General features: G+C 36.8%; 51 protein-coding genes and 2 tRNA genes (1 of these 53 running past the window's edge). 30 read left to right on the top strand and 23 right to left on the bottom strand.

What is annotated here, in order from left to right:
* From CDOM16188_RS05930 to CDOM16188_RS05920, 3 genes are all read right to left on the bottom strand, one after another.
* A protein-coding gene (locus CDOM16188_RS05930; protein WP_172200228.1) for a sulfite oxidase crosses the window boundary here: on the bottom strand, window positions 1-623 show its beginning. The gene continues 694 nt to the left of window position 1, outside the view; only the first 623 of its 1,317 coding nucleotides appear in the window; it begins with the start codon at window positions 621-623; the stop codon falls past the left edge of the window.
* A 276-nt stretch (window positions 624-899) separates the two neighbouring features.
* A tRNA-Leu gene (locus CDOM16188_RS05925) sits at window positions 900-984 on the bottom strand.
* 50 nt (window positions 985-1,034) lie between these two features.
* Window positions 1,035-1,334, bottom strand: coding sequence for a F0F1 ATP synthase subunit C (locus CDOM16188_RS05920; protein ID WP_169940457.1), 300 nt, complete (start codon window positions 1,332-1,334; stop codon window positions 1,035-1,037).
* A gap of 292 nt (window positions 1,335-1,626) precedes the next feature.
* On the opposite strand from CDOM16188_RS05920, the gene CDOM16188_RS05915 reads away from it, so the two are divergent.
* From CDOM16188_RS05915 to CDOM16188_RS05880, 8 genes are all read left to right on the top strand, one after another.
* The gene (locus tag CDOM16188_RS05915; protein WP_172200225.1) at window positions 1,627-2,961 is read left to right on the top strand and encodes a sodium-dependent transporter; all 1,335 of its coding nucleotides are present in this window, start codon (window positions 1,627-1,629) and stop codon (window positions 2,959-2,961) included.
* Window positions 2,962-2,964: 3 nt separating this feature from the next.
* A complete protein-coding gene (locus CDOM16188_RS05910) occupies window positions 2,965-4,305 on the top strand; it encodes a sodium-dependent transporter (RefSeq protein ID WP_172200222.1) in 1,341 nt (446 codons plus the stop codon).
* Window positions 4,306-4,833 carry a TRAP transporter small permease subunit gene (locus tag CDOM16188_RS05905; protein ID WP_172200219.1) on the top strand — a complete coding sequence of 176 codons (528 nt, stop codon included), beginning with the start codon at window positions 4,306-4,308 and terminating at the stop codon, window positions 4,831-4,833.
* Window positions 4,830-6,152 (top strand): TRAP transporter large permease subunit, encoded by a 1,323-nt coding sequence (locus CDOM16188_RS05900; protein WP_172200216.1) that lies wholly within the window; start codon window positions 4,830-4,832, stop codon window positions 6,150-6,152. Before CDOM16188_RS05905 ends, CDOM16188_RS05900 begins: the two co-directional genes overlap by 4 nt.
* A 94-nt stretch (window positions 6,153-6,246) precedes the next feature.
* Window positions 6,247-7,677, top strand: a complete 1,431-nt coding sequence (locus CDOM16188_RS05895; protein ID WP_172200213.1) for a DUF4139 domain-containing protein — start codon at window positions 6,247-6,249, stop codon at window positions 7,675-7,677.
* Between the two features lie 92 nt (window positions 7,678-7,769).
* The gene (locus tag CDOM16188_RS05890) at window positions 7,770-9,611 is read left to right on the top strand and encodes a biotin/lipoyl-containing protein (protein ID WP_172200210.1); all 1,842 of its coding nucleotides are present in this window, start codon (window positions 7,770-7,772) and stop codon (window positions 9,609-9,611) included.
* Window positions 9,612-9,674: 63 nt separating this feature from the next.
* Window positions 9,675-11,252 carry a phosphoenolpyruvate carboxykinase (ATP) gene (gene pckA / locus CDOM16188_RS05885; protein ID WP_172200207.1) on the top strand — a complete coding sequence of 526 codons (1,578 nt, stop codon included), beginning with the start codon at window positions 9,675-9,677 and terminating at the stop codon, window positions 11,250-11,252.
* Window positions 11,221-12,594 (top strand): CAP domain-containing protein, encoded by a 1,374-nt coding sequence (locus CDOM16188_RS05880; protein WP_172200204.1) that lies wholly within the window; start codon window positions 11,221-11,223, stop codon window positions 12,592-12,594. Before pckA ends, CDOM16188_RS05880 begins: the two co-directional genes overlap by 32 nt.
* Window positions 12,595-12,603: 9 nt before the next feature.
* Here CDOM16188_RS05880 and CDOM16188_RS05875 read toward each other — a convergent pair whose 3' ends face one another.
* Complete coding sequence (locus tag CDOM16188_RS05875) at window positions 12,604-12,873, bottom strand: cyclophilin-like fold protein (protein ID WP_172200201.1); 270 nt, start codon at window positions 12,871-12,873, stop codon at window positions 12,604-12,606.
* Between the two features lie 139 nt (window positions 12,874-13,012).
* Between CDOM16188_RS05875 and argH the strand changes: the two genes are divergently transcribed.
* Complete coding sequence (gene argH, locus CDOM16188_RS05870; protein ID WP_172200198.1) at window positions 13,013-14,401, top strand: argininosuccinate lyase; 1,389 nt, start codon at window positions 13,013-13,015, stop codon at window positions 14,399-14,401.
* Between the two features lie 97 nt (window positions 14,402-14,498).
* Here the strand turns inward: argH and CDOM16188_RS05865 are convergent, their stop codons facing one another.
* A complete protein-coding gene (locus CDOM16188_RS05865; protein ID WP_172200195.1) occupies window positions 14,499-14,852 on the bottom strand; it encodes a histidine triad nucleotide-binding protein in 354 nt (117 codons plus the stop codon).
* Between the two features lie 133 nt (window positions 14,853-14,985).
* Between CDOM16188_RS05865 and CDOM16188_RS05860 the strand changes: the two genes are divergently transcribed.
* The 9 genes from CDOM16188_RS05860 (at window position 14,986) to efp (ending at window position 25,307) form a co-directional block, all read left to right on the top strand.
* The gene (locus tag CDOM16188_RS05860) at window positions 14,986-15,978 is read left to right on the top strand and encodes a phenylalanine--tRNA ligase subunit alpha (RefSeq protein ID WP_169940429.1); all 993 of its coding nucleotides are present in this window, start codon (window positions 14,986-14,988) and stop codon (window positions 15,976-15,978) included.
* Window positions 15,975-18,308 carry a phenylalanine--tRNA ligase subunit beta gene (gene pheT, locus CDOM16188_RS05855; protein ID WP_172200192.1) on the top strand — a complete coding sequence of 778 codons (2,334 nt, stop codon included), beginning with the start codon at window positions 15,975-15,977 and terminating at the stop codon, window positions 18,306-18,308. The genes CDOM16188_RS05860 and pheT overlap by 4 nt, the downstream gene beginning before the upstream one ends.
* Complete coding sequence (gene aroA / locus CDOM16188_RS05850) at window positions 18,305-19,579, top strand: 3-phosphoshikimate 1-carboxyvinyltransferase (RefSeq protein WP_172200189.1); 1,275 nt, start codon at window positions 18,305-18,307, stop codon at window positions 19,577-19,579. Before pheT ends, aroA begins: the two co-directional genes overlap by 4 nt.
* Window positions 19,569-20,402: a 4-hydroxy-3-methylbut-2-enyl diphosphate reductase gene (locus tag CDOM16188_RS05845; protein ID WP_172200186.1), complete on the top strand. Its 834-nt coding sequence runs from the start codon at window positions 19,569-19,571 to the stop codon at window positions 20,400-20,402. The genes aroA and CDOM16188_RS05845 overlap by 11 nt, the downstream gene beginning before the upstream one ends.
* Before the next feature lie 185 nt (window positions 20,403-20,587).
* Window positions 20,588-22,261 carry a 30S ribosomal protein S1 gene (locus CDOM16188_RS05840; protein WP_172200183.1) on the top strand — a complete coding sequence of 558 codons (1,674 nt, stop codon included), beginning with the start codon at window positions 20,588-20,590 and terminating at the stop codon, window positions 22,259-22,261.
* Window positions 22,262-22,267: 6 nt separating this feature from the next.
* Window positions 22,268-22,750: a hypothetical protein gene (locus CDOM16188_RS05835; protein WP_172200181.1), complete on the top strand. Its 483-nt coding sequence runs from the start codon at window positions 22,268-22,270 to the stop codon at window positions 22,748-22,750.
* Entirely contained in the window at window positions 22,747-24,324 is a 1,578-nt protein-coding gene (serA, locus tag CDOM16188_RS05830) for a phosphoglycerate dehydrogenase (RefSeq protein WP_172200178.1), read from the top strand. The genes CDOM16188_RS05835 and serA overlap by 4 nt, the downstream gene beginning before the upstream one ends.
* Before the next feature lie 51 nt (window positions 24,325-24,375).
* Entirely contained in the window at window positions 24,376-24,612 is a 237-nt protein-coding gene (locus CDOM16188_RS05825; protein WP_253908141.1) for a hypothetical protein, read from the top strand.
* Between the two features lie 128 nt (window positions 24,613-24,740).
* Complete coding sequence (efp, locus tag CDOM16188_RS05820) at window positions 24,741-25,307, top strand: elongation factor P (RefSeq protein ID WP_169940415.1); 567 nt, start codon at window positions 24,741-24,743, stop codon at window positions 25,305-25,307.
* Window positions 25,308-25,636: 329 nt separating this feature from the next.
* Here the strand turns inward: efp and CDOM16188_RS11430 are convergent, their stop codons facing one another.
* Window positions 25,637-25,885 (bottom strand): SelT/SelW/SelH family protein, encoded by a 249-nt coding sequence (locus CDOM16188_RS11430; RefSeq protein WP_301538606.1) that lies wholly within the window; start codon window positions 25,883-25,885, stop codon window positions 25,637-25,639.
* Window positions 25,886-25,975: 90 nt separating this feature from the next.
* Here CDOM16188_RS11430 and CDOM16188_RS05810 point away from each other — a divergent pair, with 90 nt between their 5' ends.
* The 6 genes from CDOM16188_RS05810 (at window position 25,976) to CDOM16188_RS11190 (ending at window position 32,045) form a co-directional block, all read left to right on the top strand.
* Complete coding sequence (locus tag CDOM16188_RS05810) at window positions 25,976-26,524, top strand: DJ-1 family glyoxalase III (protein WP_172200175.1); 549 nt, start codon at window positions 25,976-25,978, stop codon at window positions 26,522-26,524.
* Window positions 26,525-26,634: 110 nt separating this feature from the next.
* Window positions 26,635-26,877: an RNA-binding protein gene (locus CDOM16188_RS05805; RefSeq protein ID WP_172200173.1), complete on the top strand. Its 243-nt coding sequence runs from the start codon at window positions 26,635-26,637 to the stop codon at window positions 26,875-26,877.
* A gap of 89 nt (window positions 26,878-26,966) precedes the next feature.
* The gene (locus CDOM16188_RS05800; RefSeq protein WP_172200171.1) at window positions 26,967-27,878 is read left to right on the top strand and encodes a glutamate--tRNA ligase family protein; all 912 of its coding nucleotides are present in this window, start codon (window positions 26,967-26,969) and stop codon (window positions 27,876-27,878) included.
* Between the two features lie 42 nt (window positions 27,879-27,920).
* Entirely contained in the window at window positions 27,921-31,538 is a 3,618-nt protein-coding gene (dnaE, locus tag CDOM16188_RS05795; protein WP_172200169.1) for a DNA polymerase III subunit alpha, read from the top strand.
* 98 nt (window positions 31,539-31,636) lie between these two features.
* A complete protein-coding gene (locus tag CDOM16188_RS11195) occupies window positions 31,637-31,813 on the top strand; it encodes a hypothetical protein (protein WP_216656241.1) in 177 nt (58 codons plus the stop codon).
* Entirely contained in the window at window positions 31,776-32,045 is a 270-nt protein-coding gene (locus tag CDOM16188_RS11190) for a GNAT family N-acetyltransferase (protein ID WP_216656240.1), read from the top strand. Before CDOM16188_RS11195 ends, CDOM16188_RS11190 begins: the two co-directional genes overlap by 38 nt.
* 49 nt (window positions 32,046-32,094) lie before the next feature.
* Here CDOM16188_RS11190 and CDOM16188_RS05785 read toward each other — a convergent pair whose 3' ends face one another.
* The 3 genes from CDOM16188_RS05785 to CDOM16188_RS05775 are packed head-to-tail and all read right to left on the bottom strand — an operon-like array spanning window position 32,095 to window position 34,438.
* Window positions 32,095-32,766 carry a cysteine hydrolase family protein gene (locus CDOM16188_RS05785; RefSeq protein ID WP_172200167.1) on the bottom strand — a complete coding sequence of 224 codons (672 nt, stop codon included), beginning with the start codon at window positions 32,764-32,766 and terminating at the stop codon, window positions 32,095-32,097.
* A gap of 24 nt (window positions 32,767-32,790) precedes the next feature.
* Complete coding sequence (locus CDOM16188_RS05780; protein ID WP_172200165.1) at window positions 32,791-33,789, bottom strand: PAS domain-containing sensor histidine kinase; 999 nt, start codon at window positions 33,787-33,789, stop codon at window positions 32,791-32,793.
* The gene (locus CDOM16188_RS05775; RefSeq protein WP_253908140.1) at window positions 33,782-34,438 is read right to left on the bottom strand and encodes a DUF234 domain-containing protein; all 657 of its coding nucleotides are present in this window, start codon (window positions 34,436-34,438) and stop codon (window positions 33,782-33,784) included. Before CDOM16188_RS05775 ends, CDOM16188_RS05780 begins: the two co-directional genes overlap by 8 nt.
* A 60-nt stretch (window positions 34,439-34,498) precedes the next feature.
* On the opposite strand from CDOM16188_RS05775, the gene CDOM16188_RS11290 reads away from it, so the two are divergent.
* The 3 genes from CDOM16188_RS11290 to CDOM16188_RS05765 all read left to right on the top strand — a co-directional run bounded on the left by CDOM16188_RS11290 (window position 34,499) and on the right by CDOM16188_RS05765 (window position 37,322).
* A complete protein-coding gene (locus CDOM16188_RS11290) occupies window positions 34,499-34,642 on the top strand; it encodes a hypothetical protein (RefSeq protein ID WP_253908139.1) in 144 nt (47 codons plus the stop codon).
* A 78-nt stretch (window positions 34,643-34,720) separates the two neighbouring features.
* Window positions 34,721-36,040, top strand: coding sequence for an aminotransferase class V-fold PLP-dependent enzyme (locus CDOM16188_RS05770; RefSeq protein WP_172200163.1), 1,320 nt, complete (start codon window positions 34,721-34,723; stop codon window positions 36,038-36,040).
* Between the two features lie 169 nt (window positions 36,041-36,209).
* Window positions 36,210-37,322, top strand: coding sequence for a tetratricopeptide repeat protein (locus CDOM16188_RS05765; RefSeq protein WP_172200161.1), 1,113 nt, complete (start codon window positions 36,210-36,212; stop codon window positions 37,320-37,322).
* Window positions 37,323-37,586: 264 nt separating this feature from the next.
* Here the strand turns inward: CDOM16188_RS05765 and thiE are convergent, their stop codons facing one another.
* The 6 genes from thiE to CDOM16188_RS05735 are packed head-to-tail and all read right to left on the bottom strand — an operon-like array spanning window position 37,587 to window position 41,668.
* Window positions 37,587-38,189: a thiamine phosphate synthase gene (gene thiE / locus CDOM16188_RS05760; RefSeq protein WP_172200159.1), complete on the bottom strand. Its 603-nt coding sequence runs from the start codon at window positions 38,187-38,189 to the stop codon at window positions 37,587-37,589.
* Window positions 38,182-38,919: a hydroxymethylpyrimidine/phosphomethylpyrimidine kinase gene (locus CDOM16188_RS05755; RefSeq protein ID WP_172200156.1), complete on the bottom strand. Its 738-nt coding sequence runs from the start codon at window positions 38,917-38,919 to the stop codon at window positions 38,182-38,184. Before CDOM16188_RS05755 ends, thiE begins: the two co-directional genes overlap by 8 nt.
* On the bottom strand, window positions 38,916-39,524 hold the full coding sequence (locus tag CDOM16188_RS05750) for a hypothetical protein (protein WP_172200153.1): 609 nt from the start codon (window positions 39,522-39,524) through the stop codon (window positions 38,916-38,918). The genes CDOM16188_RS05755 and CDOM16188_RS05750 overlap by 4 nt, the downstream gene beginning before the upstream one ends.
* Window positions 39,521-40,237 carry a basic amino acid ABC transporter substrate-binding protein gene (locus CDOM16188_RS05745; protein ID WP_172200150.1) on the bottom strand — a complete coding sequence of 239 codons (717 nt, stop codon included), beginning with the start codon at window positions 40,235-40,237 and terminating at the stop codon, window positions 39,521-39,523. Before CDOM16188_RS05745 ends, CDOM16188_RS05750 begins: the two co-directional genes overlap by 4 nt.
* Before the next feature lie 44 nt (window positions 40,238-40,281).
* Window positions 40,282-41,010 carry an amino acid ABC transporter ATP-binding protein gene (locus tag CDOM16188_RS05740; RefSeq protein WP_169940388.1) on the bottom strand — a complete coding sequence of 243 codons (729 nt, stop codon included), beginning with the start codon at window positions 41,008-41,010 and terminating at the stop codon, window positions 40,282-40,284.
* Window positions 41,003-41,668 (bottom strand): amino acid ABC transporter permease, encoded by a 666-nt coding sequence (locus CDOM16188_RS05735; RefSeq protein WP_254064982.1) that lies wholly within the window; start codon window positions 41,666-41,668, stop codon window positions 41,003-41,005. The genes CDOM16188_RS05740 and CDOM16188_RS05735 overlap by 8 nt, the downstream gene beginning before the upstream one ends.
* Before the next feature lie 223 nt (window positions 41,669-41,891).
* Between CDOM16188_RS05735 and putP the strand changes: the two genes are divergently transcribed.
* On the top strand, window positions 41,892-43,382 hold the full coding sequence (putP, locus tag CDOM16188_RS05730) for a sodium/proline symporter PutP (RefSeq protein ID WP_172200144.1): 1,491 nt from the start codon (window positions 41,892-41,894) through the stop codon (window positions 43,380-43,382).
* Window positions 43,383-44,663, top strand: coding sequence for a DUF2130 domain-containing protein (locus tag CDOM16188_RS05725; protein WP_172200141.1), 1,281 nt, complete (start codon window positions 43,383-43,385; stop codon window positions 44,661-44,663).
* A gap of 9 nt (window positions 44,664-44,672) precedes the next feature.
* Here CDOM16188_RS05725 and CDOM16188_RS05720 read toward each other — a convergent pair whose 3' ends face one another.
* Entirely contained in the window at window positions 44,673-45,089 is a 417-nt protein-coding gene (locus CDOM16188_RS05720) for an SseB family protein (protein ID WP_172200138.1), read from the bottom strand.
* 115 nt (window positions 45,090-45,204) lie between these two features.
* On the opposite strand from CDOM16188_RS05720, the gene CDOM16188_RS05715 reads away from it, so the two are divergent.
* Window positions 45,205-45,281 (top strand) — tRNA-Ile (locus CDOM16188_RS05715).
* 315 nt (window positions 45,282-45,596) lie between these two features.
* On the opposite strand, the gene CDOM16188_RS05710 is transcribed toward CDOM16188_RS05715, so the two are convergent.
* The 7 genes from CDOM16188_RS05710 to CDOM16188_RS05680 all read right to left on the bottom strand — a co-directional run bounded on the left by CDOM16188_RS05710 (window position 45,597) and on the right by CDOM16188_RS05680 (window position 57,490).
* Window positions 45,597-46,550: a hypothetical protein gene (locus tag CDOM16188_RS05710; protein WP_172200135.1), complete on the bottom strand. Its 954-nt coding sequence runs from the start codon at window positions 46,548-46,550 to the stop codon at window positions 45,597-45,599.
* The gene (locus CDOM16188_RS05705) at window positions 46,543-48,201 is read right to left on the bottom strand and encodes an AAA family ATPase (protein ID WP_172200132.1); all 1,659 of its coding nucleotides are present in this window, start codon (window positions 48,199-48,201) and stop codon (window positions 46,543-46,545) included. Before CDOM16188_RS05705 ends, CDOM16188_RS05710 begins: the two co-directional genes overlap by 8 nt.
* A 313-nt stretch (window positions 48,202-48,514) precedes the next feature.
* Window positions 48,515-49,075 carry a 4Fe-4S single cluster domain-containing protein gene (locus CDOM16188_RS05700; RefSeq protein WP_172200129.1) on the bottom strand — a complete coding sequence of 187 codons (561 nt, stop codon included), beginning with the start codon at window positions 49,073-49,075 and terminating at the stop codon, window positions 48,515-48,517.
* Complete coding sequence (locus CDOM16188_RS05695) at window positions 49,075-50,880, bottom strand: AAA family ATPase (RefSeq protein ID WP_172200126.1); 1,806 nt, start codon at window positions 50,878-50,880, stop codon at window positions 49,075-49,077. The genes CDOM16188_RS05700 and CDOM16188_RS05695 overlap by 1 nt, the downstream gene beginning before the upstream one ends.
* A 1-nt stretch (window position 50,881) precedes the next feature.
* Window positions 50,882-51,994 carry a hypothetical protein gene (locus CDOM16188_RS05690; RefSeq protein WP_172200123.1) on the bottom strand — a complete coding sequence of 371 codons (1,113 nt, stop codon included), beginning with the start codon at window positions 51,992-51,994 and terminating at the stop codon, window positions 50,882-50,884.
* Entirely contained in the window at window positions 51,991-53,784 is a 1,794-nt protein-coding gene (locus CDOM16188_RS05685; RefSeq protein WP_172200121.1) for a hypothetical protein, read from the bottom strand. The genes CDOM16188_RS05690 and CDOM16188_RS05685 overlap by 4 nt, the downstream gene beginning before the upstream one ends.
* Window positions 53,765-57,490, bottom strand: coding sequence for an ATP-binding protein (locus CDOM16188_RS05680; protein WP_172200119.1), 3,726 nt, complete (start codon window positions 57,488-57,490; stop codon window positions 53,765-53,767). Before CDOM16188_RS05680 ends, CDOM16188_RS05685 begins: the two co-directional genes overlap by 20 nt.
* Window positions 57,491-57,671 lie beyond the last annotated feature (181 nt).

Raw genomic sequence — 57,671 nt, 5'->3', positions numbered from 1 at the left:
TCGTTTTTAATACCGCAACTTTCTAACACGTCTTTTACTCTCACGCCTGTCCATCTTCCGCAAGCTATCGCGCCAACTCCCCACTGAGTACCGCTTGTGGCAGGTATGATCTCGCCTCTGCCGTTTCCGCCGCACTCAACGGTTAGAGCGTAAGTGTAGTGTTTAAATTTCTTTTTTAGCTCTTCAAGCGTAAAGGTAGTAGGCTTAAGACAGCTCTCTCCGTCAATTACGAGCTTCCAATTTTTAGGATCGAGATCTTTTATCTCCGGTGCTAAACCGTTGTTTCTAACAAAAAAATGCTCAGGTTTTACAAATTCCGAATCAAAAAATTGAGGCAAAGTTTCTGCCGTTATAGGCTTGTCATTGTGGTAAAGAAGTCCGTTTTTACCCTCTATTTTGAAATTTTCATCTACTGCGGCAAGTGCTGCAGGTATAAGTCCGCTTGGATAATTAGCCGCAAAAGGGATGTTTGCTCCAATCAGTGCCGCAAACGCTAGAAGCGAGCTTTTCTTTAAAAATCCTCTTCTGCTCTCATCGGTCTTTCTTCCGAATATATCAAGATCGGCTTTGATAGGATCTTGTTTGTAAGCCTCAAAGAAACCTAACTCTTTTTTGTTTTTCATCTCATCTCCTTGTTTTGATGTTTGATTGAAGAAATTTTAAGATAATAATATTTTAGAAACAATATAAAAACGAATTAATATTTAAAGTTTAAGCAATTTCACTACTAAAGTAATATTTATAGTTATAAATAAATTATCTTATATTTAAAGTATAATTTTACAGTCTTAATTAAAAATCCTATAATATAGATAGTATTTATTGTAATTGTGTATAAATTTAAGCTTATATTGAATTTAAATAAAATTTAATACATTTTAAGATTTAAGTTTGAAGTATGGTGCGATCAGCGAGATTTGAACTCGCACACCTACCGGCACTACCCCCTCAAGATAGCGTGTCTACCAATTCCACCATGATCGCAACAGAAGTAAAATTTACAAAGAAATTCAGCCCGAAGTTGGGCTGAAATATTAAAACATTGGGTTTGCGTAAAGAATAATTAGTGTAACAACAAGTGCGTAGATAACTTGCGCTTCGATCATCGCTAGAGCGATAAACATTGTTGTCATAAGTTTGCTACCAACGCCAGGGTTTCTAGCAGTTCCTGAGATTGTAGCAGAAGCCGTGCTTCCCATACCGATAGCTCCACCAAGTGCTGCAAGACCTAGACCAAGAGCAGCCGCAAGAACTGAGTATGATTTTAGCATTTCGCCGTCACCTGCAAATGCAAATGAAGCAAGTGCAGCCATAAGAAAAAGAATCTTTTTCATGAAATTTCCTTTGATGAATTTAAGCCAGTTCGGATCAGACCCCTACTTTGAAACTTTGTGGCGCATTTTATATAAAATTTGCTTTGATTTAGTTAAATTTTGAAAAATTTATCAACTAAATTTGCTTGTATCTAAAAATGCTACAAATTTACAAAATATTTTTAAGCTGTTTCGATTTTATACGAATTTATTAACAAAATTAATGAAATATTTTTAAGCTTAGAAATTTAAAAGCTTTTTTATGCTAATTTAAGATTTTTTAATGATTTTAAATAAAATTAAGGTTTGCTAAGTGCAGGATAAGTTCTCTAAAATCGGCTTTATATTAGCCGTTGCAGGAAGTGCGGTAGGTCTTGGAAATGCTTGGAAATTTCCATATTTGGTCGGACAAAACGGTGGCTCTGCTTTTGTTCTTTTGTATTTGTTTTTGACGTTTTTTATCGGGCTTACCATATTTTTTGGTGAAGTAGCGATAGGAAAACTTTCAGAATCAGATCCTGTAAATGCTTTTAAAAAGCTTGCGATCACCAACAAAAATGGCTGGAAATTTGCCGGTTTTACGATGCTTGGAGCGATCATTCTCGTATCGTTTTATACCGTCGTTATAGGCTGGATATTTAAATACGCTTTTATGGTTTTAACGAATTTGCCAGCTGATATAGAGACTTCGGCCGCTATATTTACCGATTTTGTCTCAAAAGACGTATCGTCTCAAATTCTATTTTTTACTATCACAAATATAATTTGTTTTTACATTGTTTCAAAAGGTATCAAGAGTGGGATAGAGCGTGTAAATGTGTGGCTTATGCCGTCTTTGTTGGTGCTTGTGATAGCTATGCTTGCATATTCCGTTACTATGGACGGCTTTATTCAGTCGGCTAAATTTTTGCTGGTGCCCGATTTTACCAAGATAACCTTTGATAGCGTTCTTACCGCGCTTGGACTAGCGTTTTTTACACTTTCTTTGGGTGTGGGCGTCATTATAGTTTATTCTGCAAATTTGCCAAATAACACAAATTTAGTAAGCTCGTCTATAATCATCGTCATCATTAACGTAATAATGGGAATTTTAATAGGCCTTGTCATATTTACTTTTGTGTTTGAGTTTGGCGCCGAACCTAGTCAGGGAGTAGGGCTTGTATTTATCTCCTTGCCTACATTGTTTGCTAAGCTGGGCGCATTTGGGCATATATTTGCTTTTGCGTTATTTACGGCTCTTATATTTGCAGGCATTACTTCGGCTATCTCGATGCTTGAGCCGTTTACATACTATCTTATAAGAGAATTTGGCTTTACACGCAAAAAAGCTCTTGTCAGCATAGCCGCTTTCGTATATATCGCCGGAATTTTATGTATATTTTCAAATATCGAAGGCGTTAAAGAGAATTTGGTCTTTTTTGGCAAAAGTTTGTTTGATTGCCTTGATTATCTAGTTTCAAATATCATCATGCCTATAGGCGGTATTACAGTGTCGGTTTTTGTCGGATTTGTAATCAAAAAAGAGGCATTACGTGAGCTTTACGGTCCTTATATGAGCAAATTTATGTTTGATCTTTGGTATTTTATGATTAGATATATTGCTCCGATTGCCATAGCCGTTATATCCGTAAATGCCATTTTGAGCTAGTTTATGCCAAGCGATAAATTTTCTAAAATAGGTTTTATACTCTCAATCGTAGGTGCTGCTATCGGACTTGGAAACGCTTGGAAATTTCCATATATGGTCGGTAGCAACGGCGGCTCGGCTTTTGTTCTTTTGTATCTTGTGTTTGCCGTAGTTGTGGGGCTTAGTATATTTTTTGCCGAGATGGCGATGGGTAAAATTTCAAACGCAGATCCGGTAAATGCCTTTAGGATACTTGCTCCAAGACACTCAAATTTATGGAGCTTTGCGGGTATCATGATGATCACGGGCGTCTTTGTGGCGTCTTTTTACACGCTTATCATCGGCTGGGTTATTAAGTATGCGGTTGCGTCTTTAGGAACTTTGCCTGTTAAGATAAGCCAATCGGGCGAGAATTTTAACAACTTTATCTCAACTGATATCCTAGGGCAGGTTATTTATTTTTCTATCGCTTTTTTTGCCTACTTTTTTATACTTTCACGTGGAGTAAAAAGAGGAATTGAACGCATAAATTTATGGCTACTGCCTATGTTTTCGCTTCTGCTTGTTGCGATGCTTGTTTATTCTATGCAGATGAAGGGCTTTGGCGAGGCGGTTAAATTTTTGCTTGTATTTGATTTTTCAAAACTAACTAGCGAAGCCGTGTTTATGGCGCTTGGACTTGCGTTTTTTACGATGTGCGTTGGCATAGGCGCTATCATCACTTATTCAACCAGCCTTGATAGCAAGACAAATTTATTTACATCTTCGCTTTATGTCGTTATTTTAAACATAGTTTTTAGCATAGTCATAGGGCTTATCGTATTTACATTTGTATTTGAGTTTGGAGAAAAGCCTAGCCAAGGCGTTGGACTTGCTTTTATCTCGCTTCCGACTCTTTTTGCCAAGCTTGGAGCCATAGGAAATTTACTCAGTTTTGCGTTTTTTACCGCTCTTGTTTTTGCAGGGCTTACTTCGGCTATTTCTATGGTAGAACCGCTTATATTTCACATAGTAAAAGAGTATAAAATTTCGCGCTTTAAAGCGATTTTGATCGTAGGAATTTGCGTGTATGTGCTTGGCGTGCTTTGTGCGCTTTCAAATACGAATATGTTTAAAGAGAGCCTAATGTTTTTTGGCAAAGGATTTTTTGACATACTTGATTATATCAGCTCAAATATCCTGCTTCCTCTTGGCGGTATAGTTATAGCCGTCTTTGTCGGATTTTTTATGAAAAAAGAGATGTTAGAAGAGCTATTTTTGCCATATATGGGTAAAATTGTGTTTAAAATTTGGTATTTCTTGCTTAGATACGTAGCGCCGACTTGCGTCGTGCTTGTTATGATTAGGCAGATTGTGGGGCAATAGATGGAGCAAAAACTACTAAAGATAGAGAAAATTTTTAATAAATTAGCAGATATTATCGGATACATCTGTATATTTGTGATGTTTTTGATGATAGCCGATGTGTTTTTTAACGTAACTGCTAGATATTTTTTCAAATACGGCAATGTAGGGCTTCAAGAGCTTGAGTGGCACTTTTTCAGCATTATTATAATGCTTGGTATGAGTTACGCGCTTAAAGAGGACGTTCATGTGCGAGTTGATGTCTTTTATGAGGGATTAAAGCCCAAAACAAAGGCGATTATAAATATGCTTGGAGTTGTGTTTTTTATCCTTCCTTTAGCGCTTCTTGTGGCTTGGCTTAGCTTTGATTATGTGGTTGAAGCTTATGAATCAAACGAAGGAAGTGCAGATCCGGGCGGACTTCCTTACCGCTGGATTATAAAGGCTTTTATACCGTTTTCTTTCTACCTTTTGATATTTTTTAGCATAGGCTACTTTATCAAATACCTAAATTTATATATAGCGTGCAAAAAAGAGGGGCGAAAATGACCGGTGTTGTGATGTTTTTAGCTGCTCTTTTTATGCTTGCTATAGGATTTTCGGTTGCATTTACCTTTGGAGCGATTTCTGTTATCTTTGGGCTTATAGGTGCGATGGTGGAGAGCTTTGGTGACGGAGACGGCTTTGTGGGCGGGCTTGAAATTTTTAAAGAGATGTTTGCTTTTATGCCTTATAGAATTTATTCCATCATGGAAAATAAAATCCTAATAGCCGTTCCGCTTTTTGTCTTTATGGGCATAATCTTACAAAAGACCAAGCTTGCCGAGCGTTTGCTTGAAAGCATGGCGTTTTTATTTGGAGAAATTCGCGGAGGTGTGGCTATCAGCACCGTCTTAGTCGGCGCACTTCTTGCGGCTTCAACCGGAGTTGTCGGAGCAAGTGTTGTGGCTATGGGTGTGATGAGTTTGCCTGTCATGCTAAAGTACAGATACAATAAAGCCTTAGGATGCGGCACCATATGCGCCTCGGGAACACTTGGGCAGATCATTCCGCCTTCTATTGTGCTTATCATCTTGGGCGATGTATTTACCGTGCCTGTTGGAGATCTGTTTCGCGAAGCTATAGCTCCGGGGCTTGCTCTTGTAGGAGCTTATATAGCTTATATTTTATTTGTTTCTTATATGAATAAAGACTACGCTCCGCCGGTGATTGATGAGAGCGGGATACCAAAAAGCAAGCAAATTTTTAATGCGATTAAGGCTATTTTACCCCCTCTTGTGCTTGTATTGCTTGTTCTTGGCTCTATCTTTAACGGTATTGCCACACCGACTGAGAGTTCCGCTTTTGGTTGTGTGGGTGCGATAATACTTTCTATCTGCTATAGAACTTTTTCATTTCAAACTCTAAAAGAAGCGCTTGAAGAAAGCGTTAAAACCACCGCTATAATCTTTACTATACTAATAGGCGCAACAGCCTTTTCTATGGTATTTAGCTACACCGGAGGCGATGAGGTCGTAGAAGCCTTTATGTCAAATTTGCCCGGCGAAAAATGGGGCTTTATAATCTTAGCCATGATTACTATCTTTGTGCTTGGATTTTTTATAGACTTTGTTGAAATTTCTTACATCGTGCTTCCTATTTTGGTGCCTATTGCTATGAATTTAGGTATAAATCCTCTATATTTTGCCATTATAATAGCCATGAATTTACAGACTTCGTTCTTAACTCCGCCTTTTGGCTTTAGCCTCTTTTATCTTAAGGGAGTTACACCGCCTGAAGTTAGCACGATGGATATTTATAAAGGCGTAGTGCCGTTTATCCTGCTTCAAATTTCCATACTTATAATATTTACCATAATACTACTTTAAAACCGCTCCTTGCAAATTTGCAAGGAGAGTTTGATTAAAATAGAGCATTAACATTTAGGCGTTATAATTTTATAAATTTAAAACAGGAGAATTTATGAAAGCCTTAAGTCTTATTTCTATCCCTGCGGTTTTTGTTTTGGCTGATTCAAGCTTGCTTGAAATTTATAAAAACAGGGCATTCTTTCATCAGAATTTAAGCGATACTAAAAGCTCTTTTTCTATCGAAGTTCCAAATACCATAAATATAAGAGATATCGACATTTCGGCAAGCTGTGAAGTACAAAATTTAACCTTAAATGATGCCGAGTTCGTAAAAGACGATGAATATAGCTTACATGAGGAGCTTTCAAAACGCATTAAAAACCTTAATAACAAACTATCCGCGCTCAACTCAAAGTCAAATTTTTTATCGCACTTTACTCCAAGCGATAAGATGACGGCTGATAGTTTAAAAGATGAGAGCGATAAGCTTTATGAAGTTGTGCTAAAAAATTTAGATGAAATTTCAGACACTCAAAAAGAGCTTGAAAAGCTAAATTTAGAACTGAATAAATTTAAAGTAAAGCAAGTTAAAAAGCTTGATTTAAGCTTTGAGTGCGAGCCTAAATTCGTAAAAATTTCATATCCCGTAAATGTAAAACTTGATCTGCAAAATGAAATTTCAGCCGACACCTCAAAATCGCAAGTAGATATCATTCAGGGTTTAAGCTTAACTAGCCCGTTTGCAAAAGATATAAAGAACCTTGATATCGCGCTTTATCCTTTTAGCTACTCGTCAAATTTGATTCCGCCGCATTTTTATCCGTGGTATGAGGGCAAGCCCGAGCCTATCCCTGTAAATACCATGGCTGCGCCGATGATGGAGATGGCTGATGCCGCAAGCCTTAAGATGAGAAGCGCTAAGATGACAGCAAGCGAAGTAAGCGGACAAAACGTCCAAAATACCCTATCAAATTCATGGAGAATTTCAAACGTAAATTTAAAAGCGGGCGAAGATAATAAATTTGTCTATGATAGACAAAACGTAAAGGCTAAATTTGAGATAGTTATAGACGGATACAGCGGCTCAAACGGTTATATCAAGGCTATCTTTACTCCTATAAAAAGCATGGAGTATGCAAGTACGGCCATGAAGATAGACGGCATAAGCGTAGGCAAGAGCTCAAGCTTTAGCCTAAAGCCAAACGAAGAGAATTTCGTATATTTTGGTAAAAACGATCTCATAAGCGTTAAAAAAGAGAGTCTTGTGAATTTTACTAAAGAGAGCTTTTTCGGTAACAAAAAGAAAATTTCAACAGGCTTTAGCTACGAGATAAAAAACGGCTCAGATAAGCCTTGGGATATAACTCTTATAGAAAAAATTCCCGTTTCAACGCATGAGAGCATAAGCGTAGCCGTTAAAAATACGCCAAAAGAGAGCGAGATAAGCAAACAGGGCGAAGTAAGCTGGAAATTTGGGCTTAAACCAAACGAGAACAAAAAAGTAGAATTTACTTACGAGCTTACAAAGCCAACAAATAATTAATAAAATTTGCATTTTTATAATTATTAATTAAAGCAAATAAAGATAAAATTAGCTTCGTTGAGCAAATTTAAACTACGACGGAAAGGCGACTTATGGCGAAAAAATTCATAGATGTAATGGATACCACCTTTAGGGACGGATTTCAGTCTGTTTTTGGTGCGAGAGTTTTGATGGATGACTTTTTGCCTGCCGTGAGCGCAGCAAAAGAAGCGGGTATCACACACTTTGAATTCGGCGGTGGCGCGCGCTTTCAAAGTCTTTATTTTTATCTGAATGAAGACGCCTTTGTTATGATGGATAAATTTAGAGAGATAGCGGGTAAAGACGCAAATTTGCAAACCCTAAGCAGAGGCGTTAATACCGTAACTCTTGATACTGGTAGCAGGGAGCTTGTGGATCTGCATGCTAAGATGTTTAAAAAGCACGGCACGACTACCATTAGAAATTTTGATGCGCTTAACGATGTTGAGAATTTAAAATACTCCGGCGAGCGGATAGTTCATCACGGACTTAAGCATGAAGTTGTGGTTACTATGATGGATCTGCCTCCCGGATGTGTAGGCGCTCATGATGTGGCGTTTTACGAGAGAATTTTACGAGAAATTTTAGATGCGGGAATTCCTTACGATAGCGTTTGCTTTAAGGATGCAAGCGGCACAAGCAGTCCGCAAAAGGTATATGAAACTATAAAAATGGCTCGCAAGCTACTTCCTGCAAAAACTCACATCAGACTTCATACTCACGAAACAGCAGGCGTTAGCGTGGCGTGCTATCTTGCTGCACTTGAAGCGGGCGCAGACGGTATCGATCTAGCCGCAAGTCCCGTAAGTGGGGGCACTAGCCAGCCTGATATACTTACTATGCTTCACGCCGTTAAAGGCAAGGACTACGATCTAGGCGGGCTTGACACTCAAAAAGTCTTAAAATATGAAAGAGTTTTAAAAGAGTGTCTTAAAGACTACTTCATACCGCCTGAAGCTACCGAAGTTAGCCCTCTTATACCGTTTTCTCCGATGCCGGGCGGTGCGCTTACGGCAAATACTCAAATGATGAGAGATAATAATATCTTAGATAAATTCCCCGATGTGATTGATGCTATGCAAGAAGTGGTTGAAAAGGGAGGATACGGCACTAGCGTAACTCCGGTGAGTCAGTTTTATTTCCAACAAGCCTTTAATAACGTGATGTTTGGTAAATGGAAGAAGATCGCCGAAGGCTACGGTAAGATGGTGCTTGGCTACTTCGGCAAGACCCCGTCAAAGCCTGATAAAGAGGTCATCAAGCTTGCAAGTGAGCAGCTTGGACTTAAACCTACCAAAGAAAACGCCATAGATATCGCAGATCGTGACGAAACAAAATCAATCAAATTTACAAAAGAGCTACTTAAAAAAGAGGGCATTGAAGCAACAGAAGAAAATATCTTTATAGCGGCCGCATGCAAGGAAAAAGGCATAGCCTTCTTAAAAGGAGAGGGCAAGGTAAATGTGCGCAAAATTTCTCAAATGCCTAAGGCAAAAGAGCAAATTTGCACTGCCAAAGAGAGCAAGGACGGCGTAAATGAAAAATATAGCGTTGTCGTAAACGGTAAAAAATTCGAAGTTGAAATTTACGATAGCCAAAATGCAGAAGTAGAGGTTAAAAGCATAAAGCCCGTAGGCGATGCTATGCTGATGCCTCCTGAAATTTCACCTGCGGGAAGAAAGGCTACCAATGAAAACGGTAACGGCGAAGCCGTGGTAAGCAGCTTGCCGGGAAATGTATTTAAAATTTTAGCAAAAGTGGGAGATAAGGTTAAAAAGGGACAAATTCTTATTATTTTAGAAGCTATGAAAATGGAGATAGAAGTAGTTGCGCCAAAAGACGGCGTAGTGAGTTCAATCGAAGTAGAACAGGGGCAAACGGTCAAAAACGGTCAAATTCTAGCTAGAATTTAGTATTTTTTTTGATCTATGCTTTATAAAAATAAAATCAGATGATATAAATAAAAAGGAATAACAATGGTAAATGAATTCGATAAGTTGGGGTTGCAGGGTATCAAAAATATTTATCATAACTTAAGCTATGATGAGCTTTTTGAACATGAGAAAAATAACGGCGAAGGAAGGGTAAGCAGCAACGGAACCTTTATGGTCGATACGGGTATTTTTACCGGCAGAAGCCCTAAGGATAAGTATTTCGTGAAGCAAGATCCAAGCGCTAAATACATCGCTTGGGGAAAGGTAAATCAGCCTATCTCAAAAGAGCTTTTTGACAAACTTCTTAAAAAGGCCAAGGATAGATTAAGCGGTAAAGATATCTACGTGCAAGACGCATTTTGCGGCTCAAGCGATAAGAGTAAAAAATCGGTTAGATTTATAACAGAGGTTGCTTGGCAGGCGCATTTTGTAAAAAATATGTTTATTCGCCCGAGCAAAGAGGATTTGGCGAAATTTAGCCCGGATTTTGTAGTTTATAACGCTTGCAAATGCTCAAACGAAAACTACAAAGAAGACGGCCTAAACTCTGAAGTTTTCGTTATCTTTAACGTAGAAGAAAACGTCGCAGTAATCGGCGGAACGTGGTATGGCGGAGAGATGAAAAAGGGTATTTTTTCGATGATGAACTACTGGCTTCCGCTTGAAGGCAAGCTAAGTATGCACTGCTCGGCAAACGTGGGCAAAGAAGGTGACACGGCGCTTTTCTTCGGTCTTAGCGGAACGGGCAAAACCACTCTTTCAACAGATCCTAAAAGAAAGCTAATAGGCGATGATGAGCACGGCTGGGACGATGACGGCGTGTTTAACTTTGAAGGCGGATGCTACGCAAAATGTATAAACCTTGATCCTGAGAGCGAGCCTGAAATTTATGCAGCTATTAAGCGCAACGCACTACTTGAAAACGTCGTGGCGGATGCAAACGGAGTGGTTGATTATAAAGACGGAAGCAAGACTGAAAATACGCGCGTAAGCTATCCGATCGAGCATATTGAAAATCACGAGCCAAGTCTAAGTGCCGGACATCCGCAAAATATTATATTTTTAACGGCGGATGCGTTTGGTGTGCTTCCTCCGGTTGCAAAGCTTACAAAAGAGCAGGCGATGTATTATTTCTTAAGCGGATATACGGCTAAAGTTGCAGGAACAGAGCGCGGTATAACCGAGCCTGTAGCGACATTTTCCGCTTGCTTTGGAGAGCCATTTATGCCGCTTCATCCAACCGTATATGCTAAGCTTTTGGGCGAAAAAATAGATAAGCACAACGTAAATGTATATCTTGTAAATACCGGCTGGAGCGGCGGTGCTTACGGGGTCGGCAAAAGAATGAGCATAAAAGCTACTCGCGCTTGCATAAACGCCATACTTGACGGAAGCATAAGAGAGTGCGAATTTGAGAATTTTGAGAAATTTAACTTATCTATCCCAAAAGAGCTTGCGGGCGTGGAAACAAAGCTTTTAAATCCGATAAATACTTGGGAAAATAAAGATGAATATATAGCCATGAGAGATAAGCTGGCTAAGATGTTTGAAGCAAATTTCAAACGATATGAAGATGTGAAAGAGGGCGTTGAATACGCAAAAGCAGGCCCAAAAGCTTAAATTTGGGCTGATTGCTTTCGGGTTTATTTTTCTTGCGGGGTGTGACTATAAAAATAGCTACGATCCCGCAAGACTCAAAGAGGCAAGCCAGCCTCAAATTTCTTACATAATAGATAGCGACGCGCTTAGCTATTTAAACGACTACCGCAGAGGTTCTGGGCTGTTTGCGCTTAAATTCAACGAAAATTTAAGCCTAGCTTCTAAAAATCATGCCGAATACAGCGTAGCCAACTCACATATGGGGCATGACGAGAGTGCCGGATTTTCTAAATTTACAGGCGTAACTCCGGGCGATAGAGCAAAATTTACAGGCTATAACTCTATGCACGTGCTTGAAAATATAGCTTACAAGAGTGACTTTATAACCTCTATAGACGGGCTTTTTTCGGCGATTTATCATCGGTTTGCCTTTTTAAATTTAAGCGTAAATGAAGTAGGTTTCAGCGCGGCAACTTCTGATAAATTTAGTGCTTATGTTTTTTTGATGGGCAACTCAAACCTTAATGGCTTTTGCAAAAGAGGTGCTAGTGATAACGGCCCCGGTAAATTCTATACAAATGTCTGCGCGAATAAAGATATCAAAGTAAAAGACACTAGGCTTGAAGGGTTTTTAAAATCAACCAAACAGCATGTAAAATTCCCTGATAAAGCTCCTGTTGTGCCTTATTTTAGCGGCGAAGTTCCAGATCCGTTTCCTGAGTGCAAGATCACCGCAAACCCTGTAAGTATAGAGTTTAACGAGAATTTAAAAGATATAAAATTTCTGAATTTTGAAATTTATAAAGGCAATGAGAAGCTTAGAAATTTAAAAATTCTAGATCAAAAAAGCGACATAAACCGCAAATTTTCATCTCATCAGTTTGCTGCGTTTTCAAGAAATGTTTTTGAATTTGGCGCAGATTATACGGCTATTTTTAGTTACACGCAAGAAAATGAACCTAAACAGATAAAGTGGAATTTCAAGACTAAAACGCTTAAATTTCCTTATTTTGATGCAAAAGACGGCGATGTGCTGAGCGTAAAACCGGATACCGTATATGAAATTTTCTTTCGTCCAAAGGACTGCAACGACCTGCTTACAAGTTACTCTTATAACTCATCCGCTCTTTTAAATTCAGAGGTTAAACAAAGCGGAACAAACACTTTAAGCGTGAATTTAAGCGGCTTGGAGGGCGATATACTTACGATAAATACGAGCGGTGGAGACGAGGTCAAAGTTCGCCTTAGCGAAAGTTCGCCAAAAGCTAAAAGCGAACGCAAAATTTATATAATCAAAGCCACGCTTATGGTTATCGGCGTGATAATAGTATTTGTTCTTATAGGAAGAGGTTTAAGAAAGTAACCTTAAAGACTATTTTTGAAGCTTAAATTTTACTTTCACATCACCATTTCCAAGCGCTTTTAAAAGCTCGTCAGTATTTTTTATAGTGCCGATTTTTGTGTATTTATAAAAGTTCTCATTGAAATCTTTATAAAACAGCACTAGAGTATCTGATCTATACAGCATCAAATCGCCGACTTTTATATCCCCTTGAACGGAATCGTTTGAGGATAAAATTTGCCCAAGTTTTGCAAATTTCTCTTTTGAAGCATACTCTTTCATATCAAGCTGTAAAGACATAAGTTTTAAAATTCCCTAGAGTTTTTACTATTATAGCTTCAAATTTTAAAATCATAGAATTTCCATAATCTGTAGGCGATTTGGATTTTCTTTAGGCTAAATTTTATAAAATAGCATTTAAATTTAAAAAGGAAAAATCATGAAAAAGATGTGGTCGGGCAGATTTAAAAACGAAAGCAGTAAATTACTTGAAGAGTTTAACGCCTCTATAGGATTTGATAAAAACCTTTATCGCGAAGATATCGCAGGTAGCAAGGCTCATGCAAAAATGCTTGGCGAGTGCGGGATACTAAAGCAAGAAGAGGCACAAACCATCATAAAAGGACTTGATATAGTTTTGGGCGAGATAGAGCATAATAAATTCGAGTTTAAAATCGAGGATGAGGACATCCACATGGCGGTTGAAAAGCGCCTAAGCGAGATCATTGGAAGCGAGCTTGGAGGAAGACTGCATACGGCACGTAGCAGAAACGATCAGGTCGCTCTTGATTTTAGACTTTATGTGCAGCGTAGCTCGCTTGAAATCATGAATGAAATTTACTCTCTCATCTCTACTCTAAACTCTCTTTCGAGCAAGCATCTTGATACGCTAATGCCCGGTTTTACGCACCTTCAGCACGCTCAGCCGGTAAGCCTTGCTTATCACTTGCTTGCTTACGCTTTTATGTTTAAGCGCGATTATGAGCGATTTGCAAGCTCGCATGAGCGAAATAACCTCTGTCCGCTGGGTTCAGCTGCGCTTGCGGGAACACCACATCCTATAGATAGAAAGATTGTGGCGCAAGAGCTTAAATTTAACGGTGTTACGCAAAATGCGATGGATAGCGTTTCTGATCGTGATTTTGCTATGGAAATTTTATTTAACATAAGCGTTTTGATGACTCATGCTTCTCGTCTTTGCGAGGAGTTGATACTCTGGAGTTCGCAAGAATTTGGCTTTGTAACCATTAGCGATACTTACTCTACGGGAAGCTCTATCATGCCTCAGAAGAAAAACCCCGACGTGGCAGAACTTATCCGCGGAAAAACGGGTCGCGTAAATGGAAATTTGATAGCGCTTTTAACTACTATGAAAGGCTTGCCGTTAGCTTATAACAAGGACATGCAAGAGGATAAAGAAGGGGTTTTTGATAGCGTACATACTGCGCTTACATCGGTTCATATCTTAAATGAGATGATGAAAGAGGCTAAATTTAACGAAAAAAATATGCTTGAGGCGACTAAAAAAGGGCATTTAAGCGCAACCGATCTAGCTGATTTCTTAGTGCGAGAAAAAAACGTGCCGTTTAGAACCGCTCACTTTATCACGGGTAAGGCTGTGGCAAAGGCCGAGAGTTTGGGCGTTGATCTAAGCGAGCTAAGCTCTGAGCAGTTAAAAGAGGTCGATGATAATTTAGATGAAAATGCGGTTAAATTTTTAGATCTGCACGCCTCAAAAGAGGCTAGAACTTCACTTGGCGGCACAGCAAATTCTAGCGTGCAAAAGCAGATAAATTTGATTAACGAGTGGCTGAAAAATTTAAGATAATCTAAAATTTGGATTTGAAAAAGGCTTGTATTAAAGATAAAATTTAAAAAAATAGAAATTTACACCAAAAGAAGGGTGTTTAGCCCTTCCGGTCGGTTTAAAATGTTGATTGCGGATCGGTAGCTGCATCAACCCAGCCGAGTTTAGCGCCGCCAAGCATATGAAAATGCAAGTGCATAACCTCTTGACCGCCGTTTTCGCCGTTGTTTGTTACTAGGCGATAACCGCTTTTATCAAGCCCCATAAGAGTTGCGACCTCTTGGATAAATTTAGTCATCTCGCTCATTAAGCCCGCATCCATCTCTTGGAAATTTTTAAAGTGTTTTTTAGGGATTATAAGGATATGAATCGGCGCTTTTGGATTTATGTCGTTAAAAGCCAGAAATTTATCGTTTTCCAACACTTTGTTGCAAGGAATTTCGCCCGCTACTATCTTTTCAAAAATTGTCATTTCTTTCTCCTGTTTAAAATTTTCAAATTATAACAATTCAAAACTAAATTTTATAAAGCAAAAAGACCTTTTATGCAGATTTTATTAAAAATTGACTACAATCAGAACAAAAAATTTAACACGAGGTAAGAATTTGCAAGAGTATAAAGATAGTATAAGTAGGTGTAGTAATTTAGCCGAACTTGACAGAATTCGAGTTGATCTACTTGGCAAAAAAGGTCTTATCACATCCGAATTTGCGAAATTAAAAGACATGAGCGATGATGAAAAAAAATCATTTGCGGCGAATTTAAATAAGCTAAGAGATGAGTTTGAAACCCTGCTTGCAAGCAAAAAATCAGAGCTTGAAAATAGCGAAATAAAGGCTAAGATGAAAGCAAGCGCTATAGACGTGACGCTCTTTAACGAGCCAAATTCAACGGGTGCTCTTCATCCTGTGATGGCTACTATGGATAAGATCATAGAGTATTTTATGATGCAGAATTTCTCTCTTGAGACAGGACCTCTCATCGAGGATGATTTTCATAACTTTGAGGCGCTAAATTTGCCTAAATATCACCCTGCGCGAGATATGCAAGATACGTTTTACTTTAAGGACTTTAAGCTGCTTCGTACGCATACCAGCCCGGTTCAAGTTAGAACTATGATGAGCACTAAGCCGCCTATTCGCATGATAGCTCCGGGAAGCGTTTTTAGACGCGATATGGACCTAACGCACACTCCGATGTTTCATCAGGTTGAAGGTCTTGTCGTCGAAGATGAAGGCGTTGTTAGCTTTGCAAATTTAAAAAGTATGCTTGAAAATTTTTTAAGATATATGTTTGGTGATGTGCAGGTTCGTTTCCGCCCAAGCTTCTTTCCTTTCACGGAGCCATCGGCCGAAGTTGATATAAGCTGTATCTTTTGTAAGGGCGAAGGATGTAGAGTATGCAAGCAGACAGGCTGGCTTGAAGTGCTTGGATGCGGAGTGGTTGACTCAAACGTATTTAAGGCGGTCGGCTATAAAAACGTAAGCGGATATGCCTTTGGGCTTGGAGTAGAGAGATTTGCAATGCTACTTCATCAAATTCCTGATTTGCGCTCGCTTTTTGAGGGAGATTTAAGATTATTGGAGCAGTTTAAATGATAATTTCAAGAAATTGGCTAAATGAGTGGGTAGATATATCAAATGCTGGCAACGAAACTCTTTTAAAGACGTTAAATTCGATAGGTCTTGAGGTTGATAGCTTTAATGAGATAAAAATTCCTGAAAAAATCGTAGTAGGGTATGTAAAAAGCAAAGCAAAGCATGAAAATGCCGAGAAGCTAAGTGTATGTCAAGTAGATGTGGGGAGCGAAACTCTTCAGATAGTTTGCGGTGCTAAAAACGTCGAAGCGGGACAGTTTGTGCCTGTAGCACTTGTGGGGGCGGTTATGCCAAGCGGCCTTGAGATAAAGCGCGCTAAACTTAGAGGCGTAGAGTCAAACGGCATGATTTGCTCTTCCAGCGAGCTTGGATTGGTAAAAACAAACGACGGCATTATGCCTCTTGATGAGAGTATCGGAGAGCTTAAACTCGGCAAAGAGCTTAACGAGTATCCGATACTAAACGATACTTTTATAGAGATAGAGCTAACGCCAAACAGGGGTGATTGCTTAAGCGTTTACGGTATCGCTAGGGATGTTTCGGCAGCTCTTGATCTGCCTTTAAAAAATGCAAGCAAATACGACGAAGCTGAAAATTTGCTTGGAATCGGGCGAATTTTGGCGATTCATGCAGAGGAAAATTTAAAAAGCAGCTTTCAATATAGGGTGTTTGAGCTAAAAGATGCTATTAATGAGAATTTGCTTATGAAGATTAGATTAGCACTCATTGAATGCAGCAAAGAACACTGCGTGGAAAGACTTTTGGAATATGCTACGCATTCAACCGGAGTGCTATTTAACGCGTATGATTATGATAAGCTTAAAAAGGATGAAGACAGGGTTGTTTTTGATCTTGAAAAAGATAAATTTCTTGCCAGCAAAATTCTTGTAGGCGGTCAAATTTTAGGAGTTGCGGGCATATATCAAAGCGACTCGGCGGCTCTTGAAAAAGATAGCAAAAAGATCATCATCGAGGCTAATTATACCGACCCTGAAGTTATAGCTACGACTATATTTGAAGATAAGCAAATTCCTCGCTCTACGCAAGTTTATCGTTCGCTTAGGGGCTCTGAGCCTAATATCGATTTTGGAGCTGATTATCTCTTTAAACTGCTTGCAAATTTCAAAAATGCCGTTCTTTATGCGGGCTCACAGCAGACTTTGCTTACAAAAGAGCCTAAATTCGTAAGCTTTACGATGAGCGAAATGAATAGGATGATAGGGCAAGAGATCGCTAGAAATGATGTGGTTAGGATACTTAAAAAGCTTGGATTTGAAGTAAATTTAAACGCCGAAAAGGAGAGCGTAAATGTAAAGGTTCCTGAATTTCGTCATGATACGCTAAATTTGCAAGATGTTTGCGAAGAGATAGTGCGAATGATAGGTATTGATAACATAGCTTCAAAACCTCTGAAATTCAGTGAGCAAAGCAGGATAAACGATACTTACAAAGACTACAAACAAGCTCTTAACTTAAGGCGAAAAGCTGCCGATGTAGGGTTTTTTGAATCGATTCACTATGTCTTTGATGATGCAAAAGAATTAAGCGAGCTTGGGTTTAAGCCTTGCAAGGCCGAGCTTGCAAACCCTATCACAAGCGAGTTAAATACGCTTAGACCGACTCTTATAAATCATCTTTTAAAATCTGCCGAGAGAAATATCAAAAATTATAAAAAATCGGTTAAAATTTTTGAATTAGGTAGCGTATTTAACGAAAACGGCGATCAAGAACAGAGATTTGGCTTTATCGCAAGCGGACTTGTTAAAGAGCCTACTTTGCTAAATTCCGCAAAGCCTGCCGAGGTTGATTTCTTAAGCTTTGCGTTAGCCATTAAAAATATAATCGGTGATTTTGAGCTTAAGCCAAGCGGCGATGTGGGCTATCTAAGCGAATTTGAGCAAGCTAAAATTTATCAAAACGATATTTGCGTAGGCTACATCGGCAGAGTTGATATAAGAGTTGAAAACAGTCGCGACTTGCCAAAGACATATCTATGCGAAGTGGAATTTGATAAGCTAAAATGCAAAAAAACGGTAGCGAAAGCTTATTCTAAATTTCCTGCGATAAGTAGGGACTTAAGCCTTATCGTGCCTGAAGATATGAGATTTGAAAAGATAAAAGAGTGTATAAAAGCTCTTAAGATCGAGTGCCTAAAGGAGTTTTTACCTGTTGATATTTATAGGGATAGAAATTTAGGATCAAATTCCAGTTTAACGGTCAAATTTACGTTCCAAGATGATCAAAAGACGCTTGAGGATGATGATATCGCGCTTATAATGGATAAAATTTTAAGCGCATTAAATACAAATTTAGGTATTACGATAAGATGAAAATTTTTGCTTTAAGAGACAAGATAGATGCAAATTTAGAAGTCATAGCCCCTGATAAATCGATATCTCATAGGTGCGCGATATTTTCGTTGCTTTCTGATAAGCCTTCTCGTATAAAAAACTATCTAAAAGCGGAAGATACTCTAAATACTTTAAATATCGTCAAGTTTTTGGGAGCTGAAATTTCCCAAACCGATGATGAGCTAACGATAACTCCGCCTAAAAATTTAAAAGAGCCCGAAGTCGTGCTTGAGTGCGGAAACTCCGGCACAGCGATGAGACTGCTTATGGGATTTTTAGCTGCAAGTGAAGGATTTTTCGTGCTAAGCGGAGATGAATATCTAAACCGCCGCCCGATGGCAAGGGTCGCAAAGCCTCTTGTTGGCGTGGGAGCCAAGATAGACGGCGCAAATAACGGCGATAGAGCCCCGCTTGCGATACGAGGAAGCAAGCTTGAGTATTTTAAATTTGATAGCCAAATAGCTTCGGCTCAGGTTAAGTCCGCTTTGCTTTTAGCGGGTCTTAAATCAAACGGATGCGTGATAAATGAGCCTGAGCTAAGTCGTGATCATACCGAGAGAATGCTAAAAGGAATGGGCGCACAAATAGAGCGAAACGGCACGGAAGTATCGATAAAACCGATGCAAAATCCTCTTAAGCCTCTTGAAATTTTTGTACCAAACGATCCAAGCTCTGCATTTTTCTTTGCGGTTGCGGCAGCGATTATCCCAAATTCACATTTAGTGCTTAAAAATATGCTTTTAAATAAAACTCGCATAGAGGCCTACAGGGTGCTTGAAAAAATGGGTGCCGATATAAAATTTAAAGAGACTAGTAGCGAATATGAGAGCATAGGCGAAATTGAGATAAGATACGCTCCTCTTAAAGCCGTTGAAGTAAGCGAAAATATCTCTTGGCTTATTGATGAAGTGCCGGCTCTTGCGGTGGCTTTTGCTAACGCAAGCGGAGTAAGCGTAATAAGAAACGCAAAAGAGCTCAGGGTAAAAGAGAGCGACAGGATCGCCGTTATGGTTGAAGGGCTTAGGAAGTGCGGCCTTGAAGTAAGTGAATTTGAAGACGGTTTTAGCGTCAAAGGTGCAGAGACAAACAGTGCGATCATAGATAGCCACGGCGATCATCGTATAGCTATGAGCTTTGCTATTTTAGGTCTTAAATGCGGAATGGTGATCGAAAAGAGCGAATTTATATCGACCTCTTTTCCGAAATTTGGCTCTATATTAAGAGAGCTTGGAGCTAGCGTTGAAGATTGAGCTTGCTAGTAGTTACGGATTTTGTTTTGGAGTTAAGCGAGCGATAAAGATCGCCGAAAACGCTAAAGATGCGGCAACTATAGGACCTCTTATACATAATAACGAAGAGATAAATAGATTAAAACTCAATTTTAACGTTAAAACTTTGCAAGGAATTGATGAGCTAAGCGAAGAAAAAAAGGCTATAATCCGCACTCACGGTATAACCAAAACCGATCTTGCAAGGCTTAAAAGTAGCAAAGTAAATGTTATAGACGCCACCTGTCCCTTTGTGACTAAGCCTCAGCAAATTTGTGAAAAGATGAGTAAGGAAGGCTATGATATCGTTATCTTTGGCGATGAAAATCACCCTGAGGTTAAGGGTGTAAAGTCATACGCAGCGGGAAAAGTTTATGTGATACTTGAAGAGAGCGAGCTAGACGGCATAAAACTATCTCAAAAAGTTGCCGTCGTAAGCCAAACTACTCGTAAAGTCGAAAAACTTATGCAGATTGTAAATTATTTAATGCTAAAAACTAAAGAAGTAAGGGTCTTTAATACTATTTGTAATGCTACTCTTGAAAATCAAGAAGCCGTGAAGGATTTAGCTCAAAAAGCCGATGTTATGGTTATAATAGGTGGAAAAAATTCTTCAAACACAAAGCAGCTTTATCTGATATCTAAAAATTTTTGCGACGATAGCTACCTCATAGAAAATGAAAGCGAGCTTGAAGGCGCATGGTTTGAAGGGAAAAATCATTGCGGAATAAGCGCGGGAGCAAGCACTCCTGATTGGATTATCCAAGATGTTATAAATAAAATTAAAGAGCTAAAGCCTGATTAAAATTTATACTATCTGATTTTTAAAACGAAATTAAAATTTGTGAAAATTTGAAATTAAATTTTAGATGTAAATTGAAATTTGTACCCAAAATTCAGATAGTTAATCTGCAAATAAGATATTTTAAGTATAATAAATTCAATTTGCCCTCTTGTAGGCGCAGATAAAATATACTCAAAAGGACCAAGATGGCTGAGGTGAACAAAAATGTTCAAATAAATAAGGCAAAGGATGAAGATATCGAAGATATAGACTTTGCTGCGATGTTAGAGGAGTCTTTTAAAAAGACCGAAGAAGATAGCGACGGAATTATCGTTGATATAAAAGGCGATGAGGTTTTTGTCAATGTCGGTAAAAAATCAGAGGGTATTTTAAATATCTCTGAGATTAGCGATGAGGATGGAAATCTTAAATTTAATGTCGGCGATACGTTAAAAGTTGCGATTACTGGCTCAAGAGGCGGAAGGCCTATAGTTTCTCACAAAAAAGCTTTAAGAAAAGAGAAGGTTAAAGCTTATATAGATTCTTATAACGAAGATAGCGAAGATATTTTTGATGTAAAAATCGTAAGTAAGAACAAAGGCGGTTTCGTAGCTCAAAATAACGACGGCATAGAATTTTTCTTGCCGAAATCTCAAAGCGGCTTTAAGGATGCCGGCTCAATTATCGGAAAAACTTACAAAGTAAAAGTTATTAAAGTTGATAAAGAAGAGCAAAGCATAGTCGTTTCAAGAAAGAGAATACTTGACGAGAATCGTCGCAAGAAAAAAGAGGCTATCTCCTCAATAGTAGATAATCCAGAAGTTATAGAAGGAACGGTTAAAAAGATCACGACTTACGGTATGTTTGTTGATGTCGGTGGAGTCGATGGACTTGTTCATTATAGCGAAATCAGCTACAAAGGTCCCGTAAATCCGGGTTCGCTTTATCAAGAAGGCGACAAGGTTTTAGTTAAAGTTATCAAATACGATGATGATAAAAAACATCTTTCTTTATCGATTAAAGCCGCAATGCCTGATCCTTGGGATGAGATCAAAGATGGACTGGAAGTAGGCGATACTATAAAAGTAATCGTTAGCAATATCGAACCATACGGCGCATTCGTTGATCTTGGAAATGACATAGAGGGCTTTTTGCACATCTCTGAAATTTCGTGGGATAAAAATATCAAAAATCCAAAAGATCATATAAGCGAAGGCGAAGAGCTTGATGTCGAAGTTATCGAAATAGACGTAAAAGATCGCCGCTTAAGAGTAAGTTTAAAAAATCTTTTGCCAAAACCTTTTGATGAATTTAAAGCTAAATTTAAAGAAGGCGATGTGGTAAAAGGTACTGTTACTACGGTTACAAATTTTGGAGCTTTTGTTAAGATAGGAGCGGTTGAAGGATTGCTTCACAACGAAGATGCTTCATGGGATAGAAATGATAAGTGCAAAGATATGTTTAAAGTTGGCGATGAGATTGAAGTTAAGATCGTTAAGATCGACAATGCCGAGCAAAAAATTTCGCTTAGCTTAAAAGATCTAAAGCAAAGTCCTGTTCAAGAATACGCTAAAAAATACAATGTCGGCGATATCGTGACCGGCAAAATTCGCGATATTAAAGAATTTGGAATTTTTGTAGAGCTTGGCGATAATATCGATGCTCTTATTCGTAAAGAAGATATGGGTAATGTAAAAGTTGAAGAGCTTAATATTAATGATAATATCGAAGCTGCAATCGCATTTATCGACGAGAAAAAAAATAGAATTCGCCTAAGTATCAGACGTCTTGCTAAGCAAAAAGAGCGCGAAGTGCTAAATGAGATAAATAGCGATGACAAGGTAACTTTAGGCGATATCATTAAAGAACAATTGTCGTAAATTTAAATGAAACGGCATCTGTTTGCCTTTGTCGTCGTCTGCTTGTTGATTTTTGTTTGCGCTTCAGGCTTTATGCTTTGGAGATATGCAAATGCAAATTTGGCTCAAGGCGATTTGGGTAACGAAACAATTCAGCAAACAGAGATAAAAAATGAGAATAAACAGGTAAATTTGTGGGTGAATGAGCTTGCAAATTTGCCTCAAAAAGAGTATATTTTAGCGACTAACGAGATATTTATAGAGTTTAAAGACAAAGCAATTCGTAAAACCAAGAGTGTATATCAACTGATTATCGATAAAGACGATATATACTCTATGTTTTGTCTTAGCCAAACTCTTGATAGCGTCTCGGTTGATTTTAGTATAGTCAAGCAAAATTCAACAAATTTAATCTATCTAAACACACAAGATAAAGATGTCTTAAACCGTGTTATAAACGAACTTAAAACTTACGATATACACTCAAGCATAAAGGAGATCAGGTTATGAAAACGATAATTGTATGCGACGCTATTCATAAAATAGGTTTTGAAATTTTAAACCGAGAAGAAAATATAAAAGTAATAGATGCTACTTCGGTGCCAAAAGATGAACTTTTAAATATCATTGGAGAAGCTGATGTGGCTATTACTAGAAGCTCAACGGAGATTGATGAGAAATTTTTAAATGCTGCTAAAAATTTAAAAGCTCTCGTTAGAGCAGGGGTTGGCGTAGATAATGTTGATATAGACGGTTGCTCGAAGCGAGGCATTATCGCTATGAACGTTCCTACGGCAAACACGATAGCCGCAGTTGAGCTGACTATGGCTCATATGTTGGCTGCTGCAAGAAGCCTTCCTTATGCTCATAACGACCTTAAAATGGATAGAATTTGGAAGCGCGAGAAGTGGTATGGAGTTGAGCTTTTTAATAAAACTTTAGGCGTCATAGGATTTGGAAATATCGGCTCAAGAGTTGCCATTAGGGCGGCGTCTTTTGGTATGAAGATCATAGCTTACGATCCGTATATCGATCCGTCAAAAGTAACTGATATGGGCGGAGTTTATACGAGAGATTTTGATGATATCTTAGCTTGCGATTTTATCACTATCCACACGCCAAAGACCAAAGAAACCGCAAATATCATCGGCGAAAATGAAATTTTGAAGATGAAAGACGGTGTGCGACTTATCAACTGCGCTCGCGGCGGACTTTACAACGAAGAAGCGCTTTATAACGGACTAAAAAGCGGCAAGATAGCATTTGCCGGTATTGATGTATTCTCTCGTGAGCCGGCTACCGATCATCCTTTGCTTGACCTTGAAAATGTAAGCGTTACTCCTCATCTTGGCGCAAATACTCTTGAATCTCAAAGCAATATCGCAGTTGCTGCAGCCGAGCAAGCCATAAGTGCAGCTAGAGGCATAAGCTATCCAAACGCTTTAAATTTACCTATCAAGACAGAGGATTTACCGCCTTTTGTAGAGCCTTACATCGAGCTTATCTCAAAGATGTCGTTTTTAGGAGCACAGCTTACTCAGGCTCCTGTTAAGGCTATTAAGGTTGAAGCTAACGGGCAGGTGGGCAACTATATAAAATCAATGCTTACGTTTGCTATAGTCGGTGTTTTAAAAGAGAGTCTGGGGGACAAGATAAACTATGTAAACGCACAATTTATCGCCGATGAAAAGGGAATTTTAACAGATACTACTATCGTGCCTGAGAGCGGATATAAAAACAAAATCACAGTTAAAATAACCACCGATCAAGGCATCACTTCAGTTAGCGGCACGGTATTTAACGAAGCCGAGCAGCGCATAGTAAATATCAACGGCTTTAAGACCGATTTTAAACCAAAAGGCAAGATGATAATCTTTAAAAACTCAGACGTTCCTGGCGTTATTGCTAAGATAAGTGCAATTTTAGCCGAAGAGAAGATAAATATCGCGGACTTCCGTCTTGGACGCGACGATCATGGATTTGCGCTTGCGGTAGTGCTTGTAGATGAAAAAGTTTCCAAAGAGACTCTTGGCAAGCTTAACGAGCTTGATGTTTGCGTTTGGGCAAAATACGCTGTTATTTGATCATTCTAGCCCCTCTTTTGAGGGGTTATATCTTAAATTTAAAGGCTTTTATTGATTAAATTTTTCTATATTACGTTTTTGGCGGTTTTGTTTGCGGGCTGTGAAAGTGAAGTGCGTAAAAAAAGCGCTCAAAATTTTGAGAAAATTTTAGTCGAGAAAAAGAAATTTCAAAAAATGCCCGAGGATGAGCCAAGTGTTGGCGAACAATTAACAAGAGAGATTTATTCTCAGATGGATCACAGTAAGAAAAAAGAAGGAAAATTTAAATTCGGTAGCAAGCAAAACTAAAATTTGGCGCTAAATTTCACTTCTTGCTTTTTATATTTATAAAATTTACTACTAAATTTCCGCTTCAAATAATAATTTTATAATTGTAAATTTGATATAATCGCCAAGTTTATTTATAAGGAGAATTTATGGCGACATATTCAATGGGCGATTTAAAAAAGGGCTTAAAGATCGAATTAGACGGTATTCCTTACAAAGTAGTTGAATATCAACACGTAAAACCGGGCAAGGGAGCGGCTTTTGTAAGAGCTAAGATTAAGTCGTTTATAGACGGTAAAGTGCTTGAAAAGACATTTCACGCCGGAGATAAAGCCGATCAGCCGAATTTAGAAGAAAAACAGATGCAATATCTTTATGACGACGGCGAGTATTGCCAGTTTATGGATACCGCTACTTACGAGCAGGTGGCTATAAGCGATGATGATGTGGGCGATGTTAAAAAATGGATGATAGACGGAATGATGGTTGATATCCTCTTTCATAACGGCAAGGCTATCGGCGTGGAAGTTCCTCAGGTAGTTGAGCTAAAGATAGTTGAAACTCCACCAAATTTCAAAGGAGATACGCAAGGCGGTAAGAAGCCGGCTACGCTTGAAAGCGGCGCTGTGGTGCAAATTCCTTTTCACGTGCTTGAAGGTGAAGTTATCCGCGTAGATACCGTTAGAGGCGAGTATATCGAGCGAGCTAATAAATAAATTTAAAAATAGCCTTTTGGTGTTTTATAAAATTATCAAAAGGCACAACTTAAAATAATTTGGTTTTTCTAAAATCGCTTCTGCTTTTAGAAAAACCTATTAACTTAAGCCTCCATAGTACCGCAATATTAATTTTAAAATTATGAAATTCTTACTAAATGGCTATTTTAATCATTACTATATTTTTAAAGAAAATTTTTGAATCAAATGCGAAGAGACAATAATAAGAAAACAAAATAAGATTTAAAATCTTTTTGAGTTCTCTAATAAATTAAGATATCGCAAAAACAAAATAGTCAAAGCCAAATTTGACTTTGACTAATGATTTATCAAAGTGCCTTTATACGCTCTACTATTTCCATTATTTCGTCATGATTGGGAAGCGCATTTACCGATGTTCCTATTAAGTCTTTTTTGGAGTATAGCACGTTACCGTTCACTTCAATGATGAAATTGCCGCTATCTCCTACGACTTTACTTACCGATGCGCCAGGGACTTGTTCTAAAATTTTTTCTTCTACACGAGAAGCTGTCGGTCTGTAGTTTCAAGAGTTACAATAAGTTATCTTTACTTCCATTGCGAATTCCTTTCTGGTAAAAAGTTGAATAATTGTAACATATATTTGATAAAATAATATAAAATTTCACAAAAATTAAAAGGAGTAAATATGAAAAAAGTTGCTGTAATGCTTGCAAATGGCTTTGAAGAGATAGAAGCGATAACCATTATTGATATACTAAAAAGAGCCGGAGTTCAGGCGAAATTTGTAGGACTTGATGCAGATATTTTAACAGGAGCTCACGGAGTAAAAGTTCATGCCGATACTACTTTAGACAAAATTTCCGAGAGCGAGTTTGATATGATAGTGCTTCCGGGCGGCTTGCCGGGCGCTCAGCATTTGGCTGATAGCGATAGGATTAAAGCCGTTTTAAAAGAATTTGATCTTAACGGCAAATTTGTGGCAGCCATTTGCGCAGCGCCTATGGCTTTGGCAAAAGCAGGCATTATAAAACAAAGTTACACTTGTTATCCCGGCTTTGAAGCAAAAGTTGGTAAAGACGGCTATATAAGCTCACAAAATGTAGTAAAAGACGGCAACATCATCACTTCTCGCGGACCTGCTACGGCTATGGAATTTGCTCTTGAGCTGGTTAGAAATCTTTGTGGTGAGCAAATTTATAAAGATGTAAAAGAAGGTCTTTTGTTTGTTGGGTAAAATTTGACGAAATTTATCTTAAAGGGTAAATTTACTAGCTATTTTTTGCAAATTCAGGTATTATCAGACAACCGATTTTATCGGAAATTTGAATTTAAGGAAATGTTACTTTGAATATTTACGTCGGTAACTTGTCATATCGCATGACTGAGGCAGAACTTAAGGATACTTTTTCGCCGTTTGGCGAAGTAAAACGCGCAAAGATAGTAAGAGATCGCGAGACGGATCGCTCAAAGGGATTTGGATTTGTCGAGATGGATGACGCTGCAGGCGCAAAAGCGATAGAGGCACTAAACGATAAAGAGATCGGCGGTAGAACTTTAAGAGTCAATGAAGCTCGCCCGAAAGATTAAAATTTAGCCGCTCGCTTGGGCGGCTTTAAATTTATGTGATTAAATTTTCTTTTTTATTTTTAAAATTTCATAAGTCTTGACTATTCTAGATGAATTCTCAAATTATCTCTCGTATAGCTCCTACTCCAAGTGGATTTCTTCACGCCGGAAACGTATATAACTTTCTTTTAACCTATCTTTTTACACGTGCTTTTGACGGAATTTTGCACCTTCGTATTGATGATTACGATCTTGTGAGATACAAAAGCCAATATACCGAAAACATCTTTAGCGTGCTTGATATGCTTGGTATCGACTTTGACGGCGGAGCCAGCTCGGTGGCTGAATTTGAGACAAAATTTAGCTCTAAATTTAGAGCTTCAAGTTATGAAAATGCGCTTAATAGACTTGAAAATTTAGGAGTTTGCTATGCTTGCGAGTGCTCTCATTCGATGATAAATTCATTTGAAAACGGCATCTATAAACAAATTTGCCTAAACAAAAATCTAAAATTTACTCTGGATAAAACCTGCGTCAGACTTCACGTAGATAGCGAGGAGATGATAGAGGTTGGCTATGACGGCACAAAATTTGAGCTTATAAATTTAAGTCAAAACAAAAAGATAAATTTAGCTCAAAATATGGGTGATTTTATGATATATAAAAAAGACGGCACTGCCGCTTATAACCTTGCAAGCCTCGTTGATGACGAGCAGCTTGGAGTAAATTTGCTCGTGCGCGGAGAGGATCTGCTTGAGTGTTCGGCAGCTCAAAAATATACGGCAAATTTGCTTGGATTAAATTTCAAAAACTCAAATTTCATCCATCACAGCCTGCTTAAAAGCGGAGATAAAAAGCTATCAAAAACTTCAAATGCGCCTGCTGTGAATTTAAAAGACGGTGCAAAAATTCACTATAAATTTCTAGCTAAAAAACTCGGTTTAAACGAAGCAAAATGCGACACTTTATCAAATTTACTTGAAGCCTTTAAAGAAAATATAAGCCATATAAAAGCGCTCTAAAAGCTACTATTTTGTAAAATCAAGCCTAATAAAGGAATGATTATGAGCGATTTTACACATTTACATCTGCATACCGAATACTCCTTGCTTGATGGAGCCAACAAGATAAAAGAGCTTGCCAAGACGCTTAAAAAACAAGGCGTAAGCTCGGTAGCCATAACCGATCATGGAAATATGTTTGGCGCGATTGATTTTTACAAGACGATGAAGGGCGAGGGCATAAAGCCGATAATCGGGCTAGAAGCCTATATACACAACAGCGAAGATGTGGGCGACAAAAGCTCAAAGCAGCGCTTTCACCTGTGTCTTTTTGCTAAAAACGAGATCGGCTATAAAAATTTGATGTATCTAAGCTCGATGAGCTATATAGAGGGTTTTTATTACTATCCTCGTATCAATAAAAAACTGCTAAGAGAGCATAGCGAAGGTGTGATATGTAGCTCCGCTTGCCTTCAAGGCGAGGTGAATTGGCATCTAAACGAAAGCGAACGAAATTTGCGCTACGGAGCGGGTGGATATGAAAAAGCGCTTGAAGTGGCGCGCGAGTATAAGGAAATTTTCGGCGAGGACTTTTATCTTGAGATCATGCGCCACGGTATCGGTGATCAGCGTAGGATTGATGATCAAATTTTACGTATAGCAAAAGAGCTTGACATCAAGATAATCGCCACTAACGACACGCACTATACGTTTCAGCAAAGAGCCGACGCGCACGAAGTTTTCATGTGTATCGCGATGAACAAACTGCTTGATGATCCAAACCGCTTGCGCCATAGCGTGCATGAGTTTTACGTTAAGACTCCGGCTCAGATGAGCGAGCTTTTTGCCGATATCCCTGAAGCTATAGCAAACACGCAAGAGATTGCCGATAAATGCAATCTTGAGATAAAGCTTGGCGACGCTACACCTCCGAATTTTAAATTTACCCTTGAATGCGCAGCCGAGCGAGGACTAAGTCTGCCGGAGCCTGACAATCGCTACAGCTTTGCAAACGACTCGGTGTTTTTTGAGTATGAGTGTAGAAACGGTCTTGCCGAGCGGCTTAAATTTGTGCCTAAAGAAAAGCATGAAGAGTATAAAAAGCGCCTTGAGGTCGAGATAGATATCATCAATAAGATGAATTTTCCGGGCTACATGATGATCGTTTGGGATTTTATAAGGGAGGCTAAGAAGCGCGGCGTGCCGGTGGGTCCCGGACGTGGTTCGGCTGCCGGAAGCTTGGTGGCGTATAGTCTTAGGATAACCGATATTGATCCTATACCTTACAACCTGCTTTTTGAGAGGTTTTTAAATCCCGAGCGCGTAAGCATGCCCGATATTGACGTGGATTTTTGTCAGGATAGAAGAGGCGAGATAATTGATTATGTGATCGAAAAATACGGTAAATTTAACGTAGCTCAGGTTATAACGTTTGGTAAATTGCTTGCTAAAGGCGTCATCCGCGATGTCGCGCGGGTTTGCAATATGCCTTATGCCGAGGCTGACGCAATGGCAAAGCTTATACCTGATGAGCTTGGAATAACTCTTGAGGGTGCTTTTGAAAAAGAGCCAAAGATAAAAGAGCTCATCGATAAAAACGCAAATGCGGCTAGAATTTGGAAATTTGCACTTGATTTAGAGGGACTAAACCGCAACGCGGGTATGCACGCGGCGGGAGTTGTTATCTCAAACGAGGAACTTTGGAATAAAGCCCCGCTGTTTCGACAGCCAAATAGTGCCGAAGATCACTTTGTAACGCAATATAGTCTAAAATATCTTGAGGATGTGGATCTTATCAAATTTGACTTCCTTGGACTTAAAACCCTAACGGTTATTAATAACGCTATAAAGCTTATCAAAAATCGTTTTGGTAAGGATATCATCTGGGAGCAGATAAATATAAACGATCCTGAAGTTTATAAAACGATTCAAAGCGGACAAGCGATAGGACTGTTTCAGGTGGAAAGTGACGGCATGAGAAAGCTTGGATTTAGCCTAAGGCCTGACTGCTTTGAGGATATCGTGGCGATGCTTGCTCTTTATCGTCCCGGTCCTATGGAAAGCGGCATGCTTGATGATTTCGTTAAGCGTAAGCACGGAGAGGCTGAAATTTCATACGCATTTAAAGAGCTTAAGCCTATACTTGAGCCAACTTACGGCGTCATCGTCTATCAAGAGCAGGTCATGCAGATAGTTCAAACCATAGGCGGCTTTAGCCTTGGAGGTGCGGACTTGGTGCGCCGTGCAATGGGTAAAAAGATAAAAGAGGAGATGGATAGGCTCAAAGGGCAGTTCGTAGAAGGTGCGGTTGCAAAGGGGCTAAACGGAACAAAGGCCGATGAGCTATTTGATCTTATCGTAAAATTTGCAGGATATGGCTTTAATAAATCTCACTCCGCCGCTTACGCATTTATCACCTTTCAAACCGCATACCTAAAGACCTATTATCCTGCCGAATTTATGGCGGCTCTTTTAACGAGCGAGGAAGATAACGCGGATAAAATCGCAAAATACATCGACGAAACAAAGCGTATGAACATATCCATACTTCCTCCTTGCATAAATCGCTCTATGCAAGAATTTAGCGTTGTTAGCGAAAATGGAAGCGACGCTATTATTTACGGCCTTGGAGCGATTAAAGGCGTTGGCGGTGCAGCGATAGAAAATATCATTGAGGAGCGTAAAAATGGAGAATTTAAAGAGCTTGATGATTTTGTTTCGCGTATAGACAGCTTTAGGGTAAATAGAAGAGTTGTTGAAAGCCTCATAAAATCAGGCGCTTTTGATACTTTTGGCTTTACTAGAAAGATGATGTTTAATAACCTTGATAATATAATGGAAGCTTGCAAAAGTGCTGCGCAGATCAAGAAAAATAGCGCGGAAAGCCTCTTTGGCGAAGATGAGAGCATGAATAACGTGAAGGTAAATTTGCTAGCGGAAGATACGGAATTTGAGCTAAAAGAGAGGCTTTTATACGAAAGAGATAGCGTGGGAATTTATCTTTCGGGTCATCCTTTGCAGGACTTTAAGGCGCAAATTGACGAGATAAGCTACACTTTAAGCTCGGAATTTGAAAGTGTCGGCGAGAGTGCGGAGCTGCTTGTGGTTGGAAAGATCGAAGATATCAGCACGAGGATAGCTAAAAATAGCGGCAAGAAAATTGGCACCTTAAACGTGCTTGATTTTCACGGAAATATCGAAATAACGCTATTTGATCGCGAACTTGCCGAGCTTGAAAAGCTTGGAAATGCAGTTTATGAGACTCCTTACGCCTTTAAGATAAATTTCTCTCGAGACGGACAGTTCAACCGTATAAGGCTTATCGAGATGGTTAGTCTTGAGGACGCTAAAGATATGAATTTCAAGGCGCGAACCTTTAAGAAGCGAAATTTTAACGGCAACGGAAGCTATCAAAACTGCTCTAACGGCTCAAATTTAAAAGAAAAGCCTAGAAATTTAACACCGCTTGAGCTAAATTTGGACATGGTAAGCCTTAGCAAGGATATGATAACAAATATCTACCGCCTAGCTCAGCAAGATCACCGCAATGGAGTTGAAAAGAACAATAAAAGTCTAATCATAAAGATAGCTAACCCCGCGCAAAATCAAATTTTAGTTTATAACACGGAATTTGTAGTAAGCGATAATTTTGAAGAAAAGGTAAATAGCTTAGCAGTATAAACAGTGACTATACAAAACAGTTCAAAAGACGATGTAGGCGACATTTTATATCTTTATGACGAGGCGGTTAAGTTTTAAAGAATAAAAGGTGCTACTCCTTGGCCGAAATTTGGTCGCGAGTTTTAGAGACCGAGATCAAAGAAAATAGGCGGTTTAATATAAAAATAGAGGGCAAAATAGCTTGCATTTGGGCGATAACCTTTGATGACGCTCAAATTTGGCAAGAAAGAAACGCCGATGCCGCCATATATACATCTTATCGTGGCAAATCCTAGCTTTAGAGGACAAAATTTAGTTTGGCATATAGTAGATTGGGCTAAAGGGTATGCTCTAAAAAATAGTAAAAATTTTATCAGGCTTGATACGGTTAGCAAAAATTTAGGGCTTATTAAGCATTATCAAAAGTGCGGATTTTGCTTCCTTGGACTTACCGAGCTAAAGGATACTGAAGGCTTGCGCGTTCATTATCAAAATGCTAAAGTAAGCCTTTTTGAAATTCTTTTTTAATGCTAGAACAAGCGGCTTGCGGGTCGGCTTTGTTTAAATTCGCCTAAATTTATTTAAGAGACTTGACAACTTTTATATTTGCCGCTATTTGCATATGTCGTAAAAACACCAGATGATAAAAATCGCCGTTATGCCAAGGTGCGTCGTAGGTTTGTACCAGATCACTTACTACGATGACTTCGCGTTTGATGTTTTTTTCGTTTGCGCTTAGCTTGATGTGAAGGGCGAGGTTATAAACGCAAAGATCGGTGCAGTCGCCAAAGATGACAAAGGTATTCACATTTGGATTTTGCTCTAAAAAGCGGTTAAATCCTTCGCAATACGCCGAACTTATCGAGTTTTTATAATAAATTTTCATCTCATCAAAGAAGCTTAAATTTTTAAGCTCATCTATCGTCTCAGCCTCGCTCGTTCCTGCTATCGCATGTGGCGGGAAAGCGTCAAATTCGCTTGAAATTTCACCGTGGTTATCTTGGATCAGGATGAAATTTTTAAAGCCAAATTTATCGTGCGCTCTTTTAAATGTATCTGCCAAATTTTTAGCTATAGCGCCCACTCTTGGACTAGATAACGCGCCCTCACGGCAAAAGCCATTTATCATATCTACGCTTACGAAGACGATATTCTTGCTGCCGTTTTTAAAAAGCTCGCTCATCTTAAGTGGTTTTAGCTCTTCGTGCCAAATTTCTAATTCGTCTAAAATTTTTCTATCGAGTTTCATTTTTGCCTTTCAAATTTTATAAATTTACTCGCTTTTTGCCTTGTAAATAGGCAAATTTATGCAAAATCGCTTCGGATTTAGCATGATTTCGATACTTCCTTTGTGTGCGTTTATGATCTGCAAGCACAGGTGCAACCCAAGCCCGTTTCCTTTAAGCTTGCTCGTCTTAAACGGCTCAAAGACGATTTGCGCATTTGCTATATCTACTCCGCTATCAAATATGACGAAGCGATGTTCCTCGGCTGTTTTTTCATAATCAAGCCTTATCTCCCCGCTTTCATCATCGCCTTGCTCAATCGCGTCAATCGCGTTAAAAAGCATATTTTGAAAGACTATCGCAAGCAGGTCTTTGTCGCCATTATAGTAAGCGTTTGGAAAATTTAAGTTGAAATTTATATCTTTTGAATAAGCGTAATAAGCTATGGCTTCCTCGCATTCGCTTTTTAATTCGTTAAAATTAAACACGCTAGGATTTATGCTAAGCCCCTTTGTAAAGAGCAGGGTTGCTTTAATGATACGCTCTACTCGCCAAATAGCCCTTTGAATCTCGCTTACTACGGGCTTTGTTTTTTCATCGGCTCGCTTTAAAAGGGTTGAAGTTAGAAGCGAGATCGAACCTATGGGATTTCTTATCTCGTGAGCTAAGTGGGCGGCAACCTGTCCCATGGAGGCTAGTCGCTCTGTTCGCTTTTCTTTTGTTATGTCTGTTGCCGAGATGATTTTTTTGCCGTTTTTTTGAGTAGTTTTTATGAGATAAATTTGACCGTGTAGCTCTATCTCTTCGCTGTTTTCATCGATTAAATTTAAAAGCTTTGGAATTTTAAGTGCTTCTGAGTTTTGCAAGAAAATTTCGCCCTTTTCATCTATCACCCAGATGGCGGTAGGCAAAATTTCCACGATCTCTTTTATGAAATTTTGCAAATTTGAGTATGAATTCGTGAGGTTTTTATACTCTTGCTCGATTAGATAAGTCTGCTCTATCAGGCTTTTTAAGCCGTCTTGTATGCTTGTTTTTTCATCCATTTATCAGCTCCTCAAAATCTTTCATATCAAAAAGCATTACTCGCTCGTCTTTTAATCTCTCAAGCTCTTTGCTAAAGCCGCTCTTTGAAAAAAACGCAAATTTATACGGTTCAAGCTGCAATCTGCCACATTTTTTAGCAAGCAAATTTAGCACATTTTTGCATATCTTATGCTCTTTAAATTTCGCCTCTCCGACTATGATCTGCTCGTTAATTTTTAAAAACAGATCGATCTCAACCTCTCTTGTCCACAGGCTGCTTACTCTATCAAATTCTACGCCAAATTTGTGCGCTAAAAGCTCCCTGCAAACAAGCTCAAATCCAAAGCTTGCATAATCATCGAAATTCGCCCTTATATCTCGCATAACGTTATCAAATTTAGCCTCTTCAAGCAGGCTTAAATTTGGCTCTATAAATCTAAACCAAAATCTAGTGAAATTATCGCTAAAACGTATTTTATCCTCTACCTGATATCTTCTTAAATGCTTTTTTAAAAGCTGTCCTTTTGGTGCTTTTATAGGTTTTTCAAGGCTCTTTTCAACACTTATGAGCTCTCTTTCAAAAAGCTCTTTGTAAACTCGTTTGGCAACTTGTTGGGAGAAAATTTTATGGATATTAAACCGCTTTCTATCGCTTTTTGCAAGGCGCATTAGTGCAAGGCTAAGTTCGTTTTTAAGCGGAGTGTTAAAGCTAAATTTTGGTTTTAAATTTTGAAATTTTCTTACTATACAAACCTCAATCGCCTCAAAAATATCGTAAAAATTTGCACTTATATCATGAGCGTCAAAAACGCAATGGAAATTTATAAGCTCATGTATATCAAGGTGTTTGAAGCGTTTATAAGAGGATTTTAACGTATGGATTTGTTCTCCTTTTTAGCCCATTTTAGCACACTTTTGGTTATAATCACTTTTAAAAACTAAGGCGATAGTGTGCTGAATTTGGATGAAGTTAGAAAAAATATCATTTTAAAAGACGGAATTTATTATTTTGATTATACCGCTTCGGGGCTTGCTTATGGGCCTATCGAAAAAGAAGTTTTAAAATTTCTAAAAACCTATGCTAATACACATTCCGACAGCTCCTCAAACGCCATTTTAACCCAGCGCAGATACGAAAACGCAAGAAGCGAGCTTAAAAATTTGCTTGACCTTAACGATGAGTTTTATCTCATTGGCTGCGGAAGCGGAGCAAGTGCTGCCATCAAGAAATTTCAAGAGATTATGGGTATATACATACCTCCAAAAACACGCGAGAGATACCGTATAAAGGCGCTTTCAAACCTGCCTTTAGTTATCGTGGGACCTTACGAGCACCATTCAAACGAAGTTAGCTTTCGCGAAGGGATGTGTGATGTCGTTAGAATAGGGCTTGATGAGAGCGGAGGGATTGACTTTACGATGTTTGAGCGTGTGCTTGAGATGAATAAAAACCGCGAGATTATCGCCTCTTTTAGCGCAGCTTCAAACGTTACGGGTGTTATTGGCGATTATAAAAGAATTTATGAGATGATTAAAGCTCACGGCGGAGTGCTTGCGCTTGATGCGTCAAGCATTAGCGCTTATGCCAATGTGGATTGCAATTACTTTGATGCGCTGTTTTTAGCGCCTCATAAGCTGCTTGGCGGGGTCGGAAGCTGCGGACTTTTGGCGATTAGAAAATCGCTTATAGATAACTTTGAGCCTACTTTTGCGGCCGGTGGAACGGTGGCTTACGTAAGCAGGACGAGTCATCAATTTGTAAAGAATTTCGAGCGGCTAGAAGAGGGCGGCACTCCGGGGATAATTCAGATGATAAGGGCGAATTTGGCCTACAAGCTTAGAAATGAGATCGGATTTGAGCGCATTAAAGAGCGTGAAGATGAATTAAACGAGCTTTTTGCAAAAGAGCTTGCAAATATCGATGACGTGATTTGTTACTCGCCTAAAAATTTGGCTCGCGTGCCGATATTTGCGTTTAATGTTAAAGGCGTTTCGCCTTATGATTTTGCAGCAACTCTTAGTAATGACTACAGCATACAAACCCGTGCCGGATGTGCTTGTGCAGGACCTTACGGGCATGATTTACTAAATTTAAAAGACAATCAAACCTTTGATAAAAAGCCCGGCTGGGTTAGAGTGAGCCTGCACTATACGCATACTAAAGACGATGTGCTTTATCTTATAAGCGCTATTAAAAAAAGTATTGAGAAGCATAAAAACGTTTGGGGCGAGGAGCTTGCGCTTCACTCGATATTTGCGGGTAAAATTTAAGCCTAAAAATTTTAAATTCGCTCAATAATAACGATAATTTCAAACTCTAAATATTGTTACTAAAATTAATGTAACTATATAAAATTAGGTAAAAAAATTATTTATATTAATATTTTTAGAAAAAGCCTAGTATAATTGTGGTGGATAAATTTCATACTAGGAGGCTGTCATGAGAAAAGTTGTTTTTATCGTTTTTGCCGCACTTCTTGCACTATCGGCTCATGCAAGAACTAACGCATCAATAGCAAACGAGTTAAGAATAGACAGTAAATTTAGAGAGTCTATCCCGTTTGAGCACGAAGCTTGCGTAAAGGATAAGGTTTGGTCGTCTTGCAAACAGCTTGGCTCTCATTATGATTTCGGAAGACCGGGCATAGCAAGCGATCCGCAAAAGGCTATTATGTATTATAGATTGTGTTGCGACTTAAATGATCAAGACAAAATGTGCTGCGAAAAGGGTTACGCAAAAGAGCTTAAAGAAAAACGTGAAGCGGCTTGCAAGGCGAATGACGCTGCAAGTTGCGGTAAGCTCGCAGTCTCTGCGTATGACAAAAAGGATTTTGAAACTTCGTTTAAGTATGCAAAAAAGGGTTGTGAACTCGGCAAGGACGAGGATGCTTGCACTTATCTTGCTTATATGTACTACTACGGTCAGGGCGTAGAGAAGAATTATGAAAAGGCGTTTGAGGTCTATAACGGCTTGTGTGAAAGAGGAGTGTATAGTATGTGCCCTATGGTGAGCTTTTTTTACACCGATGGTATAGGTGTGAAAAAAGATATCAAAAAAGGCAAAGAAGTTTTAGAGAAAATTTGCCCTGATAAGTATCCGGAAGCTTGCGGCAGCTTAGGAGAGCTTTATGAAAGCGACAAATACGGCATGAAAGATGAGAAAAAGGCAAGCGAGCTATTTTCTATCGCTTGCAAACACAACAGAAAAAGCAAGGCTTGCGAAAAGCTAGGCAAAACCACAAGCGAGGAGATAGCTTGCGAAAACAAAGATCCGCACTCTTGCTATATGGCGGCGAACGCTCATAAAAACGATCCTGAAAAAATGCTTTATTATTATGATAAAGCTTGCGAATACGGATATAGCAACGGTTGCTTGCAGGCTTTGCCTCTTGTAGAAAAAGATGACAATAAAATAATGGAATATATATATAAAGCTTGCAAGCTAAATAATAGAGAGGCTTGCTTTACTTTTGAGGATATCGTCGGAAAGGCTTGCAGGGAAGGTAATAAAGAAATTTGCAGTTGGCGCAATAAGATGAAGCAAAGTAGGTAAATTTAACCTCGTTCCAAGCCGTTTGGTAAATTTGACATTCGGCTTGGTAAAATGATGTTAAATAGGCTTGCTTGCATCATCGTTTTATAAATATCGGCTTAAAATACTGCTTCTTTGGATTTTTTAATATATGTTCAAGATTTTTTGACCTTGCGAACGCGCTCCAAATTTGAACTAAACTGCGTTTAATGGCTAATTAAATTAGCTTGCCTTAATGCATAAATCGGTAAAACTTTCTTTGTGACTTTGGTCTAAAGATTAAAACTACAAAAACCTGCTTAAATTTCTGTAATTTTCGCTTATGCTTTCAGGCTTGTAAAGAGCTGAGATAATGGCGATGAGATCTATTTCAAGAGCTAAAATTCTATCGATATTTTGAGCGTTTATACCGCCGATAGCGCAAATGGGTATATCTAAAATTTCTTTAGCCTGCATTATCGTTTCAAGCGAGCATCTTGCAGCAGTGGGTTTTGTTAAGCTTGCAAATACGCTTCCAAAAGCCACGTAGCTTGCTCCTGCGTCTTGTGCTTTAAGAGCCAAATTCACGTCGTTATAGCAGCTTACACCGATAAATGCATCTTTGCCTAAAATTTCTCGCACGGCTTTTATGTCGCCGTCGTCTTTACCGATATGAACGCATTTTGCTCCGATTTTTTTAGCAAAAGCCACATCGTCGTTTATGATAAATTTCGCTCCGAAATCATCGCAAAGCATTAGCAGCTTGCGTACTAAATTTTCATCTTTAACGGCTTTTTTGCTTCTATATTGAAAATGTTTTATCCCGCATTCTAAAATTTCACGAGTTTGCTCTAAGATAGTATCATCAGGAGTTAAAATATCATCGCTAATCGCATAAATTTCAGCCATTAAATCCTGCTTTGTGATTTAAAATTCTCACGCCGAATTTGCTTGTGTGTGCTGATTTTATAGAGTTTAAGATGAATTTTTTAGCGATTTTGATCGCCTCTTTCGTGTCGTTTCCTAATGCAAGAGCGCAAGCAAGCGCACTGGCAAAGCTGCATCCGGCTCCATGCATTATCTTTGGCTCTATTAACTCCTCTTGGAATTTAATTATCTCGCCGGCTTTTGTATGCAAGGTATCTTCGCAAATTTCATCAACTACAGTTCTTTTAAAGATGATGTCGCATGGCAAATTTGAAGTATCGATATTTAAAACACGCGCTTCGTATATGTTTGGAGTGGCTATCGTTGCTAGATTTAAAAGCTCTCTTAGCTCGTCTATCGCGTCATCTTTAAGTAGCTTTGCTCCCGATTTTGCAACGCAGACAGGATCAATAACCGTTGGCACATTAAGACGCTCTATCCAGCCTTTGGCGCATAAGATAAGCTCTTTATTAAAGAGCATTCCGACTTTGATCGCATCTATCTTAAGCTCGTCGGTTATCATTTTAAGCTGTGCGTTTAAAAATTCGCTCGAAACCTCACTGATAGCGCTTACTCCGTCGGTGTTTTGCGCAGTAAGAGCGGTGATCGCCGTTGCGCTGTAGCAGCCAAAGGCTTCGCAGGTCTTGATATCAGCCTGAATACCGGCTCCTCCGACGCTATCAGATCCTGCTATGATAAGTATGTTTTTCATTCATTTGCCTCTTTAAACTCTATTTGAATTTTTGGTTTTTCCTCTTCTTCTTGTGTTTCGTCCCACAATATCTCTTGCTCGCTATCTTCTTTTGGTTTTGCTTCGGGCTTCTTGCCGCTTTGGAAGCACTCGAAAATTTCGGGAAATTTATCTTTTATTCTGCTTGAAGTTACTTTGATTTTTTTATATTCTTTGTTTTTTGGTTTGGCTAGAGCGTTTTTTACTAGAGTTTTGTTTAAAATTCTGCTATTATCGCTTACTTCGCAAAGCCATCTATCGCCTAAATTTTGTTTGGCTTCAATGTAAAAATTTCTTCCGGGTTTTATAAATTTATAAATTTCATCTTCGTAAAATTTATTAAATTCTTCTAGCTGTTTTTCATCGTCTATGCATTTTTTTGGTTTATAAATTTCGATACCGTAAAGCTTACACGGAGCTGATTTTATAGGATTTATCTTAAAAACAAAAGTATCCTCGTTTATCTTTTTGACAAAGGTTGCGATTACTTTTTGATCGGCTAAAGCGAAAGTAGGAATAAGTAAAAAAACAAAAAGAGCCACGCAACTTTTAAATTTGAGTTTAAAAATTGCGTGAGGGGTTATCATTTAAGATCGTATTTTTCTAGTAATTTATCGTAAGTGCCGTCTTGTTTAAGCTCTTTTAAAGCGGCATTTATCTTCTCTATCAGATCTAAATTTTTGTCTTTATCAAAAGCTATAGAAAATCCTTCGCTTCCGTCTGATTCTTTATGAAATTCTTCCAGATCAGGATTTTTCTTAAGGTATCCGTATCCTATAGAGCTGTCAAATATCACCGCGTCAAGCTTGCCTGTTTTTAGTCCAAGCGTTAGACTTACGGTCTCTTCGGCTGGAGTTACTTTAGCTCCTTTTATCTCTTTTGCCGCCATCTCTTGAACAGTGCCAAGCTGCACACCTACTTTTTTACCGCTTAAGCTCTCTTTGTCTTTTATAGCGTCATTGCCTTTCTTACGAAGGTATATATTTTCAGTTAAATAGTAAGCGTCGGTAAAATCAATAGATTTTCTTCTTTCATCAGTTGCGCTCATCGCACTTGCGATCACGTTTATTTTGCCTGTTTTAAGAGCAACGATAAGTCCGTCGAAATTCATATTTACGAACTGGTATTTAAACCCTACTTTTTTAGAAAGCGCATCCATCAGATCTATATCAAAACCTGCAATCTTGTTTTGATCGTCGATAAACTCAAACGGTGGATAGTTTGCTGCTGTTCCTACTTTAAGTTCGGTAGCGCCAAGGCTAACTAAGCCCGCCAAAAGCAGTGCGAATAATTTTTTCATCTAACTCTCCTTAATGAAATTTGCGTAATTATAATACTTTAAAATTAATGATTTAACACTTTTCCTAAAAATTCTTTTAGTCTTTGATTTTGTGGATTTTCAAAGATATTTTTAGGTGTATCATCTACGGTAATTTTGCCCCCGTCCATGAAAAATATACGGTTTGCCACATTTCTTGCAAAGCCCATTTCGTGAGTAACTACAAGCATAGTTAGGCCTTTGGCCGCAACATCTCTCATGATATCAAGAACTTCTCCGATCATCTCCGGATCAAGCGCTGAGGTCGGCTCGTCAAAAAGTATCACGTCAGGATTCATCGCAAGCGCTCTGGCTATGGCTATGCGTTGTTTTTGTCCGCCTGAAAGTTTGTGAGGGAAGGCGTATTTTTTATCAAGCAATCCTACGCTTTTAAGAAGCTCGTCGGCTCTTTTTTCCGCATCCGTTTTGCTTAAAATTCCCGCTTTAATCGGAGCCAGAGTTAAATTTTCTAGGACGTTTTTGTTTGCAAATAGATTAAAATGCTGAAAAACCATGCTTATCTTTTGGCGAATTTTGTTTATATCGGCTTTTTTGCTCAGTATGTCTTCGCCATTTATCTTGATATGTCCGCTTGTAGGTTCTTCAAGGCGGTTTATGCAGCGTAAAAATGTACTTTTACCCCCGCCGCTTGGTCCGATGATGGCTATTACTTCGCCTTGTTTGATATCTACGCTAATATCTTTTAAAACCTGCAGATCGCCGTAGTTTTTGTTTAAATTTCTAATCTCAATCATGTCTATTTAGCCTCTCTTCAAGCTTTTTAGCCAAATACGAAAAAATTTTAACGCTTGTATAGTAAACCACGCCCGCAAATATAAGCGGCTTTGGGTTGTAAAGAACCGATTGAAAGCTTCTGCTTTGCATCGTGATATCGGCTACGCTTATGAAGCCTACGATGGATGTTTCTTTAAAAAGAGATATAAACTCGTTTGCAAGTGCTGGCAAGATGTTTTTTGTCGCTTGAGGGATTATGATTTGTCCCATTGAGGTTGAGTAGTCAAGTCCCATAGCGCGAGCCGCTTCCATCTGTCCTCTATCTACGCTAGCAATACCGCTTCTAACGATTTCTGCGACGTATGCGGAGCTATTTAATCCAAGAGCTACAATGGCTGCGTATAAATTTTCAAACGAAACAAGTATAATAAACGCAAAAACCATAAGCTGGAGCATGAGCGGAGTGCCGCGCAAGATGTCGATGTATTCATCTATGATAAATGTAAGCGGCTTGATCTTTAAGAAGCGTAAAAACGCAAGGAAAAATCCAAGTACTATGCCTATGGTTATACCGCCTGCGGTTAGTATGAGAGTTGTTTTGTAACTTTGCAGATATGCTAAGCGCTGAGTTGCGTTAAGCTCGGTAGGGTAGGTAAAATAAACACCGACGCAGACTATGGTTAGGAAAAAAAGAAGTTTGAAAAATTTCTCGTTCAATTTGGTTGCCTTTAATGAAACGTAAATGTCAAATATACAAAAAAATTGATATTTTTTTGCTTAATTGATACTGTTTTAGTGTGAAATTTCAGCTCACGCGAGCAAATTTAAGAGGGTAAATTTTTAAATTTTAATAAATTTAATGTTAATATATCGCTTTAAATTTAACCAAAAGGCTTGTTTTATGGAATTTGGCGCATATCTTGCTATTGCTCTTTATTTTGGATTTTTATTGTTTGTCGGTAAGTATTCTTATAACAAAAACGCAAATATGAGCGAGTACTTGCTGGATAATCGCAGACTAGGACCGGTTGTAACGGCTCTTAGCGCAGGAGCTAGCGATATGAGCGGTTGGATGTTGCTTGGAGTGCCCGGTGCACTTTATGCTACGGGTATCGCAAACGTCTGGATAGCCATTGGACTAACCATAGGTGCGTATTGTAACTATCTATTTTTGGCTAAAAGGCTTAGAGTATATACTGAGGTTGCAAGCGACAGTATAACGATTCCTGATTTTTTAGAAAACCGCTTTAAAGACAACACAAAAATTTTACGTATAGTTTCAGGTGTGGTTATACTTGTATTTTTTACTCTTTACGTAAGTAGCGGTATCATCGCGGGCGGCAAGAGCTTTGAGAGTTTTTTCGGGCTTGATTTTAAGATAGGAGCGATATTTACGCTATTTATCGTTGTGTTTTATACTTTTTTTGGCGGATTTAGAGCGGTTGCGATAACCGATGCTTTTCAAGGTTCGCTTATGTTTTTAGTGCTTATTTTAGTCCCTACCGTTGCGTTTTTTAATATCGAAATCCCAAGTGGAGCGAGCCTTTGGAGCGAGATTAACAAATACGGCGAAAACCACTTGAATTTATTTCACAATCAGACATTTTTAAGCATACTAGGACTCATGGCTTGGGGTCTTGGATACTTTGGACAACCTCATATTATAGTGCGTTTTATGGCGATAAGAAGCTCTAGCGAGCTTGCTCAGGCGCGCAGGATAGGTATCGGCTGGATGGCGCTTGGGCTCATTGGCGCTATCATGAGCGGGCTTATAGGCTTTGTTTATTATAGTCAGCTTGGCATGCCTTTAAAAGACTCTGAAACCGTATTTTTAAAGCTTGGGGAGACGCTGTTTCATCCATTTATCGTAGGAGTTATCATCTCTGCGGTGCTTTCGGCGATTATGAGTACGATTTCAAGCCAGCTTTTAGTAAGCGCAAGCTCTGTTACGAAGGACTTTATTCTTGCATTTTATAAAAAAGAGGTCGATGAAAAGACGCAGGTGATATTTGGCAGATATGCCGTAGTTGCAGTTGCTTTAGTGGCAACACTCTTGGCGTTTGGCTCAACCGATACCGTGCTGGGAGTGGTAGGTAACGCTTGGGCCGGATTTGGGGCTAGTTTTGGACCTGTGCTTTTGTTTAGTCTTTATTATAAGCGCATGAGCGCTCTGGCGGCACTTGCAGGCATGATAGTCGGCGGCATAACAGTGCTTGCTTGGATAGCTTTTGGGCTAAATTCTTATGTTTATGAAATTTTGCCGGGATTTGTAGCTTCAAGTATTGCTATTATAGTGATTAGCATCTGGGGTGATGCGATAGACAAGATGACAAACGAGCCAAATCAGAAAGTCGTGCAGGATGAATTTGAAAAGATGAAGACGAGACTATAAATGAAAGATAGCGTAAAATGCCCAAACTGCGGGTTTGATGTAGATGTAAATTCGGCTTTTAAAAGCCAAGTCGAACAGGAATTTAACCAAAAATTAGCCGCCGAAAAAAAGAATTTTGAAAAAGAGGTTGAGGCCAAAAGAGAGCAGTATAAGACGCATTTAGAGCAGCTAAACGCAAAGCAAAAGGAGCTTGAAGCTAAGCAGGCGGAATTTGACGCTAGAGTAGCTGAGGCCTTAAAGCTTAGGCAAAGCGAGCTTGAAGCACAGATAAAGATAAAATTTGAAAATGAAAATTTAGCTGCTGTAAATGCGCTAAAAGCCGAGCTTGAAGCCAAGTCAAAGCAGGTTAGCGAGCTAAATTTAAAAACCGTGGAAATAGAAAAACTCAAACGCGAAAAAGATGAGCTTGAAGCAAGTATCAAGGCTAAAAGCGAGCTTGAATTTTCGGCTAAGTTGCAAGCCGAAAAGGAGCGCTTACAAAAGGAAATTTTATCTGCCAATGAGCTTAAATTTCGCCAAAAAGATGAGCAGATGGAAGCACTTAAAAAGCAGCTGAGTGAAGCTCAAAGACGCATAGAACAGGGTAGCCAGCAGCTTCAAGGTGAGGTGCAGGAGCTTGCGATCGAGGAGTGGTTGAGGGCGAAATTTCCGCTTGATACTATCGAGGAGGTTAAAAAGGGCGCAAACGGCGCTGACTGCATGCAAATAGTAAATACTAGAGAGGTGCAAAACTGCGGTAAAATTTACTATGAAAGCAAGCGAACCAAGAACTTTTCAAATGAGTGGATAGAGAAATTTAGATCCGATATGCGCTCAAGCGGTGCTGACGTGGGAGTGCTTGTGAGCGAAGCGCGCCCAAAAGATATGGAGCGGCTGGGGCTGGTTGATGGAGTGTGGGTGTGTTCGTATGAGGAGTTTAAGGCGCTTAGCTTTGTGCTTAGAAATTCTGTGATTGAGCTAAATTTCGCTAAAAGCTCCGTGCAAAATAAAACAGGCAAAATCGAGCTTCTTTACTCTTATCTAACGAGCAATGAGTTTAAAATGCGAATTGAGGCTATCGTAGAGGGCTTTACCTCTATGCAAGAAGATCTTATAAAAGAGCAAAATGCGATGAAGCGAATTTGGAAAAGCCGCGAAAAACAGATAGAAAAGGTTCGTGATAATGCAATAGAGATGTTTGGCTCGATCAAAGGTATCGCAGGAAATTCTATCGGCGAGATAAAGACGCTTGAGCTTGGATTTGATGAGAGCGTTGCTCAAAGCGAGCCTGAAAACGAGTGAAATTTAAGGTTAAATTTCACAAATTTGCTTAATCGTCTTGAAATTTAAGATTAAATTATACGAAAATGCGTCTATGGTTATGCCCGCATACTTTTCTTTTGATGCTTCTAGCATAGTAAGATAGTTTTTAAGCTCTAAATTTAATACTTCTTGTTCGCTATCATTTCTCCACTTCATCATCTCTTCTTTGCTTGTAAAAGCGGGAAAATAGCTAAGATCGCTCTCTTCGTCTTCAAGAAGAATAAATTTGATATTTGAGCCTTCTTCTTCATAAAATGCCTTTCCATCAGGCTTCGCTAGGGCTTGATTGATAATAACAGGAGCCATAAACTGGGCTTTTTTAAGCTCTTGTATAAGGTTATTTTCGTTTTCTTTATCTGGATTATCTAAAAAAATTTGCATTGCTTTAGTTAAATTTGTATTCATTTTGTCGCTTTCGTTTTTAAATTTAATGACAATTATACATTTTTAAAAATTTAAAACAAAATTTAGCGATAAATAAGGTTTGCATTGTTATAATCACAACTTCAATTCAACTGGCGGGTTCATAGCTCAGTTGGTTAGAGCATCCGGCTCATAACCGGATGGTCCCAGGTTCGAGTCCTGGTGAACCCACCATTATATACTTTCAGTGTATTTTTACCTTCTTTTACCATACTTTCACTGTATAAAAAATTACCTAAAATTCGTTTATATTCCACTTTTTAGCTTTTATTTCCATAATTTTGAAATACAATAGTTTTACTTTTATTAGGTGGCAAATGGGGTGGCAAGCAAACTATTAGGTGGCAAGGCAAAATTCAACTCTAATAATACAAATATAAAGTCATAGTACATATTGCTATATAATAGATAAAAGTGCAGTTTTCTATAAATAAAAACTTTAGAGTATTAAATTTTTAGTTTTATAAATATTTTATTGCTCAGTTATGTCTAATATGTTTTTATACTCGATGATGTAACTTCAAAAGCCAAATCAAATAAAGGATTGTTTCTATCAAAAGGGGATGTTATATTGCTTAATTCTTCATATAATTTTAAACTAAATTCACTCTCTTGATTGTCGTCTTTATCCAATCCTGCCGCTACAAGAAGTCCAACCTGATTAGTTATTAAATACCTGTCATGCATCTTAATGTTACCAATCTTTTCTTTCCATACAAATATAGTTATAATATGTCCGTATTTAGAATAAATAAAATTACAAATTTCTTGCCATTTTTTTAGTTTATTTTTAAAATTACCATACTCATTTTCTTGAAATCTACAATGTATAATTATTTTTCCATAAATTTTATTATTTCTGCGTTCCCCAAAATTCTTTGCTATTATTTCCAATGATACTTTATATCTAGGGATGTGCAGATAAAAATATGGATCTATTATAGTAACTTTTTTTGCATAAGCTACTATGGTAGAAAATATTTTTTCTAATTCTTTTTCAGTTTTAACTCTTTTTATAGACCCATTGTATCCATACTCATTAACTAGATCTATACTGTCTAAATGATTGAGTGTTAAAGTATAGTCAGTCGTTTTGTTAGAAAATATAGAATTTATCCTCTTAATACTATGTATATTCTGAGCAATTTTAAGCCAATCATCTTCTGTTTGTGGCTCAATTCCACTTTTTGGCTGAAATTCTATTCTTTCCCTATCTTTGAGGTGACTTATGAGTTTTGATAGCAAATCTCTATGTTGAGGAATACAGGAAGATATATTGGATAGAACATGGTTTATCCATTGTTCATTCTCTAAAGACAATACAAAACCTCCATTTTTTATATTCTCCAAAAGTGATTTCAGATTGTAAAAATTATTTACGCTCATGTTGCTTTCTAAAAATACTTCAGGAGTTATAAATATCTCTTTTAGCATTTTACTCAAACCTCTCTTTGTATCCTTCTTCAAAAAATCCATTTGGCCAAGCATCTAGCAAAGTCCCGTCGACATCAAGTTCCAGCTCTTTAATATATGTATCTTCTCCATTATTATCAACATAAAGTAAGCATATGTCTTCAGGAGTTATATACAACTCATCGCCTTTATTGATTTTTCCTTCACTAGAGTATCTTAGCCTTCTCATAATTCTAAGCAATATGTGTTCGCTATGAGTTTCTATGAAAAAATCATTTCTATTGTTATTTTTTGATTTTATAAACTCGTCTGCTATTTCACATTGAACGGCTGGATGTAAATGAAGTTCTGGTTGTTCTATAAAAATACTGCTATCATAAAGAGTAAAGCAACTTGCTAGTATAGGTAATGACTGCGATATTCCAAGACCCATATCTCGTGGCGATACAAATACACCAGTTCTTAAATCAAGAAATTTTAATTCTTGGATATCTGGATATTGTATATTGGGAACATCTTTAATATCTTTAAATTTATAAAATTTTTCAACTTCTATTTTATAACTTGATTTAAGTTTTTTTTCATCAGATAACCATGCATTCAGTTTTTTTCTAGCATATTCATCGTGTACGATTTTTTCCCATATGTCCTTACTTGAATTTGGCTTGTAGTCATCCCTATGGTCGCTAAAATTATCAAATATAAGATCTTTCCTTTCGGGATAGAATCTAAGCGGTGAATAATATTGTATTGTTTTTCTATACATATAATTTTTACAACCTTCAAATATGCAAAGTGCAATATCTCCAAGCAATACATCAAGTCCTTTGTTTTTATCAAATTCTTTTAAAATATTATGTATATTTTTATATTTCAACTCATCAAGTGACCACAAATAGTATCCTATTTCGTCTATTTTATCTTGATTGTAAAGATTCGGTTCTGTATCATAGGACTCAATGTAGTTTATATTGTCTTTTACTGTTTTTACAAAAGGGTGATTTTTGTTAAGTCGTATCAAGAAGCGATCTTTTAAAAATGTTCTGTCTGTTGTTTTAAGATTTTTTGGGCAATCGTCCGCATTATCATAAAAAGATGCTAAATGTGCATATTCTTCAGAGTTGATAATTATAACTATATCTTTTTTGTAAAATGCGTAATTGCGATCTATCCCGGTACGAATTTCTATTTCTATTTTTTCTATGCCGTAGCTATTGCTTATTATACTGTGTAATTCTTCTACATTAATGCCTGTAGTTAATTTTAAGTTTTTGTTATCTTTTATAATATCAAATAAAAGCCTAGTATTTATTTTTTCTAAAAAACTCTCACTATTAAATTCATTGTTTAATTCAGAAAAATAATCAGTATATTTGTAGTATAAAATATACTGTATAGTTTCTTTATCCATGAACTCGTATGTATATCTTAATATGTTTTTTGTATCATGCTTATGGATAAAATTTTTAAACCCTCCAAAGTCTATTTCGTCACCTCCCAAATCTGTTTTTTGTAAATCAGTATTGCCATTATTCAAAAGATGCTCTCTGTATAAAATAGCGTGTAAAAAACTAGATTTGCCCGAGCTATTAGGTCCATATACTAAAGTAATAGGTTTGCTTGAGAATTTCTGTGGATGTTTGCCATATGCCTTAAAGTTATTAAAACTACACTTTACCATTTTAATTCCTTGAGTGTATTTTTTGATTGTGTAATTATACAATTTATCTAATATTGTATTTTAATAAATTTTTATGATAGTTCAATATGATACAATAATATGTTTAAAAGTTGTTTGTTTTTCAAGAGTTATATTATTAGGTGCGGCATGGAGGCCAACAAGGTGAACATTTAAACCGCATATTAAAACTTTTTTCCAAGACTCTATAGGTTTTATAGAGAGATTGTCTTAAATTTGATATTCGGTACCTAAAATTTTACTAACTATTAGTTTTTTTGACTTCAAATACATTGTTGGTTTTGTAGCTGTAATTTTACAAATTTATTACCCAACCATTCATGCAAATACTATCTCTCCCTATTACAATATCTACCTTAATTTCACTTTTAAAATCGCTTAAAGTATAAAAATTTGTCAAAAAGTGAATTTTTTGATTGCTAGAGCCAACTATACCGTAATCTTCATTATATAGGTCGTCAATATACTCGCCATCTATAAGTACATCTGTGTATTCCAGTAACTCCGCTAAACTTTCCATATTCATTAACTGCATTTCTTGTAATGTATAACCACTAAAAAGAAGCACGCTAAGGTTGTTTTGCTTGCACCATTTTGCGACTTTTGACAGTCCTTTTGATTGTAAAATCGGCTCACCACCCAAAAGAGTAATACCTTCTATGCCGTTTACTTTATGGGATTTTTCAATTATTTCTATTAAGCTACGAGTTTGTATAAATTCTCGTTTTTTTAGTGCTTGCATATGCGGATTGCAACAATTTTTGCATCGTTTTAAGCATCCTTGAGTCCATATTGCCATACGTTTCCCTGGCCCTTCGGCAATTGTACACTCGCGGATACTAGCTATATTTAACATTAGTTAAGCTCAAATTCAAATGTGCCAAATTTTTCGTTTTCTATTTTTATTGTTATTGCACGCCCACTAAGCGAATCAAAATTTTCAAACACAAATTCTGATAATGGATTGACTATGTGGCTTTCTAGCATATTTAGCACACCTCTTCCACCACTATTTTTATCAACTTTTGACGCTAAAATCTGATATGTTTTTTCTTCATCGTCAAATTTAATATCGCTAATTTTATATTTTTCTTTTACAAATTGCTTTATTTTTTCAAATTTGGACTTGGCTATTTCTATCAAAAAAATATCGCTATTGATGAAGTTAAATGGCACGATATTGTCATCGCCTATCCTATTAAGAAGTTCTGGGCGCTTTAGAGTCACTATAAAATGCTCTTTGACTTTTTGTAAAAATTGTCTTTTTACCTCTTGTTTGATATCAGAATTTACAGTATCTGAAGCACCGATATTTGACGTGAAAATAATAACAGACTCGGCAAAAGATACGGTCTCGCCTTTGCCATCTGTTAGTCTGCCGTCTTCTAAAATTTGTAAAAATTTATCTAAAATTTTGCCATGTGCTTTTTCTATCTCATCAAAAAGCAGTACACTAAAAGGTTTTGCCTTGATTGCATTTGTTAGCTGTCCTCCTTCTTCGTAGCCTACATATCCAGGAGGTGCTCCAACTAGCCTTTGGTCACTATGTTCATGGTTAAATTCTGACATATCAAAACGTATGCAAGCAGTTTCATCGCCAAATAAAAAATTCGCCAATGACTTTGCAAGCTCAGTCTTACCAACGCCAGTAGGGCCTACAAAAAACAGTACGCCTTTTGGCTTTTTAATTTTTGTCGAGTGTTGCAAGCCTGAAAAGCCTGTAAAGGCTCTAATAATAACACTTTCCACCTTTTCTATTGCTTCATTCTGCCCTTTTACTCTTTCTTTTAAAATTTCTTGTATATTAAATAGCTTGTCTCTATTGAGATCCTCCCAAGGGCTTTTACTCTCGCCGTATTTATATAAATTTATAGTTTTTTCATAACTTAGTTTAGGCTCTGAAAGTTTAGATAGTTTTATGATTTGGGCGATATCTTTTAGGCTAAAACCGTCAAGTGCATCTATAAAGTCGTTTAGTTTTGACTTATCTAGCATTGGTTCAAATTCAATCATTGGTTCTATGTATTCAATAAATTCATATCGTTTAGAGCGAGGTGGCATAGGTATGGTAATGGTACTTACGTTTGGATCGCCTACATAAAAAGATGATGGGATTGTTGCTAGTTTTTGGGTTAAAATTACTATCAAACAACCTTGTCTTATCATGTCCGTATTTAAAAGATCGTATATTGCGTTTTCATTTATGCTCTTTTTGAGTATAGCAAGCCACTGCTTTTCTTGATCGCTCATACTAGAATTCGAGCTAAAAATGTAATCGGAATAGTCTAGGATAAAACAAGTTTTTGAATTTATTTTTTGCAATATAAAGCTAAAAAATTCATTTATATCTTTGTATTTTCCAGTATCATTATTATTGTTCTTGCCGTCTTCTCCTATATCATAATTTTCCTCGTCATCGTCTAGGTTGTCTTGATTGGAATCATAAAAACCGCCACTACTTTTGGACAATTTGCTTATACCGCTAATCCTATCCCAGAGGATAACATTACTAAAATTATCATTAAGCATATGAATTATGAAATCGATAGTGTTTACATATTTACCAGTCTTGCCTTTGATTATATCAGAAGTATTACCATTTAGCAAGATAGCACTTTTTAGCTTACTATCTCGTTCAAATTTTTTTATCCATTCGCTCATATTATCCTCTTTTTAGCGGTAATTCATTGTTTTTACTAGTATCAATTGTATCTTTAGATATCCTATCCGGATTTTCCCAAATTGTTTTTTTGGTTTCAAATTTGATAGAGTAAATGTCATTCATCTCTTTTTCAAATTTTTCTATATCCTCGATACATGTCATTCCTTTATAGTTATCAAATTTATATGTTAGTTTTCCATCTAAAGATACTTTGCAACTAGCTGTTTTTCCGGATGGTCGACTTGCTTGTATTATTACATTGCCGTCTTTTAGAGCTATCTTTGTTACGTTAAATTCTTGCTTTTCTAAACTTGCTTTTATACATTTTACAATCTCTTTTCTGGCTGTTTCATCTATCAAAAAATCATTTGTTTTCCGTTGTACTTCTTCAATATCCGCTTTTATGCTTGATATATCTTTATGGCTATTTAACGCAACTTTTGTTTTGGCGATTTGAGCTAAAATTTTTTCTTGTTCTTGTTTGTTTTCGTCTGAGATTTTTTGATTTTTTATTTCTGCTTCTATGGCTTCTAGGTCATTTTTGGCATGAATCTTTAAGCTTTCTTGTTCTTTTTTTTCTCTATAGGTTTCCGCTTTTATTTTTGCATTTTTTATTGCTGATGAGATTTTGTCACATAGGCTGTTTTTAAATGCGGTCAAATTTGTTCCGTCATATCTAGACAAACTATCTCTAATATTGTTAAGCTCATCTTTTGCAAATTCTATCACTAAAATATCTGAAATTTTACGAATTTCAGAATAATAAAAATCTACAATATCATTTTTGTTTAAACTAGTTTGCTCTTTTTTGATTGCCCTTGCATTTGATTCTAACTGATTTATATAAGTCCCTATAGCAAAGCTTAGATCTCTTGCATAATACGGATCTTCTAGTAATTGTGCCTCGGCTGTAATAATATCTCTTTCTAGCATATTTAGTGAGATATATTCATCCAATCTTGCTGACTTCATAGAGGCTAGCCTTTTTTTATATCCAGTTAAAAACTTGGCCGTCTGACTTCGTACCCTATCTTTATTCAGTTCCTCTCTTTTGCGTCTAGCTCTTTCTTGTTCTTCTTGCCATCTGATTCTAGTTTCGTATTCTCTACTCATTTTTTCTTCTTTCTTTTCTTGTTTTTGTTATTTTTTCTATTTATTAAGTCTCTTATAGTACTATCAAGCAAAGTATTTTCTATATCGTTCACAGGTATCTCTGTTAATCTATAAATCGTGTTAATCATGCTTTTGATTTGATCTAAATTTTCTTTTCGAGTTTCTGGATCTAGAATATCCTTGCATAATAATCGTATTTTATTAATAGCTATTTCTACTTCACTTATCTTTTGTAGATTTTCTATTTGTGAGATTTGTGTAAAAAACTTTGGATAATATTTTTTTATAAATTTATTCTGTTCTAGTTCGTTTGATTTCAAATATCTCATAAACTGTATCAAATCATCATAGCTATTTATATGCAATTTATCATAAATTCGTTCATTGTAAATCATTTGAGTTAATTCTATATATTCAAATATTTCATCATTTTTATCTAAGCTATTAATTCTTTTATTGTTTAGAAGAATATATTCTTTTATTTCACTAGATGTTTTTTCGTCTTTTATCTGGGCTGTTTTGTGAAGAAAACGGTAAAATATTTCTACTCTATCATAAAAAAGTAAAATATTATCTTTAAAAATTAAACTATCAAACCATTCTAATATGACCTTATTTCTAACTTCATTTTTTAAAAATAGAGCCAAGTAAATTATATCGCTGTTTTTATATAAGTATTCACTTATAATTTTAGATAAAAACCCATCTACACAATTTTGCATCTTTAGGCTGTAAAAAAGAGATATTTTACTATTTCTATTATAATATTTGACTGCAAAATTCGCAAGACAAACATTTTGCTTATAATTACAAAGCAGACAATTTTCTAAAGGCATTTTATCAATTACTTTTACTATGATTTGTTTATCATAAATTTTTATATCAAACTCATCGCTTTCACATACTAATAAAATCTTTATTTTATTAATATTCTTATCGGAATACTTTTTTATCACCTCAGGATATGACCTAATACCATGTGCTTTTTGGCTAAACAATAAAACATCGTCATTGTTAAAAAAAGAAAGGTTATCGTGAAATTTTTCTATTTGTTCAAAATTAAAATATTCAAAGTCATTTAATTTTTCGTCACTTTTCCACTCACTCTCTATATATCTAAAAAATTCTTCTAAAAAATCTTTGTTATTTTCTGTAAGAGTAATATGTCCATATTTGTCTATCAGTACTCCATTTTTAATGTGTTCCCACTCTTTTGTACTGCTGTGTAGTTCAATCTTGTTTATTTGAGTACTATCAACAAACCATTTAAATTTGCTTTTTTGGCTTTCTAAAATTTTTACTGCCTCTATCTTTTTTACCGTAGGCTTTTCATCAACGCAAATTTCAATACCTATAGGTTGAGTTTTTCTATTTTTATAATGTAGATCTAGTTTTTTATTAAACATATCATATGAAAATGTAACTTCCTCTTGCCTGATATCGGTTGGGATTTCGCCTTTATCAAGAAAAGCTCTACCGTCGCTACTGAGTTCAATATCTTGCATAGTTAGGGCTTGATGATCATCCAAATCATCACAACTTAACAACCCTTTACTTTTTAGGCTTTTTAGTATCGGTAAAATAGTTTTTTCGAAATCACTAATAAAAAATATATCGTTAAATAAGACCGCTAGGTTTGAAATTGAAAAATTGGTTTTTTCGTAGTTGGCAAGCAGCTCTAACAATAGCCATTCAAAAGTTGTAATCTTTCGTATACTAAAATGAGAAACTACTGTTTGATATTTTAGATATGGTTCGGATATTGTTACTTTAGCTATTTCTTTTTTCATTACTATTGCCTTTTGTGTCAAGCTTTTTATATTCTTGATATATCGATTTTGCGAGACGATTTCCTAGTAGAATATTGCTATCAAAGTACATATTGGCTTCAATTAGGGTATTAATAATATCTCGATAAATCCTTCTATTTAAACTACCTATTTGATCCATTTTTGGAATTTCTATATTTAACTTTTTAAAGCAGTCAATATCACCCATAATAAATAGTACTTTTTGTGCACGTGAAAACATGACATTTATTCTCTCAAAACTCTTTATATGGCTTGAATATGAGCGTGTCCTAACCAAATTTGATATTATTATCTCCTTTTCCTTGCCTTGAAACCTATCTACCGTGTTTATGTCTACGCTAATATATTTAAACGATATGCCTTTCTTTTTCAAAAACAATCTTATCTTATTTACTTGTAATTGATAAAGACATACAACTCCAACACTTACTTTGTGATCAATCTTTTTATCGGCATAAAATTTTTCTAGTTTGTTCAAAAGTTCGACTGTCATATGCACCTCTGCAATATTATATGTAGAGGTGCTTCTAGCTTCATGTAGTTCGGATATTTTTTCTTTTTTGCCGTCTACTACTATTTCGCTCGAATTTATCCAGTATACGTGCTTTTGGGGCTCTATAAACTTAAAACCATTTTCGCCTTTTATTGTTATATTGTGAGCCTTGCTGATATTTTCTATCTCAAGAGGCAGCCCGGCTATAAGTCTATTTTCGTAAAATCTATTTATCACACTCATGATTTGGCTATGCATTCTAAACTGTTTTAGTAACGAATGCTTAATATTTGGATTTGCAGTTTCAAAATATTTTTTAAATATGGAAGACGTTACCATGTTTTTGTATTCGTTAAAATTTTCCTCAGTGATAATATTCTTTAATTCCTCATCTTCTCTATCACACACACTATCTACTATTTCACTATATGCTTTTTCATTTTCTCCAAATAGGGGAGGCAGTTGTCTGTGGTCGCCGACTAAGATAACTTTGCTAGATTTTAGCATAGGCAAAAGTAGTTCAGGGGGAGTGGCCTTGCTGACTTCATCTACTATAACCACATCAAATGTATCAAGTCCTCTATCTTCTAAAATTTTAGGATTATCCGTACATGACATACCAACAATATTGCAAGAGTTTATATATGTATCTTTATAATATTCATTTTCGTTTTCTAAGTCTATGTTTTCTAGCTTAGAATTGAAATTTTTTAATATATTTTCAAAATTTTTTCTTGTAGAAGTGTAGTTGTTTATTTTAGTAACCAGATCATTGCGTACTCGTTCTATTTTTTCTAATGCCTCATCTTTGGAGAGCTCGTCGCAAATATTGTATTTACTTTTTATATCAGTTATATTCTTATTTGTCTGGTTGACAATATTTAAATTGTGCGAACGACTTTCTTTGTTAATTAATATTTTGCCATTTAAAATTTCCAACTCTTCCTTATAAGTTTTAGTGTCTATAAAGGTCAAATTTTCTAAAAAACTTGTTGAAAGACTATAGATTTCGGTATTAAATTTATTATCTAATTCAAGTATCGGTGACCAGTATTTTGTAACTATACTTCTTATCTCTTGTAAATTGCTAGTATAAAATAGTCTTTTTTCTGTTTCTTGCAGCGTAAATATGTTATTACCAATTTTCTTTTCCAACTCTTTTCGTTCTTTTTTGAGTCTATTAAAATCCTCTTCGTCATCGATTTTGTAAAGCTCGTCTTTAATCTCATTTAGCCTATTTATAATATCAATATTTTGAGGATTAGGCTCATTTAGATTAGCTAAGTCTAACCTGTTTTTTAGCTCTTTTATCTTTTTAAGATTATTATGAATTACTCTTATGGCTCCACTTGCATCATTTTCATCTTTTTGCAGCGTTATTTCCAAGGTGTCTAGTTTTATACTATTATTGATTATATTTAAACGTGGTGTGATTGCCGGTACTATTTTCTTTATTAGTTCATTTGGTAATACAAAATTTACATCTTTATATTTTAAAAAATCTAAAAATTTAGCAATCTCATTTCTAAAGTGTCTGGTAGTATTGTTTTTATCTTCAGCTTGTTTTATTTGCAACTTTATATCTTGGGATTTTTGCCTGTTTATAGACAACTCTTTGTTAATATCTTCGATTCTTGCTGACAAATCTTCTAATCGTTTATAATAATTTGATAGATCGCTCATATCCTTGTCTATAGCATTTTTTCTTTCTTCATCTTTGCTCCACATATCTATATATTTTTCTTTAATTTTATTTTGTATCGTGCTTAAATAGTAGCCCAAAGCCTTGCTCTCTTTTAGGTGCTCTATATCGTCACTAGTTTTGCTATCGTTTAGACGCACTGCTCTTATAGAAGGGTCTTTGGCTAGCCTCTCTAGTACGTTATCAACTGCTAAGTTTGTTTGGGATGCTAGCAATACTCGTTGCCCATTTTTCGTAAAATGATATATCGCCTCGGCTATTACGGTAGTTTTACCGGTTCCAGGAGGTCCTTGTATTAAACAAATATCTTTAGTGGCTAGCATTTTTTGAACTGCTACTTTTTGCTCCTCATTCAAGTTGGAATTTTTCCACACATACTCTTTGTTTATCTCTTCAACTGTTGGTATTTCGGCTTTTGTTATATCAAATAACCACAAGAGCAAATTTGGTGACATATTTTCATCTTGCAAGGCTTTATTTATACCTCTCTTTAGACGAGATATTAGTGCAAAATCACCAACCTCTTTTGTAGCTAAAAAACCAGTTTTTTTATCTTTAAAAAAACCATCAACTTCTTCACTGCTTACATTAATGTTGTATTCTTCAATATAATCTTTATCTATTTTGAAAACAACATTATATTCGTAAAGATTATTTTTATATGTAGACACTATGTTGTCTATCTTGGTTTCCAAATCACCTAAAATTCTAGTGCTGTTAAAATTCTGACCGACTTTATATTTTGGATTATATACGAACCTTGTATCCTCTTGTGAATATGAATTGTCAAATATATCCAAATTCCCTCGTTTTAGATACTTTTTTATTTTGTCAAAGTCTTTTGTATCCTGTACTATAAGATTTAATACAATAGACTGATCTTCATCATTAAACTTGATATATTTATACTTTATCCCGACTAATTTTTGTTCTACGATTTTTTTTCTCCACTCAAGATAGCTTTGCCACTCTTGGAAATTGTCTTGAGAAATTTTAACTATAGATTCTGTTTCATCTATTTTATAATTTAAATCATGGCTGCCAAAATTGCCTAAATTTTTAGTATGTACGATAACACCATTTATCTCTTCTTCTATTTCTTTTTTTGCACCTTTATAGTTTGGTACTATTTTTATCTTATTTACAACAAAGAAGCCACTTTTTACATAACCTCTAAAAGAAAGTGATTTACCATTTAATTGCTCTATAAAAAAATTATCATACGCTGGTCTAATCCAAACCTGACGCAATTCTTTAGGCTCATTGTCTTTATAAGAAACAATTCTAGTTGCATTAGCAAAGTACAATGTATTATTAAAGCCGTCATAAAAGCATTTATCTAATAAATTTTTAGCATACTCTACAATGCCTATATTTTCTAAAAAATTATTGTTACTTTCAAGCATTTTATATATGTTTTTTATGTCAAGCTCTAAATCATTTCCTCTGCCGTTTAAATCATTTTCTATCTTAATATATAAATCGTTCATATTTTAAATCTTTCATATATAAATATTAACTTTAATTTAAATATTTATATAATTATATTAAAATCTCTTTGATTAAAAAATAAAAAAGTCAAATAAGATATTATTGTAATTATAAGATTAAATACATATTGTATATGTGGTTAGTTAAAAACAGACCTTAGAAAAATAATAAAAGATTTGT

Origin of the sequence: Campylobacter sp. RM16188, from assembly GCF_012978795.1 — a bacterium.
GTDB lineage: Bacteria > Campylobacterota > Campylobacteria > Campylobacterales > Campylobacteraceae > Campylobacter_A > Campylobacter_A canis.
Note: the sequence above shows the minus strand (reverse complement) of the source record. Positions and strands in the feature narration are given on the sequence as shown.

What these genes read in the sequence shown, in the direction of transcription:
- CDOM16188_RS05920 (WP_169940457.1), bottom strand. Translation starts at nt 1,334, where the DNA reads ATGAAAAAGATTCTTTTTCTTATGGCTGCACTTGCTTCATTTGCATTT.
- CDOM16188_RS05910 (WP_172200222.1), top strand. Translation starts at nt 2,965, where the DNA reads ATGCCAAGCGATAAATTTTCTAAAATAGGTTTTATACTCTCAATCGTA.
- CDOM16188_RS05905 (WP_172200219.1), top strand. Translation starts at nt 4,306, where the DNA reads ATGGAGCAAAAACTACTAAAGATAGAGAAAATTTTTAATAAATTAGCA.
- CDOM16188_RS05900 (WP_172200216.1), top strand. Translation starts at nt 4,830, where the DNA reads ATGACCGGTGTTGTGATGTTTTTAGCTGCTCTTTTTATGCTTGCTATA.
- CDOM16188_RS05895 (WP_172200213.1), top strand. Translation starts at nt 6,247, where the DNA reads ATGAAAGCCTTAAGTCTTATTTCTATCCCTGCGGTTTTTGTTTTGGCT.
- CDOM16188_RS05890 (WP_172200210.1), top strand. Translation starts at nt 7,770, where the DNA reads ATGGCGAAAAAATTCATAGATGTAATGGATACCACCTTTAGGGACGGA.
- pckA (WP_172200207.1), top strand. Translation starts at nt 9,675, where the DNA reads ATGGTAAATGAATTCGATAAGTTGGGGTTGCAGGGTATCAAAAATATT.
- CDOM16188_RS05875 (WP_172200201.1), bottom strand. Translation starts at nt 12,873, where the DNA reads ATGTCTTTACAGCTTGATATGAAAGAGTATGCTTCAAAAGAGAAATTT.
- argH (WP_172200198.1), top strand. Translation starts at nt 13,013, where the DNA reads ATGAAAAAGATGTGGTCGGGCAGATTTAAAAACGAAAGCAGTAAATTA.
- CDOM16188_RS05865 (WP_172200195.1), bottom strand. Translation starts at nt 14,852, where the DNA reads ATGACAATTTTTGAAAAGATAGTAGCGGGCGAAATTCCTTGCAACAAA.
- pheT (WP_172200192.1), top strand. Translation starts at nt 15,975, where the DNA reads ATGATAATTTCAAGAAATTGGCTAAATGAGTGGGTAGATATATCAAAT.
- aroA (WP_172200189.1), top strand. Translation starts at nt 18,305, where the DNA reads ATGAAAATTTTTGCTTTAAGAGACAAGATAGATGCAAATTTAGAAGTC.
- CDOM16188_RS05840 (WP_172200183.1), top strand. Translation starts at nt 20,588, where the DNA reads ATGGCTGAGGTGAACAAAAATGTTCAAATAAATAAGGCAAAGGATGAA.
- CDOM16188_RS05835 (WP_172200181.1), top strand. Translation starts at nt 22,268, where the DNA reads ATGAAACGGCATCTGTTTGCCTTTGTCGTCGTCTGCTTGTTGATTTTT.
- serA (WP_172200178.1), top strand. Translation starts at nt 22,747, where the DNA reads ATGAAAACGATAATTGTATGCGACGCTATTCATAAAATAGGTTTTGAA.
- efp (WP_169940415.1), top strand. Translation starts at nt 24,741, where the DNA reads ATGGCGACATATTCAATGGGCGATTTAAAAAAGGGCTTAAAGATCGAA.
- CDOM16188_RS05810 (WP_172200175.1), top strand. Translation starts at nt 25,976, where the DNA reads ATGAAAAAAGTTGCTGTAATGCTTGCAAATGGCTTTGAAGAGATAGAA.
- CDOM16188_RS05800 (WP_172200171.1), top strand. Translation starts at nt 26,967, where the DNA reads ATGAATTCTCAAATTATCTCTCGTATAGCTCCTACTCCAAGTGGATTT.
- dnaE (WP_172200169.1), top strand. Translation starts at nt 27,921, where the DNA reads ATGAGCGATTTTACACATTTACATCTGCATACCGAATACTCCTTGCTT.
- CDOM16188_RS11190 (WP_216656240.1), top strand. Translation starts at nt 31,776, where the DNA reads ATGCCGCCATATATACATCTTATCGTGGCAAATCCTAGCTTTAGAGGA.
- CDOM16188_RS05785 (WP_172200167.1), bottom strand. Translation starts at nt 32,766, where the DNA reads ATGAAACTCGATAGAAAAATTTTAGACGAATTAGAAATTTGGCACGAA.
- CDOM16188_RS05780 (WP_172200165.1), bottom strand. Translation starts at nt 33,789, where the DNA reads ATGGATGAAAAAACAAGCATACAAGACGGCTTAAAAAGCCTGATAGAG.
- CDOM16188_RS05775 (WP_253908140.1), bottom strand. Translation starts at nt 34,438, where the DNA reads ATGCGCCTTGCAAAAAGCGATAGAAAGCGGTTTAATATCCATAAAATT.
- CDOM16188_RS05765 (WP_172200161.1), top strand. Translation starts at nt 36,210, where the DNA reads ATGAGAAAAGTTGTTTTTATCGTTTTTGCCGCACTTCTTGCACTATCG.
- thiE (WP_172200159.1), bottom strand. Translation starts at nt 38,189, where the DNA reads ATGGCTGAAATTTATGCGATTAGCGATGATATTTTAACTCCTGATGAT.
- CDOM16188_RS05755 (WP_172200156.1), bottom strand. Translation starts at nt 38,919, where the DNA reads ATGAAAAACATACTTATCATAGCAGGATCTGATAGCGTCGGAGGAGCC.
- CDOM16188_RS05750 (WP_172200153.1), bottom strand. Translation starts at nt 39,524, where the DNA reads ATGATAACCCCTCACGCAATTTTTAAACTCAAATTTAAAAGTTGCGTG.
- CDOM16188_RS05745 (WP_172200150.1), bottom strand. Translation starts at nt 40,237, where the DNA reads ATGAAAAAATTATTCGCACTGCTTTTGGCGGGCTTAGTTAGCCTTGGC.
- CDOM16188_RS05740 (WP_169940388.1), bottom strand. Translation starts at nt 41,010, where the DNA reads ATGATTGAGATTAGAAATTTAAACAAAAACTACGGCGATCTGCAGGTT.
- putP (WP_172200144.1), top strand. Translation starts at nt 41,892, where the DNA reads ATGGAATTTGGCGCATATCTTGCTATTGCTCTTTATTTTGGATTTTTA.
- CDOM16188_RS05725 (WP_172200141.1), top strand. Translation starts at nt 43,383, where the DNA reads ATGAAAGATAGCGTAAAATGCCCAAACTGCGGGTTTGATGTAGATGTA.
- CDOM16188_RS05720 (WP_172200138.1), bottom strand. Translation starts at nt 45,089, where the DNA reads ATGAATACAAATTTAACTAAAGCAATGCAAATTTTTTTAGATAATCCA.
- CDOM16188_RS05705 (WP_172200132.1), bottom strand. Translation starts at nt 48,201, where the DNA reads ATGGTAAAGTGTAGTTTTAATAACTTTAAGGCATATGGCAAACATCCA.
- CDOM16188_RS05700 (WP_172200129.1), bottom strand. Translation starts at nt 49,075, where the DNA reads ATGTTAAATATAGCTAGTATCCGCGAGTGTACAATTGCCGAAGGGCCA.
- CDOM16188_RS05695 (WP_172200126.1), bottom strand. Translation starts at nt 50,880, where the DNA reads ATGAGCGAATGGATAAAAAAATTTGAACGAGATAGTAAGCTAAAAAGT.
- CDOM16188_RS05690 (WP_172200123.1), bottom strand. Translation starts at nt 51,994, where the DNA reads ATGAGTAGAGAATACGAAACTAGAATCAGATGGCAAGAAGAACAAGAA.
- CDOM16188_RS05685 (WP_172200121.1), bottom strand. Translation starts at nt 53,784, where the DNA reads ATGAAAAAAGAAATAGCTAAAGTAACAATATCCGAACCATATCTAAAA.
- CDOM16188_RS05680 (WP_172200119.1), bottom strand. Translation starts at nt 57,490, where the DNA reads ATGAACGATTTATATATTAAGATAGAAAATGATTTAAACGGCAGAGGA.